Annotated in this window: 54 protein-coding genes and 1 pseudogene (1 of these 55 cut by a window edge); 29 read left to right on the top strand and 26 right to left on the bottom strand. The window is 41.2% G+C overall.

Annotated features, from left to right (window positions below; genetic code table 11):
- Positions 1-217: 217 nt before the first annotated feature.
- Complete coding sequence (gene tig, locus PL8927_RS04920; RefSeq protein WP_083618208.1) at positions 218-1,624, bottom strand: trigger factor; 1,407 nt, start codon at positions 1,622-1,624, stop codon at positions 218-220.
- Positions 1,625-2,231: 607 nt separating this feature from the next.
- Here tig and PL8927_RS04915 point away from each other — a divergent pair.
- The 4 genes from PL8927_RS04915 to PL8927_RS04900 all read left to right on the top strand — a co-directional run bounded on the left by PL8927_RS04915 (position 2,232) and on the right by PL8927_RS04900 (position 7,276).
- On the top strand, positions 2,232-3,260 hold the full coding sequence (locus PL8927_RS04915; protein ID WP_083618206.1) for an aspartate-semialdehyde dehydrogenase: 1,029 nt from the start codon (positions 2,232-2,234) through the stop codon (positions 3,258-3,260).
- Positions 3,261-3,393: 133 nt separating this feature from the next.
- Entirely contained in the window at positions 3,394-4,281 is an 888-nt protein-coding gene (dapA, locus tag PL8927_RS04910; RefSeq protein WP_083618203.1) for a 4-hydroxy-tetrahydrodipicolinate synthase, read from the top strand.
- Between the two features lie 320 nt (positions 4,282-4,601).
- Positions 4,602-6,434, top strand: a complete 1,833-nt coding sequence (locus tag PL8927_RS04905; protein ID WP_083618227.1) for a ribonuclease J — start codon at positions 4,602-4,604, stop codon at positions 6,432-6,434.
- 293 nt (positions 6,435-6,727) lie between these two features.
- Positions 6,728-7,276, top strand: coding sequence for a hypothetical protein (locus PL8927_RS04900; RefSeq protein ID WP_083618201.1), 549 nt, complete (start codon positions 6,728-6,730; stop codon positions 7,274-7,276).
- A gap of 84 nt (positions 7,277-7,360) precedes the next feature.
- Here PL8927_RS04900 and PL8927_RS04895 read toward each other — a convergent pair whose 3' ends face one another.
- Both PL8927_RS04895 and thrC read right to left on the bottom strand, forming a co-directional pair.
- Positions 7,361-7,636 carry a MoaD/ThiS family protein gene (locus PL8927_RS04895; RefSeq protein ID WP_083618199.1) on the bottom strand — a complete coding sequence of 92 codons (276 nt, stop codon included), beginning with the start codon at positions 7,634-7,636 and terminating at the stop codon, positions 7,361-7,363.
- Positions 7,637-7,746: 110 nt separating this feature from the next.
- Complete coding sequence (gene thrC, locus PL8927_RS04890) at positions 7,747-9,051, bottom strand: threonine synthase (RefSeq protein ID WP_083618197.1); 1,305 nt, start codon at positions 9,049-9,051, stop codon at positions 7,747-7,749.
- 538 nt (positions 9,052-9,589) lie between these two features.
- Here thrC and murC point away from each other — a divergent pair.
- From murC to PL8927_RS04870, 4 genes are all read left to right on the top strand, one after another.
- A complete protein-coding gene (murC, locus tag PL8927_RS04885) occupies positions 9,590-11,146 on the top strand; it encodes a UDP-N-acetylmuramate--L-alanine ligase (protein WP_083618196.1) in 1,557 nt (518 codons plus the stop codon).
- A gap of 124 nt (positions 11,147-11,270) precedes the next feature.
- Complete coding sequence (gene murB, locus PL8927_RS04880) at positions 11,271-12,233, top strand: UDP-N-acetylmuramate dehydrogenase (RefSeq protein ID WP_083618194.1); 963 nt, start codon at positions 11,271-11,273, stop codon at positions 12,231-12,233.
- 143 nt (positions 12,234-12,376) lie between these two features.
- A complete protein-coding gene (locus PL8927_RS04875) occupies positions 12,377-12,724 on the top strand; it encodes a YbaB/EbfC family nucleoid-associated protein (protein ID WP_083618193.1) in 348 nt (115 codons plus the stop codon).
- Between the two features lie 161 nt (positions 12,725-12,885).
- Positions 12,886-13,383: a low molecular weight protein-tyrosine-phosphatase gene (locus PL8927_RS04870; RefSeq protein WP_083618192.1), complete on the top strand. Its 498-nt coding sequence runs from the start codon at positions 12,886-12,888 to the stop codon at positions 13,381-13,383.
- A gap of 14 nt (positions 13,384-13,397) precedes the next feature.
- On the opposite strand, the gene PL8927_RS04865 is transcribed toward PL8927_RS04870, so the two are convergent.
- Together PL8927_RS04865 and psaK are read right to left on the bottom strand one after the other, a co-directional pair.
- Positions 13,398-14,588, bottom strand: a complete 1,191-nt coding sequence (locus PL8927_RS04865) for a site-2 protease family protein (protein WP_083618190.1) — start codon at positions 14,586-14,588, stop codon at positions 13,398-13,400.
- Between the two features lie 246 nt (positions 14,589-14,834).
- The gene (gene psaK, locus PL8927_RS04860; protein WP_407947370.1) at positions 14,835-15,095 is read right to left on the bottom strand and encodes a photosystem I reaction center subunit PsaK; all 261 of its coding nucleotides are present in this window, start codon (positions 15,093-15,095) and stop codon (positions 14,835-14,837) included.
- A 291-nt stretch (positions 15,096-15,386) separates the two neighbouring features.
- Between psaK and PL8927_RS04855 the strand changes: the two genes are divergently transcribed.
- Positions 15,387-16,052, top strand: a complete 666-nt coding sequence (locus PL8927_RS04855) for a phosphoribosylanthranilate isomerase (protein ID WP_083618186.1) — start codon at positions 15,387-15,389, stop codon at positions 16,050-16,052.
- An 83-nt stretch (positions 16,053-16,135) separates the two neighbouring features.
- Complete coding sequence (locus PL8927_RS04850) at positions 16,136-16,885, top strand: calcium-binding protein (protein WP_083618184.1); 750 nt, start codon at positions 16,136-16,138, stop codon at positions 16,883-16,885.
- Positions 16,886-16,928: 43 nt separating this feature from the next.
- Here the strand turns inward: PL8927_RS04850 and PL8927_RS04845 are convergent, their stop codons facing one another.
- The gene (locus PL8927_RS04845) at positions 16,929-17,252 is read right to left on the bottom strand and encodes a hypothetical protein (protein ID WP_083618182.1); all 324 of its coding nucleotides are present in this window, start codon (positions 17,250-17,252) and stop codon (positions 16,929-16,931) included.
- Between the two features lie 332 nt (positions 17,253-17,584).
- Between PL8927_RS04845 and psbO the strand changes: the two genes are divergently transcribed.
- The 3 genes from psbO to PL8927_RS04830 all read left to right on the top strand — a co-directional run bounded on the left by psbO (position 17,585) and on the right by PL8927_RS04830 (position 21,192).
- Positions 17,585-18,421 carry a photosystem II manganese-stabilizing polypeptide gene (gene psbO, locus PL8927_RS04840; protein ID WP_083618180.1) on the top strand — a complete coding sequence of 279 codons (837 nt, stop codon included), beginning with the start codon at positions 17,585-17,587 and terminating at the stop codon, positions 18,419-18,421.
- 532 nt (positions 18,422-18,953) lie between these two features.
- Entirely contained in the window at positions 18,954-19,727 is a 774-nt protein-coding gene (locus tag PL8927_RS04835) for an RNA polymerase sigma factor SigF (protein WP_083618177.1), read from the top strand.
- A gap of 97 nt (positions 19,728-19,824) precedes the next feature.
- Positions 19,825-21,192, top strand: coding sequence for a TldD/PmbA family protein (locus PL8927_RS04830; RefSeq protein ID WP_083618225.1), 1,368 nt, complete (start codon positions 19,825-19,827; stop codon positions 21,190-21,192).
- Positions 21,193-21,442: 250 nt separating this feature from the next.
- Here the strand turns inward: PL8927_RS04830 and pirA are convergent, their stop codons facing one another.
- The gene (pirA, locus tag PL8927_RS04825; RefSeq protein ID WP_156093097.1) at positions 21,443-21,598 is read right to left on the bottom strand and encodes an arginine synthesis PII-interacting regulator PirA; all 156 of its coding nucleotides are present in this window, start codon (positions 21,596-21,598) and stop codon (positions 21,443-21,445) included.
- A gap of 335 nt (positions 21,599-21,933) precedes the next feature.
- Positions 21,934-23,319, bottom strand: coding sequence for an AAA family ATPase (locus PL8927_RS04820; protein WP_197047321.1), 1,386 nt, complete (start codon positions 23,317-23,319; stop codon positions 21,934-21,936).
- Between the two features lie 209 nt (positions 23,320-23,528).
- On the opposite strand from PL8927_RS04820, the gene PL8927_RS04815 reads away from it, so the two are divergent.
- The 3 genes from PL8927_RS04815 to PL8927_RS04805 all read left to right on the top strand — a co-directional run bounded on the left by PL8927_RS04815 (position 23,529) and on the right by PL8927_RS04805 (position 24,900).
- Complete coding sequence (locus PL8927_RS04815) at positions 23,529-23,954, top strand: FG-GAP repeat domain-containing protein (protein ID WP_083618172.1); 426 nt, start codon at positions 23,529-23,531, stop codon at positions 23,952-23,954.
- A gap of 236 nt (positions 23,955-24,190) precedes the next feature.
- Entirely contained in the window at positions 24,191-24,439 is a 249-nt protein-coding gene (locus PL8927_RS04810) for a hypothetical protein (RefSeq protein WP_083618169.1), read from the top strand.
- Positions 24,436-24,900, top strand: coding sequence for a type II toxin-antitoxin system VapC family toxin (locus PL8927_RS04805; RefSeq protein WP_083618167.1), 465 nt, complete (start codon positions 24,436-24,438; stop codon positions 24,898-24,900). The genes PL8927_RS04810 and PL8927_RS04805 overlap by 4 nt, the downstream gene beginning before the upstream one ends.
- Before the next feature lie 155 nt (positions 24,901-25,055).
- On the opposite strand, the gene PL8927_RS04800 is transcribed toward PL8927_RS04805, so the two are convergent.
- On the bottom strand, positions 25,056-26,147 hold the full coding sequence (locus PL8927_RS04800; protein ID WP_083618165.1) for a phosphotransacetylase family protein: 1,092 nt from the start codon (positions 26,145-26,147) through the stop codon (positions 25,056-25,058).
- Positions 26,148-26,460: 313 nt separating this feature from the next.
- The gene (gene ebsA / locus PL8927_RS04795; RefSeq protein WP_197047320.1) at positions 26,461-26,850 is read right to left on the bottom strand and encodes a type IV pilus biogenesis protein EbsA; all 390 of its coding nucleotides are present in this window, start codon (positions 26,848-26,850) and stop codon (positions 26,461-26,463) included.
- Positions 26,851-27,351: 501 nt separating this feature from the next.
- On the opposite strand from ebsA, the gene PL8927_RS04790 reads away from it, so the two are divergent.
- From PL8927_RS04790 to PL8927_RS04775, 4 genes are all read left to right on the top strand, one after another.
- Positions 27,352-28,980: a glycosyltransferase gene (locus tag PL8927_RS04790; RefSeq protein ID WP_156093096.1), complete on the top strand. Its 1,629-nt coding sequence runs from the start codon at positions 27,352-27,354 to the stop codon at positions 28,978-28,980.
- Positions 28,981-28,990: 10 nt separating this feature from the next.
- Positions 28,991-30,145, top strand: coding sequence for an ATP-grasp domain-containing protein (locus PL8927_RS04785; RefSeq protein ID WP_083618162.1), 1,155 nt, complete (start codon positions 28,991-28,993; stop codon positions 30,143-30,145).
- A 46-nt stretch (positions 30,146-30,191) separates the two neighbouring features.
- The gene (locus tag PL8927_RS04780) at positions 30,192-31,094 is read left to right on the top strand and encodes a succinate--CoA ligase subunit alpha (protein ID WP_083618160.1); all 903 of its coding nucleotides are present in this window, start codon (positions 30,192-30,194) and stop codon (positions 31,092-31,094) included.
- 230 nt (positions 31,095-31,324) lie between these two features.
- Positions 31,325-32,635, top strand: a complete 1,311-nt coding sequence (locus PL8927_RS04775) for a serine hydrolase (RefSeq protein WP_083618158.1) — start codon at positions 31,325-31,327, stop codon at positions 32,633-32,635.
- A 36-nt stretch (positions 32,636-32,671) separates the two neighbouring features.
- On the opposite strand, the gene PL8927_RS04770 is transcribed toward PL8927_RS04775, so the two are convergent.
- Positions 32,672-32,770, bottom strand: coding sequence for a type II toxin-antitoxin system PemK/MazF family toxin (locus PL8927_RS04770; protein WP_231505914.1), 99 nt, complete (start codon positions 32,768-32,770; stop codon positions 32,672-32,674).
- Positions 32,764-32,994 (bottom strand): hypothetical protein, encoded by a 231-nt coding sequence (locus PL8927_RS04765; protein WP_083618156.1) that lies wholly within the window; start codon positions 32,992-32,994, stop codon positions 32,764-32,766. The genes PL8927_RS04770 and PL8927_RS04765 overlap by 7 nt, the downstream gene beginning before the upstream one ends.
- A gap of 115 nt (positions 32,995-33,109) precedes the next feature.
- Between PL8927_RS04765 and PL8927_RS04760 the strand changes: the two genes are divergently transcribed.
- Positions 33,110-33,931, top strand: a complete 822-nt coding sequence (locus tag PL8927_RS04760; protein WP_231505913.1) for an alpha/beta fold hydrolase — start codon at positions 33,110-33,112, stop codon at positions 33,929-33,931.
- Between the two features lie 4 nt (positions 33,932-33,935).
- On the opposite strand, the gene PL8927_RS04755 is transcribed toward PL8927_RS04760, so the two are convergent.
- From PL8927_RS04755 to PL8927_RS04725, 7 genes and pseudogenes are all read right to left on the bottom strand, one after another.
- Positions 33,936-34,175 (bottom strand): DUF1816 domain-containing protein, encoded by a 240-nt coding sequence (locus tag PL8927_RS04755; protein WP_083618153.1) that lies wholly within the window; start codon positions 34,173-34,175, stop codon positions 33,936-33,938.
- A 211-nt stretch (positions 34,176-34,386) separates the two neighbouring features.
- Positions 34,387-34,851: pseudogene (locus PL8927_RS04750) on the bottom strand (RNA-guided endonuclease IscB); the annotation flags it as partial.
- A 386-nt stretch (positions 34,852-35,237) separates the two neighbouring features.
- Positions 35,238-36,695 carry a 23S rRNA (guanosine(2251)-2'-O)-methyltransferase RlmB gene (gene rlmB, locus PL8927_RS29235; protein WP_083618151.1) on the bottom strand — a complete coding sequence of 486 codons (1,458 nt, stop codon included), beginning with the start codon at positions 36,693-36,695 and terminating at the stop codon, positions 35,238-35,240.
- A 238-nt stretch (positions 36,696-36,933) separates the two neighbouring features.
- On the bottom strand, positions 36,934-37,329 hold the full coding sequence (locus PL8927_RS04740) for a Mini-ribonuclease 3 (protein ID WP_083618148.1): 396 nt from the start codon (positions 37,327-37,329) through the stop codon (positions 36,934-36,936).
- Between the two features lie 147 nt (positions 37,330-37,476).
- On the bottom strand, positions 37,477-37,845 hold the full coding sequence (locus PL8927_RS04735; protein ID WP_083618146.1) for an STAS domain-containing protein: 369 nt from the start codon (positions 37,843-37,845) through the stop codon (positions 37,477-37,479).
- Positions 37,846-37,938: 93 nt separating this feature from the next.
- Entirely contained in the window at positions 37,939-39,090 is a 1,152-nt protein-coding gene (gene carA / locus PL8927_RS04730; RefSeq protein ID WP_083618144.1) for a glutamine-hydrolyzing carbamoyl-phosphate synthase small subunit, read from the bottom strand.
- Positions 39,091-39,272: 182 nt separating this feature from the next.
- Positions 39,273-40,010 (bottom strand): SIMPL domain-containing protein, encoded by a 738-nt coding sequence (locus PL8927_RS04725; RefSeq protein ID WP_083618142.1) that lies wholly within the window; start codon positions 40,008-40,010, stop codon positions 39,273-39,275.
- Between the two features lie 312 nt (positions 40,011-40,322).
- Between PL8927_RS04725 and PL8927_RS04720 the strand changes: the two genes are divergently transcribed.
- From PL8927_RS04720 to PL8927_RS04700, 5 genes are all read left to right on the top strand, one after another.
- Positions 40,323-41,003 (top strand): J domain-containing protein, encoded by a 681-nt coding sequence (locus PL8927_RS04720; protein ID WP_083618141.1) that lies wholly within the window; start codon positions 40,323-40,325, stop codon positions 41,001-41,003.
- Positions 41,004-41,057: 54 nt separating this feature from the next.
- Positions 41,058-41,651 (top strand): Uma2 family endonuclease, encoded by a 594-nt coding sequence (locus PL8927_RS04715; RefSeq protein ID WP_083618139.1) that lies wholly within the window; start codon positions 41,058-41,060, stop codon positions 41,649-41,651.
- A gap of 52 nt (positions 41,652-41,703) precedes the next feature.
- Positions 41,704-41,955 carry a UPF0175 family protein gene (locus PL8927_RS04710; RefSeq protein ID WP_083618135.1) on the top strand — a complete coding sequence of 84 codons (252 nt, stop codon included), beginning with the start codon at positions 41,704-41,706 and terminating at the stop codon, positions 41,953-41,955.
- A gap of 537 nt (positions 41,956-42,492) precedes the next feature.
- Positions 42,493-43,365, top strand: a complete 873-nt coding sequence (locus PL8927_RS04705; RefSeq protein WP_083618132.1) for a 6-carboxytetrahydropterin synthase — start codon at positions 42,493-42,495, stop codon at positions 43,363-43,365.
- Between the two features lie 221 nt (positions 43,366-43,586).
- Entirely contained in the window at positions 43,587-45,587 is a 2,001-nt protein-coding gene (locus PL8927_RS04700) for a tetratricopeptide repeat protein (protein WP_083618129.1), read from the top strand.
- A gap of 90 nt (positions 45,588-45,677) precedes the next feature.
- Here PL8927_RS04700 and PL8927_RS04695 read toward each other — a convergent pair whose 3' ends face one another.
- Both PL8927_RS04695 and PL8927_RS04690 read right to left on the bottom strand, forming a co-directional pair.
- Positions 45,678-45,914: a hypothetical protein gene (locus tag PL8927_RS04695; RefSeq protein ID WP_083618127.1), complete on the bottom strand. Its 237-nt coding sequence runs from the start codon at positions 45,912-45,914 to the stop codon at positions 45,678-45,680.
- Between the two features lie 172 nt (positions 45,915-46,086).
- Positions 46,087-46,788 (bottom strand): SDR family oxidoreductase, encoded by a 702-nt coding sequence (locus tag PL8927_RS04690; RefSeq protein ID WP_083618125.1) that lies wholly within the window; start codon positions 46,786-46,788, stop codon positions 46,087-46,089.
- A gap of 253 nt (positions 46,789-47,041) precedes the next feature.
- Between PL8927_RS04690 and PL8927_RS04685 the strand changes: the two genes are divergently transcribed.
- Both PL8927_RS04685 and PL8927_RS04680 read left to right on the top strand, forming a co-directional pair.
- Positions 47,042-47,752 carry a RibD family protein gene (locus tag PL8927_RS04685; RefSeq protein WP_083618122.1) on the top strand — a complete coding sequence of 237 codons (711 nt, stop codon included), beginning with the start codon at positions 47,042-47,044 and terminating at the stop codon, positions 47,750-47,752.
- Positions 47,753-47,779: 27 nt separating this feature from the next.
- On the top strand, positions 47,780-48,952 hold the full coding sequence (locus tag PL8927_RS04680; protein ID WP_083618120.1) for a GNAT family N-acetyltransferase: 1,173 nt from the start codon (positions 47,780-47,782) through the stop codon (positions 48,950-48,952).
- A 279-nt stretch (positions 48,953-49,231) separates the two neighbouring features.
- On the opposite strand, the gene map is transcribed toward PL8927_RS04680, so the two are convergent.
- The 5 genes from map to PL8927_RS04655 form a co-directional block, all read right to left on the bottom strand.
- Complete coding sequence (gene map, locus PL8927_RS04675) at positions 49,232-49,996, bottom strand: type I methionyl aminopeptidase (protein ID WP_083618118.1); 765 nt, start codon at positions 49,994-49,996, stop codon at positions 49,232-49,234.
- Positions 49,997-50,084: 88 nt separating this feature from the next.
- Positions 50,085-50,459, bottom strand: a complete 375-nt coding sequence (locus PL8927_RS04670) for a DUF423 domain-containing protein (protein WP_083618215.1) — start codon at positions 50,457-50,459, stop codon at positions 50,085-50,087.
- 68 nt (positions 50,460-50,527) lie between these two features.
- The gene (locus PL8927_RS04665; protein ID WP_083618116.1) at positions 50,528-50,941 is read right to left on the bottom strand and encodes a hypothetical protein; all 414 of its coding nucleotides are present in this window, start codon (positions 50,939-50,941) and stop codon (positions 50,528-50,530) included.
- Between the two features lie 109 nt (positions 50,942-51,050).
- Positions 51,051-51,737 (bottom strand): magnesium protoporphyrin IX methyltransferase, encoded by a 687-nt coding sequence (bchM, locus tag PL8927_RS04660; protein ID WP_083618114.1) that lies wholly within the window; start codon positions 51,735-51,737, stop codon positions 51,051-51,053.
- A 115-nt stretch (positions 51,738-51,852) separates the two neighbouring features.
- Positions 51,853-52,371: a DUF4330 domain-containing protein gene (locus PL8927_RS04655; protein WP_083618112.1), complete on the bottom strand. Its 519-nt coding sequence runs from the start codon at positions 52,369-52,371 to the stop codon at positions 51,853-51,855.
- 347 nt (positions 52,372-52,718) lie between these two features.
- Between PL8927_RS04655 and PL8927_RS04650 the strand changes: the two genes are divergently transcribed.
- A protein-coding gene (locus PL8927_RS04650) for a response regulator (RefSeq protein ID WP_083618111.1) crosses the window boundary here: on the top strand, positions 52,719-54,111 show its beginning. It continues 3,875 nt past the right edge of the window; the window shows 1,393 of its 5,268 coding nt (coding positions 1-1,393); its start codon is at positions 52,719-52,721; its stop codon lies off the right edge, out of view.

Raw genomic sequence — 54,111 nt, 5'->3', positions numbered from 1 at the left:
AGCCAAAAACTGGTGATTATAGCCCAGATTAGATCCCCCTAAATCCCCCTTAAAAAGGGGGACTTTGATCTCCTATTCCCCCCTTTCCAAGGGGGGTTAGGGGGGATCTACGACGCTTAAAAAAAATCAAAGAACTTTCGGTAACAAGCCTACTTTTAGTGCGATTGTTGACACCGATGGGAAACCCAGCCCCTACTCCCCATCCCCCTGCTCAATACTATTCTTCCTCGGTACTTTCGAGTTCGAGTTCGTCTTCGTCTTCGTCTTCGTCTTCGTCTTCGTCTTCGTCTTCTAGGGGTGTTAAAGTTCCTTCGGGAACTAACTCAATGGTGGCGTTTTCTTCCAGCCAGGAGTAGGTTTTGTCCTGAAGCAAATCTTCTGTGACAAAAGCTCTTAAGCGTTGGGGGTCAACGTCTTGACCTTCGAGTTCTTTAAGAACTTTAGTTTCTTCCGCTTGAATTTCTTCCTCAGTAACGGTTAAAGATTCCTGTTTCGCTACTTCTTTCAAGGCTAGGGAACGCTTCAACGTGTCAATCGCCTCTGGACGGGCTTGTTCCCGCAGACGAGGGATCATTTCACCCGTGAATAAGCGTTTAACATCCAGTCCCATATTGCTCAACTGCATCACCTGTTGGGTAATCAGTCGGTCAACTTCTTGGCGAATCAGGGTTTCAGGTAAATCGACTTCAATCGTTTCCACTAACGCATCTGCTAAAGCTTTACGTTTATTGGCTTTAGTTTGATCGTCTTTTTCCCCTTGAAACCGCTTTTCCAAAGACTCCCGCAGTTCTGCTAAAGTCGAAAAATCGCTAACCTCCTCGGCAAACTCATCATCTAACTCTGGCAGTTCTTTTTCTTTAAGTTCATTCAGAGTAATTGTAAAGGTGGCATCTTTCCCGGCAACATCTTCATCCCCATATTCATCGGGAAACTTCAGATTTAAGGTTGTGGTTTCTCCAGGGTTCATACCAAAAAGACCCTCGATAAAACCCGGAATAAACCGTCCTTCCTCTAATTCCACTTGGAAATTATCGCCTTTTGCACCCGGAATTTCTTTGGGTTCCGCTTCTTCGGGCTCTTGGGTAAAGTACCCCTGAAAATCGACAAACGCCACATCCCCTTCTTGGGCTGGTCTGCCTTCAACGGGGATTAAGGTTGCTCTTTTTTCTTGTTCCCGTTGTAATACCTGTTCCACCTGTTCGGGGTCATACTTGGCTTCTTCTGCTTGAACGGTTAAGCCTTTGTATTGACCGAGTTTAACTTCGGGTTCCACATCTACAGTCACTTGAATCGTCAGCGTTTGTCCCGGTTCAAATTGCTGGATGAGTTGATCGATATCACCTCGAGGTTCAAAGCTACCAATCGCTTGAATGTTCTCTTGTTCGACAGCTTTGGGTAAATACTGGTTCATTAAATCATCCAACGCAGCAGCTTTAATGCGTTCCTGGCCTAAGCGCTGAATGAGAATGTGACGAGGCACTTTGCCTTTGCGGAACCCAGGAATATTCACCGAACGGCTCATCCGCCGAACAACTTGCTCATAAGCGTTTTTAGACATTTCCGGTGTGATTTCAATGTCCAATCCAATTTGACTTGCGGGAAGTTTTTCCTGGGTTACTTTCATCAGAAAAATGGGTAGAAACCCCGTCCCATTCGACAAGCTCAGGGCAAGCCTTCTAGGACGGCTTTACATTTCCCCTTTCGGGGTAGAGGGGTATGGTTGCCCCTCTGTGGAGATCTGGTTGTCTCCTAACACCTATTTCTAGGGTAAAGTTAGCTAGGCTGGTCAACTATCACGCTAGGAGTGAGGCACGTTGGCGTAGCCTGCGCTCCGCGCGTAGCCCCGTCACAGAGAGTGCGGGGTGCTGACAATCGTGATATTCTGAATTCAATACCCCAACACATTTCACTCGCGGGGGAACTATAATCTGGGGTTAGCAAGTTAAGATTGCTAGAAATCCAGTTGTGTACTCAATGAGTGATCGTAACTGATTATGCGCCCTTGTGTACCTGTTCGTTAGATTCTGTTCCATTTGGGCGAGAATAAGAACGGCTCAACTCCAATCAATAAGGGACTTAAGCCCCCCGATCAATTAATCATCGGTGGTGATCTTCTGTTAAAGAATCCTTGTCTATTCAGAGCAGAGAGTCTCAATACCCTAAACCTTGTGTTGCTATAAAAATTTCGATTTATTAAAATTGCGAGTTTTTGATTACGGAGGTTACAATGCATGTCAAATTCCTATCGAGTTGCCATTTTAGGGGCGACGGGCGCTGTCGGTACGGAGTTAATCGAACTCCTGGAAAGTCGAAATTTTCCAGTGGGGGAGTTAAAGTTATTAGCTTCTCCTCGTTCAGCCGGAACCTCGTTAACCTTTAAAGGGGAAACTTTACCCGTTGAGGCGGTATCGGAGGACTCGTTTCACAATGTTGATATTGTGTTAGCGTCCGCCGGAGGATCAACCTCTAAGGCTTGGGCTGCAAAGATAGTGGCAAATGGAGCCGTTATGGTCGATAACTCCAGCGCCTTCCGCATGAACCCGGATGTACCGTTAGTCGTCCCGGAAGTTAACCCAGAAGCCGTTAACAACCACAAAGGGATTATTGCCAACCCTAACTGCACCACGATTTTAATGACGGTGGCAGTTTGGCCGTTATATCAGGTACAACCTATTCGCCGGATGGTGATTTCTACCTATCAATCAGCAAGTGGGGCTGGGGCTAGGGCGATGGAGGAAGTGAAACAGCAAGCTTCTGCCATTTTGCAGGAAGAAACGCCCAAAACGGAGATTTTTCCCTATCCGTTAGCCTTTAATCTTTTCCTTCACAACACACCGATTAATGAATTGGGTTATTGTGAAGAAGAAATGAAAATGATTAACGAAACCCGCAAAATTTTTGGGGTGAGTGATCTGAGAATTTCAGCAACTTGTGTGCGGGTTCCCGTATTGCGTGCCCATTCAGAAGCGGTTAACTTAGAATTTGAGCAACCCTTCAGTGTGGAAAAAGCACGGGATATCCTCAGCACGGCGCCGGGAGTGCAACTGGTGGAAGACCCACAGGCGAACTATTTCCCCATGCCCATTGATGCCAGTGGACGTGATCCGGTATTAGTGGGTCGCATTCGTCAGGATTTGTCTCATCCCTGTGGTTTAGAACTGTGGCTCTGTGGCGATCAAATCCGCAAGGGTGCAGCGTTAAATGCCGTGCAAATTGCTGAATTATTAGTGGAAAAACAACTCCTGGGTCATCGGTCTTAGAACAGGGAACAGGGAACAGGGAACAGGGAACAGGGAATAGGAAATAAACTGATGACTGATAACTGATGACTGATAACTGATGACTGATGACTGATGACTAATGCAGAACACAGGATAACTGACAAGAAGACAAATGGTAAGTTTTGGACGAGTTATAACGGCAATGGTGACGCCGTTTCACCAGGACGGTAGTGTCAATTACGCAGAGGCGGAAAAGTTAGCCGCCCATCTAGTAGAGCAAGGAACGGATGCTTTAGTTGTGTGCGGAACGACGGGAGAATCCCCGACCTTGACTTGGGATGAAGAATACGAGTTGTTTCAAGTTGTGCAGAAGGCGGTGTCGGCTCAAGCGAAGGTGATCGCGGGAACGGGATCGAACTGCACCACCGAAGCGATTAATGCCACCCAAAAAACCGCTAAACTGGGATTAGATGGCACATTACAGGTTGTCCCGTATTACAATAAACCTCCTCAAGAGGGTTTGTATCGGCATTTCCAAGCGATCGCTCAGTCAAGTCCCGATTTACCGATGATGCTTTACAATATTCCGGGACGCACGGGACAGAATCTTCTGCCGGAAACGGTAGCGCGTTTAGCGGAGATTCCGAATATTGTGGCGATTAAGGAAGCCAGTGGTAATTTAGAGCAAGTCAGCCAGATTCGACGGTTGACACCCTCCGAATTTGCCATCTACTCTGGGGATGATTCTCTGACGTTGCCCATGTTAGCCGTTGGCAGTTCTGGGGTGGTTAGTGTGGCGAGTCATCTGGTGGGAACGCAACTCCAAGAGATGATTCAAGCTTTTGAAGTCGGTCAAGTGCAAGTAGCAACGGAGATCCATATCCGGTTATTTGGGTTGTTTAAAGCTTTGTTTCTGACCGCAAACCCCATCCCGGTGAAAATAGCGCTCAATTTGCAAGGTTGGAATGTGGGATCAACTCGTTTACCTTTGTATGATCCAGCAGTTGAAGTCACAAACAGATTAAAGGACGTGCTGGGTCAGTTAAATCTAATCAGGTAGTCTCTCGTTAAATGGGTGTCGGATGTCGGGTGTCGGGTGTCGGAGAGTGGGTTTGAGATTTGAGGCTTCACCTGAAACCTGAAACCTGAAACCTGAAACCTGCTACAAAACCCCTAAAACAAGAGCAAACTTTTCTAGGTTTCTGACAACTAAATATCAAGCAGGATGGACAGGATTTACCCCAAAATTAGGATAATCCTGTAAGCTAGAAAATCTTAAATTCTGAAATCATTTCAAACGCACAACTATCAACAAAAAAGGAAAGAATCAGCATGATGACAAACGGTAACACCCCGATTATTAGAAAAAGAACCTCTGCTATGACTTCATCAACTTCAACTCCTGTGTTTAATTCCGGTGCCCTTAAAATTATTCCTTTAGGGGGATTACATGAAATTGGAAAAAACACTTGTGTGTTTGAATATGAAGATGAAATTGTAATTTTAGATGCCGGGTTAGCCTTTCCAACGGATGGAATGCACGGTGTTAATATTGTTTTACCGGATGTGACTTATTTGCGGGAAAACCGGGAAAAAATTAAGGGGATGATTGTCACTCATGGACATGAAGATCACATTGGCGGAATTCCTTTTCACCTCAAACAATTTGAAGTTCCGGTAATTTATGGCCCTCGGTTAGCGATGGCATTATTACAAGGAAAATTAGAGGAAGCGGGTGTTGCTGATCGGACTGAATTGCGTTCAGTTCGTCCCCGTGAAATGGTGCGAATTGGTAAATATTTCCTGGTGGAATATATTCGGAATACTCACTCAATTGCGGATAGTTTTACCGTAGCAATTACAACCCCTGTGGGTGTGGTTGTTCATACAGGAGATTTTAAAATTGATCATACTCCTGTGGACGGAGAATTCTTTGATTTTCAACGGTTAGCAGAGTATGGAGAAAAAGGCGTTCATTGTTTATTAAGTGACTCTACCAACGCTGAAACTCCAGGGTTTACGCCTTCTGAAAGTTCGGTTTATCCTAATTTAGATCGGATTTTTGCTCAAGCTCAGGGTCGAATTTTAGTTACGACTTTTGCTTCTTCTGTTCACCGCCTGAATATTATTTTAGATATTGCCCAAAAGCAGGGAAGGTTAGTTTCGGTGGTGGGTCGATCCATGTTGAATGTGATTGCTCACGCTCGAACATTAGGCTATGTCAAATGTGAAGATCGGTTGTTTGTTCCTTTGAATGCGATTAGTGGGATTCCTAATGACAAATTACTGATTTTAACGACTGGTTCTCAAGGGGAACCTTTATCAGCATTAACGCGAATTGCTGAAGGTGCCCATCGTCAAATTAATATTAAGCAAGGGGATACTGTTGTCTTCTCTGCTAACCCGATTCCGGGTAATACGATTGCAGTTGTCAATACGATTGATAAGTTGATGATGCAGGGGGCAAATGTGATTTATGGACGGGAAAAAGGGATTCACGTTTCGGGTCATGGATGTCAAGAAGATCAGAAGTTAATGTTAGCTTTAACTCGTCCGAAGTTCTTTGTTCCGGTTCATGGAGAGCACCGGATGTTAGTTCAACACCAAAAGACAGCCCAAAGTATGGGAATTCCTGCCGAAAATATGGTGTTAATTGATAACGGTTTTGTCGTAGAATTAACGAAAGAATCGATCCGAATTGCGGGTAAAGTTCAAGCCGGAATTGAACCTGTAGACTCCTCTCGTTCTGGCGTTGTTAAAGATGAAACGATGAAAGAACGGCGTCAATTAGCGGAAGAAGGTGTAGTGACCGTAGCGGCTGCGGTGGGAGTTGATGGCAAGTTATTGGCGCGACCAGAGATTCATTTAAAAGGGGTTGTCAATAGTGTTGATCAAGCTTCTATCCAACAACAATTAAGCCAAACGATTGAGAATGTTTTAACGGAACGTTGGACAGAATTTGCTCGCACGTTTGGAACGGACACGAAAGAAATTGATTGGGAAGGATTAAAGACTCAAATTGAGCGCTCAATTCAGCGTGTTTTGCGTCGAGAAATTCCTAGTAATCCGTTGTTAGTGTTATTAGTACAAACCCCCGAAGGAGAAGGAGGAGGAGGAAGAGAAGGAGAAGGAGAACAAGAACCTTCAACTTCTTCCTCAGCAAAAGTAACAGGTCGTCGTCGTCCTCGGAGTACGGCGCGAGTCGCTTCGTAAGAATTACGAATTACGAATTACGAATTACGAATTTAATTATTAATTCTTAATTCGTAATTCTTCTACACTTGAAACCACAAAGACACAAAGACACAAAGAAGGAGGATTCAGGGGATGGGGGTTAATCCTCTGTGATCTATATCACAATATTAGGTTGATTTAGAACAATCACCGGATGTATCGAGATCACAAACACTCGTGATTAAGTTCATCGGAGTTAGGCGATTTATTTCACTGGGTTTTTGGGGTTAATCACCGATGATTAGATTCAATCAATCAGGAGCAGTCAACTTATGTCACTCTTAAATCTAGTCTTAAATTTGGATCGAGATTTTACCACTGTTCAGGATATTACAACGGAAATTCATCATTATTTAAGAACTCCCGCCTCTATTATTGCTTCCTCATCTTATTTGCTTCAAATTGCTCTGACCGGAGACAAAAAAGTTGCGAAGTCCCCCTTAGAATATGCCATCTTGATTCAAGATGCGGCTCAATGCTTGGAGGCTAATTGTTATCGGGTCATTGAGAAGATTAATCAAGCTCCTTCTAATAGTCTGGCGATTAATCGGATTCGCTTATATTTAGATAAAATGCTCTGTTTTTGTCAAATAATTTTAGACAATGTAGAGACGATTTCTCATTCCCAGGGCTACTATGAAATCAGTTTTGTCGCGGAAAAATCAGAACTTATTAATTTAGTAGAGGGTTTAAATCAATGGGCGATGCAGATGACGGATGTGTTAAGTTCTGAGCGATTTAATGATTATGTTCAACAGTTTGCTCAGGGTTTGTTAATGCAGTCTTGCTACAATAGTTTTGGGGAGTATCAATCTGCATGATCATAGCAACTTCTAATTTTTATCAGATTAAAAAGGACATGATTAACACCATGTCCTTAAAAATTATATTAATATTAAACTAGGTTAACCGCCAGCAACCGCCGGAACAATACTGACTTCATCGCCATCTTTCAGTTCTGTTTTTGTTCCTTCTAAGAAGCGAATATCTTCACTATTAACATAGAAATTCAAAAATTTACGAGGTTTTCCCACATCATCACAGAGACTTTTTTTAATCCCTGGACAATTGGCTTCTAAGGATTCAATTAATTCAGAAACATTAGACCCTTCACACTCAAGCGTAGCTTGATTATTGGTAAATTTTTGCAGGGGTGTGGGAATTAAAACTTTAACAGCCATAATGTTCAACAAAACGATAAATTAACAATCTGGGATGAGTAGAAACGTTATCGAGAACGTCTCTACTGTTAGAATATTCGGGGTTAATTTCAGGTTTGACAACTGGAAATTTAAACTAATACTTGTTGCCATTCCAGACGGTCTAAGGTGCGAGCGCGTTCAATGGCTCGTTCAAAACTTTCTAATTTCGGTTCAATGGTTAAGGGTTCACCGACATCCCCTTGCACGGCTTCTTGGGTTTTCAAGCCATTGCCCGTGATATAAACAACGGTGGTTTCTTCAGGATCAATTTTACCCGCTTCTACCAATTTTTTCAAGACTGCGATGGTGGTTCCGCCTGCGGTTTCTGTGAAAATTCCTTCAGTTTCGGCTAATAATTTCATCCCTTGAATCACTTCTTCATCGTTGACGCATTCAATATTTCCGTTGGTTTTATTGGCTAATTCAACAGCATAAATTCCATCAGCAGGATTTCCAATCGCAATGGATTTAGCAATGGTATTGGGTTTAACCGGAGTAATAAAATCTCGTCCTTCTTTAAACGCAGAAGCAACGGGAGAACAACCTTCGGCTTGAGCCCCACTGAAACGCACGGCTTTATCTTCGACTAAACCGACTTCAACAAATTCTCGGAAGCCTTTATGAATCTTGGTGAACAGAGAACCGGAAGCAATGGGGGCGACAATATGGTCGGGTAATTTCCAACCCAATTGTTCAATCACTTCATAACCTAGGGTTTTTGAGCCTTCGGAATAGTAGGGACGCAGGTTAATATTTACAAATCCCCAACCATGAGTATTGGCGACTTCCGAACACAGGCGGTTAACTTGATCGTAATTGCCTTTAACGGCCATTAAAATCGGGTTATAGATTAAGGTTCCTAAGATTTTACCCGCTTCTAAGTCCGCCGGGACGAACACACAACAGTCCAGACCTGCTCTAGCAGCAATGGCGGCGGTGGAGTTGGCCAAATTTCCGGTACTGGCGCAGGAAACGGTCGAAAATCCTAATTCTCTAGCGCGACTCAGAGCAACGGACACCACCCGATCTTTGAAGCTCAGGGTGGGCATATTTACAGCATCGTTTTTAATATAAAGATTTTTTAAACCCAGGCGACGGGCTAACCGTTCTGACTTGATGAGGGGGGTCATTCCGGTGCCAACATCAATTACATTCTCAGTAGCGACCGGGAGGAATTTGCGATAACGCCAGATGGAGTTAGGGCCAGCTTCAATCGTAGCGCGAGTTACGGTTTGGCGGATCAGGTCATAGTTGTATTGAACTTCCAACGGGCCAAAACACACTTCACAAACGTGCTTGGCTTCGGGGGCGTATTCTTCGCCACACTCTTTACATTTAAGTTTGTCAAAGGTAGCCCCGGTTAAGCTGAAGTTGTTCGTTGTTGCCTGAGTCATGACCTATCCTCCACTGAAAATCCGATACTGGAATGTTGAGAATAAGGTATCACAGCTTAAAAATTGTCGTCAACCATACCCGACTTTTTTTGTCGGGATTAAAACGGAGTTAAATTGTCCAAGGTTGAGGATTCACCGCTCCGTTTCCTGAATCCCTCTGTAGATTTAATGGGACTCCGGTGATTTATTAACCCAAGGGGTATATAGTATTGTAAAACTGCACTCAACTTAGAGTTAAATCAAGAGGTAATTAAACAAGAGTTGAAAGAAAAAAGCAGTCCCAAATGCTTTACAGCTATGGGATAGAGGGTGTTGTAGTTCACCCCGTCAGGCTAACACCTGCAAAGTCAGACCTGAGATATTTGTCTAGGGTTTTTCTAACTATTCAACTACTGAGAGAACTCAATTTACCTAAAATCTAAAGATGCTAGCGTAAAATACCATCTGAGAAATGTTGGCTGAGGAGTATCGGTAAAAAACAATTCTTGATATGATATCGCGTGTTATTGGTGTGGTGTGGTGTGATAAGGAGTGATCGATGCCGAGTTCTGTTGATTTCACTGGCAGGCCATTTCACTTCATTGGGATTGGTGGGATTGGAATGTCAGCCCTCGCCTACATCCTAGCGAAGCGAAAGCTACCCATTTATGGCTCTGATATTCAGCGCAGCCATATTACTCAACGCTTACAAGCTTTAGGGGCGCAAATTTTTTGCCGTCAAGAGGCGAGTAATTTTGAGTATGTTAGACAGTCCCTGGATGCGGAGAATACAGAACTGAAGCTATCAGTTTCTGATCATGTCGTCAAAGCGGGACATAAGGCTTCGGTTGTTCATAATGGACAGAAGACTCAGGCGATAGAATTGCCTCAAGTTATTTGTTCAACGGCTATTCATTCGGGGAACTTAGAGTATCAAGCGGCTAAGGAGTTAGGTTGTCCGATTTTTCATCGTTCAGATTTACTAGCGGCTCTGATTCAGGATTACCAAAGTATTGCTGTCGCGGGAACCCATGGAAAAACAACCACGAGCAGCATGATTGCGTTCATGGCGCTCTTTGCGGGTCTTGACCCCACGATTTTAGTTGGGGGAGAAGTTAACGCCTGGGAAGGGAATGCTCGCATGGGTCAGGGGCCTTATATGGTGGCGGAAGCGGATGAATCCGATGGCTCTCTGGTGAAAATTACGGCTGAAATTGGTGTAATTACCAATATTGAGTTAGATCATCCCGATCACTATGAAAGCCTAGAACAAGTAATCAACACGTTCAAAGTGTTTGAAACCAACTGTAAAACTTTAGTGGGGTGCATCGATTGTGCAACGGTACGAGAGCAAATTCAACCCCAGATCACCTACAGTTTGAACCCAGACTCAGGAGCCGATTATCAAGCGCGGGAGATTGAATATCGAGCCAATGGAATTTATGCTCACATTTGGGAACGGGGCAATTTCCTCGGAGAGTTGGAGTTACAGTTGTTAGGGCAGCATAATCTCAGTAATGCCTTAGCTGCGATCGCGGTAGGACGACAGTTAGGTTTGGAGTTTTCCGTCATAGCCCGATCATTAGCGCTCTTTGAAGGGGCGAAACGTCGTTTCGAGCATCGAGGTTGTTACAACGACATCCTATTTGTGGACGATTACGCCCATCATCCCAGTGAAATTCGCGCTACCCTCGCCGCCGCCCGCCATCGTCTGCTTGATAGTGCCTTGAATACTCAACCTCGCCTTCAGCGTATTGTTGCTATCTTTCAACCCCATCGCTATAGTCGAACTCATGCCTTTTTACAAGATTTTGCTCAGTGTTTCAGTGATGCGGATGTTGTTATCCTGACTGAAGTTTATAGTGCTGGGGAACCGAATCTTTGGCAAATTGAAGGACAAAATGTAGCAGACTTGATTGCCCATTACCATCCTCAAGTGTTATATCAGCCTTCTATGGATGCCATTAAGATGAGTTTGGCTCAACTCTTGCAACCGGGTGATTTAGCTTTATTTCTCGGTGCTGGCAACCTGAATAAAATCATTCCAGAGGTAATGGCATTTTATCAGACTTCCCCGGAGACGGGTGGGATTGAGCCTTGGCGCCAAACTGCTTAATGGATTGAGTTGATATTCAATTGATAATTGATAATTGATAATTGATAATTATTAATTGTTAATTGTTAATTGTTAATTATTATATCGGTGATTTACATCCAAGTTCTAAGGTATTCATTTCGATATGGTCATGACACTTTCTTATGACTCTCCCGGTCAAACGAACTGCGATTCCGAGCGCTGCATAGCCTTACCGGAAACAGACTGTTTGATTCAATCTTTAGTTCCTTTAACCACCATGACGTCTTTTCGGGTCGGCGGGCCAGCCGAGTGGTATGTCGCGCCTCAAGGGGTAGAACAACTTCAAGAAACGCTCTTATGGGCCAATACTAAGGGTTTACCGATTACCCTACTGGGTGCGGGATCAAATTTATTGATTAGCGACCGAGGATTGTCAGGGTTAGTGATTGCGACTCGCCATTTACGCCATGCTGAGTTTGAGATGGAAACGGGGTTACTAACGGCGGGTGCTGGAAGTTCTCTTCCTCGTCTAGCTTGGAAAGCGGCTCGTTTGGGATGGCGAGGTTTAGAATGGGCGGTGGGAATACCCGGAAGTATTGGGGGTGCGGTGGTGATGAATGCGGGGGCACACAAATCCTGTACCGCATCCATGTTAGTTAATACTCATGTTGTATCGAGATCTGGGGGTTTACAGGTTTTAACTCCTGAAGATTTGGCTTATCGGTATCGCACTTCGATTTTACAAGGGAGCGATCGCTTTGTGACCCAAGCTACTTTCCAGTTAGAACCGGGTCATGATCCTAAACAAGTTCTTGCTGATACGGCGGCTCATTTTAATCAACGTCGCAATAGTCAACCCTATCATCTTCCCAGTTGTGGCAGTGTTTTCCGCAACCCTGGCCCTCAAGCGGCGGGCTGGCTGATTGAACAAACGGGTTTAAAAGGTTACAGTATCGGTCAAGCTCAGGTTGCAGAACGCCATGCCAATTTTATTCTCAATTGTGGCGGTGCAACAGCAAACGATATCTTTTCGTTAATTCGTCATATTCAAGAACAGGTTGAACGGCGTTGGTCGTTTTTATTAGAACCGGAGGTTAAAATTATGGGTGAGTTCCAAGTTTGTTAATTTTCATCTTTGTTCCTAAATGGGGAGTGATCTCTTCCCCTAGGATGCAGTTGATGAGTCCAAAAAATGCTACTATTGCTTACTTGATCTACTGTTTACTTTAGTCAATCTTCAAGGCGTTCTCGGCGCGACATGAACAAACTATGACACAAGAAAAAGGATTTGGTTTTGGTCTGGGCAAAATGAAAGAACTGGCTGAAGCGTTTAAAAAAGCGCAGCAAGTTCAAGAAGGAGCTAAACAGCTTCAGGAAGACCTGGATAAGTTGGAAATTCCTGGGGAAGCTGGAGGAGGCTTAGTTAAGGTTTACTTGAGTGGAAACCAAGAACCCCGTCGGGTTGAAATTTCACCGGATGTTTTGGGCGAAGGTGCTGAGGTGATCTCTGATCTGGTTCTCGTCGCTATGCAAGACGCTTATACAAACTCCACTAATACTATGCGGGAACGGATGGAAGAACTCACAGGTGGCTTAAATATACCGGGATTAGGTTAGAGCGCGAAGGACGAAAAATAGAGGACTCAGGAGGAGAAGACGCCGAGAAGATTGCGAAATCTGCCTTCTGATTCAACCCCAAACCCGAAAGGTGGGATTTCTACGGCTTCTGACTCCTCATTTTTAATTTAATACTAATTTTTTAACTAAATTCTTCACTTATGCCTTACAAACTGCTATTTGTTTGCCTTGGCAATATTTGCCGTTCTCCGTCGGCGGAAAATATTATGAATCATTTAATTGATCAGGCAAATTTGAGCGATCGCATTATTTGCGACTCCGCCGGAACCTCAAGTTATCATATTGGTAGTTCCCCCGATCGACGCATGACCCAAGCAGCAAATCAACGGGGAATTAAAATGACCGGAAAAGCCCGTCAATTTAAACGAGATGATTTTGAACAATTTGATTTAATCTTAGCAATGGATCAAGAGAATTATCAAAATATTCTCTATCTTGATCCTTCTGGAAAATATCGTCACAAAGTTAAATTAATGTGTGAATTTTGCCGTCATCACACCCTAAAAGAGGTTCCTGATCCCTATTATGGGGGAACTGAAGGATTTAATCAGGTGATTGATTTATTATTAGATTCTTGTGCTGGATTGTTAGAGTTTATTATTCAAGAACAAGGATTAGAAACAGTAGCCCAAAATTAAAGAAACTCCTATCATTAAACCATTGTTTTTGCTAAGGCGGGTAATGGCAAACCCGGAGGATAAATTCCTTCTTCTTTAATCCGCCGAATACTGGTTTCTGGAATCGGAACTTTGAGATAATTCGCCACCGATCGTACCACATCCCCCCGATCAATCATACCTGCAACGGCTCCCGCCGGAGATAATACAGTAATTCGAGGGAGTTCTTTCTCTTCCATGGCATTAATCACTTCAACTAGGGAAGCTTTTTCTAATACCGTCATCAGTTCATTCAGAGGTTGAACAATTTGATTTAAGGTTTGACTCTCCCATTGACTTCGTTCAATTATTCGTAACGCATCTACAGACACTAACCCTCGATAACGACCATCGGAGGCGGCAAAATACACCGGAATTGTTTCAACTCCAATTAAATATTCATCCGCAAATTGACGTAAGCTTAAATCCCCATCAACAACTCGAAATTCACGGGTCATTGTATCCCCGGCTTTAATATTAATTAAAGCTTCTTGTAGATCCGTGAGACGATTATAAGAACCTGCATTTTGTAAGACAAACCACCCGATTAAAGCAATCCATAACCCACCATAACTTTTAGCTAAAAGAACCGCCGATAAGCCCAAGGAAATAGCTAAAATTCCTAAAAATTGACCTGTTTTTGCCGCCCAACGTACTCCCGTCAACCGATTTCCTGTGACTTTCCACACGGCTGCTTTGAGAACTTGTCCCCCATCTAGGGGTAATCCGGGAATTAAATTAAACACCCCTAACACTAAATTAATTCTCGCTAATTCACTCGCCAAGGAATAAATTAAACTCGAACTCGGTAAGATTTGTGCCAGGATATTGAGAATAAAAAATAAGCTAAAACTCACTAGAGGGCCAGCGATCGCCACTTGAAACGCTTGACCCGGTGTTTTAGATTCTTGGTCAATAGAAGCAACTCCCCCAAACAGAAATAGAGTAATCGAATTGACTCGAATTCCTTGGGACTGAGCGACTAAACTATGGCCAAGTTCATGTAACAACACTGAAGCAAATAACAACAATGCGATCGCTAACCCCGCGATCCAAGATAAAGTCGGCCCCCATTGAGAATAGTCTTGGCGATTGGCGACTGTAAACAGTAAAACAATCACAAACCAAGAAGAATCAACAAAGAGTGGAATTCCAAATAACGATCCAATCCGCCAACCTGCCTGCATGAGATGCTTTTGACTCCGTTTGTTTCAGTCTGTTTGATTGGGTCGGTTAAACCTCCCCTTCTAACAGTGTATCAAGAACTGTTAGCCCCTGGAGGCATCGTTAATAAAGGGAATCGCGCCAGCTGTGAAAATTTAGCCCGCGCTCAATTCGCCAGGGCAGGTTAGAAGGTTGAATCGAGAATAACAGAGGAAATTCTAGGGGGTTAAAATTTCCTGATTCTTTTCAACTTTAGCGTCAGAGTTGCCTTACAAAACGCCCGCATTACCTAATGCTAAAACCACCCCAGCCCCTAAAATATGTCCAAAGCTGGCGGTTGCCAATAATTCAGGAACACCGAAACCCGTAAACATCCGAGGTAAACCGGGTAAACCTGGCCCTTTGCCCCGATTTTCTTTAGAAATGGCATAGAAACCGATGAAAATTGCTAACAAGTTACAGACAATCATCACAATTCCCACCCCAGGAGACCAACTGACGGTGGTGGGAACATTGTTTTGTATCGACATCAGTAATGAAGTGTAAATCAAGTTTCTATCTCCTTATGAATCTACAAATTTGTTAATTTTCAGCAATTGACTGTATCCTCTTGTAATCCTTCGCCTTGGAAAAATGACAGTCAATAACCCCAAGCATTATAGAAATCCGATTGTAAAAACTCTCAATTTGTTGAAAAAATTAATATTTATCCCTTCCTCCGGTGTTCCCTGTTCCCTGTTCCCTGTTCCCTGCTATAATGTAAAATTTTGATACGAATTGCCGCCGGGAATCAGACCCTAAACTCAACAGGAAAAGGATAAATGCGAATTAAAATTTGTGGAATTACCCAACCGGATCAAGGTTGTGCGATCGCTCAACTTGGGGCCACAATGTTAGGATTTATCTGTGTCCCGGCTTCCCCTCGTTATGTCACCTCTGAACAAATTCGCAGAATTTTACAGGATTTACCGATTTCTATACAAACGATTGGTGTTTTTGCCAATGCCAGTTTAGATCAAATTTATCAAACTGTTATTGAAACGGGGTTAACGGGTGTACAACTGCATGGTCATGAATCTCCCGATTTTTGCGATCGCCTACGTCAACTACTTCCTGAGATAGAATTGATCAAAGCCTTACGGATTAAATCTCCAGCTACTTTAGTCCAAACCCAAGACTATTTTAACCAGGTTGATGTCCTGTTATTAGATGCTTATCACCCTCAACAATTGGGGGGTACAGGTCAAACCTTAGACTGGCAAAGTTTACAACAATTTAATCCCCCCTGTTCTTGGTTTCTCGCTGGAGGATTAACACCTAATAATATTCAGGAAGCCTTACAACAGTTAAAACCTGATGGAATTGACCTGTCTAGTGGTGTTGAACGTTCTCCGGGTGATAAAGATTTAGCCAAAGTTCGTCTATTATTTCAAGTTATAGCAGGGAACAGGGAACAGGGAACAGGGAACAGGGAACAGGGAAAATAATGTTATTTCTATTCCCTATTTCTAATTAAGCTATTTCTAATTAAACTATTCCCGATTCCCAATTCCCAATTCTTATTAATAATATGAACACCCCAGTTATTGCTCCCTTGAATTCTTCCAGTTTTCAATTAATTCCTGACCCCGACGGTTTCCCCCGATTATTAGCAAGTGATACCTCAGAATATATTAGTTTATTTCAAGGAGAACTTACTAACTATCCCGATGGACTTTGGAGTTTAGCCGGAGACGATCAAATTATAGGAAGTATTGATAATGAAAATATCTTTTCCAATCAAGGACAAGACAGTGTTTATGGCGGCGAAGGGAATGATCAAGTCTTTGGAGGTCAACAAAATGATCAAATTTTTGGAGAAGCCGGAGAGGACTTTCTCCGAGGAGATATCGACAATGATTTAATCGATGGTGGAAGCGGAAACGATCAATTATACGGAGGAAAAGGAAACGATCAGATATTCGGTCAAGCCGGAGAAGATCTGCTATCGGGAGACTTAGGAATTGATACCTTAACCGGAGGTGAAGGGAGCGATATTTTTATCCTCAGAACCGACGAAACCAACTCCAATTTACAGCAAGTTGATGTTATTACAGACTTTGAATGGTTTAGCCAAAATGATAAAATAGCATTAACCGATGGGCTAACCAATACCGATTTAAACTATCAACAACTCATCGATTATGAAGGCGATGGTTTAGTCAACGATACCGTAATTACCCTGGTTCAAACTCAAGCAATTTTAGCTATAGTTTTAAACGTTGATGACTTTGCCCTTGATGGAGTCTTCCTCGCCAGTAACTCCCTGAATCAATTTTGAACTTACGCCTGATCCCTTTCCTCACACCCCAAAATTGATTCCCTCACTCCTCCTCTAATCCAACTTCTGGAGACTCCCTCTGCCAATTTTCCATAACTGATTTAAGAGAATTCCGAGGAATATAGGGCCAACCGCCTTTAGATTCAATCTCTCGTAATAAATGATAGAGTTGCTGACGATTATCCGGTAAAGATTGTTGAAATAGACTATCTCGAATATCTTGGTGTAGCTGTTCTAAAAGCCTAAGTACAGCCAAAAGCTCCAGACTATTTCCTTCAACAGTCTTCGCTAATGTCCAAACCTCCTCAGCTAGAGATTGAAGCTGAATCAACAGAGCTTGTGAATCAAATTGAGTTTGACTGTCCATAATTGCGAGCCCTCATTGGCGGACACCCCGTTAGCGAGGGCGATTGGTAAATTAACTTAAGTAGTTTAACTGATCGTTGAGGAATTTGTACTTGTAGTAAAAAAAAGAGTCACAAGCCGTGTAAAATCTCTATTGGGTTATCTTTAAACTACCCAATAGATCCCTGATTCAACTTGACCAAACCTGTTGAAGCCATAATCCTCATGTCCTTAGACGGAGGAGTTTTAGAACGCACCCCTAGAAGTGTTCCCCTTTGTGGCTAGGTCGCCGACAACGATTTCAACGCCACAATTCGTAATTTCACATATCAATTTAGGATATTGAGGTTGACAATGAGATATCGCGCTTTGGTTGCTGCACTATTAGCAATCTGTTTGACAGTAATCACAGCTTGTTCTGATGCCCCACAGGCTAAAGAAAGCAAGTTGCTGACCTATGATGATATTAGAAATACAGGATTAGCTGTAAACTGTCCAACCCTACCAGAAACAGCACGGGGTTCTATTCCCATTGATCCTAAAGAGTCTTACACCCTCAGTGGTTTGTGTCTGCAACCCACTAACTATTTTGTTAAAGAAGAACCCACCAATAAGCGCAAAGAAGCCGAATTTGTTCCGGGTCGTCTGTTAACCCGTTTCACTTACAGCTTAGATCAAATTAGTGGAAACCTTCTGATTGGTTCCGACGGCTCACTGACTTTTAAAGAAAAAGATGGATTTGACTTCCAACCCATTACCCTTTTATTACCCGGTGGCGAAGAAGTTCCTTTCCTGTTCACCATTAAAGGCTTAGTCGCCAGTTCCCAAGGCGGAGTCTCTAGTATTAACACCTCTCTTGATTTCAGTGGGGATTTTAACGTCCCCTCCTATCGAGGCGCTAACTTCTTAGACCCCAAAGCTCGTGGGGTGGCTGCTGGCTATGATAATGCTGTTGCTTTACCTGCAACCGCCGATGAAAAAAACTTAACCAGTGCTAATGTCAAATTAGCCGACACCAAAGCCAAAGCCGGTCATATTTCCTTACAAGTCTCTAAAATCGACGGCGAAACTGGAGAAATTGCTGGAATTTTTGAAAGTGAACAGCCTTCTGATGACGACTTAGGAGCCAAAGAATCCTTAGATATTAAAGTTCGGGGTGTATTCTATGGTCGGATTGAATCAGCTTCCTAAGCTAACCTATCCATAAATTGACCTCTGAATCAGAGATTTTGATGCAGGAAGAATGGGGGATTGACAGTTACCTGTCTCCAGTTTATTGTTCACCGTAACTCTAAATCGATTGACGGTTAACTGCTGAGGGGTAACGGTTTAACCCTCAACCTTCCTACACTCAAATTAAATACACCGCTTTATTGTCAATTTCTTCAACGTTATTTTTACCTAGTAGCATTATATAATTCCCAGTTTTAGAAAATAATAGATCAATTCTTATAAAGATCTTGTGTATACCCTACAAGTAGAGCTAAAATAGTATATTGTTGCCCTTAATCTGTATAAATTGATTCAAGCTTGGCTTTCAGGCAATTACCCAAAAGTCCTCGTTTAGTGCATAGCCTCGACCTCACATTGACTATTGCATCTAGGTTTAGAGTTTTGCCTCCCCCAGGCATTACCCCCCTAACCTCACCTCCCATGTTAAGCCGAGTGTGGTCAAGATTGATACTGAACTAATTAGCCAGCCCTACCAACGCAGGATCTTGTCATGCCTACTCAAGTCATCAACTATCCCAGAAGTGAAAGTTTAGAACTGTTGCGCCAGTATCAACAGTGTCCTTCCAAAGATATCCGCAACCGGATTGTTCAATTAAATATTGGCTTAGTGCGTAAGGAGGTACACCATTGGGTGAACCAGTGTACCGAAAGTTATGAAGATTTACTTCAGGTCGGGTGCATCGGCTTGATTCGTGCGATTGAAAGATTTGACCTCTCTAAAGGCCATGCCTTTAGTTCCTTTGCTATTCCCTATATTCGGGGTGAAATTCAACACTATTTAAGAGACAAAAGCCCATGTGTTCGAGTTCCCCGTCAATGGTTGGCTTTAGAACGACAATCATTGAAAGTGATTCAACAACTCCATTTGCAACTCAAACGCCATCCTACGGATACAGAAGTAGCCGAAGCATTAGGAATTTCCGTCAACGAATGGAACGAAGTCAAACTAGCCTGTCGTAATCGTTCTTTACTCAGTTTAGATGCTCCCATTCAAGATGACGAAGATGGGACAACCTGTTTAGGGGAATTAGTCCCCGATAGCCGTTATCGTAGTTTTCAGTTAGCCCAAGAAGATCAAATTCGGTTACAGCAAGCTTTAGCCAAATTAGAAGACGGAACTCGAAAAGTCTTGGAATTTGTATTCCTCTATGATTTAACCCAAAAAGAAACCGCAGAACGTTTAGGAATTAGTTCGGTCACAGTTTCTCGTCGGGTGAAAAAAGGCTTAAGTTCCTTACAAAAAATGATGGCGGGTGGGGAGTAGCTGAGTTCCGATCCCTAAAATCCCAGAACGACTAAAATAAAGACAACATAATTTTAATTTGGGCGTTAATTTTAAAAGGAACTGGGCTGTGGATTTAATTCAAGATCGGTTACTCACAACGATAGCAACCTACCGAAATCAGGTCGATTACCTGGAAATTCGGTTACAACAAAGTGAATCAACGGCTATTACCTATCGAGGTTCCCAACTGGATGCCGTGAATCGTAATTTTTCCCTCGCAGGTGGAATTCGGGCTTGTCATCGAGGAGGGTGGAGTTTCGTGACGTTTAATGGTTGGGATGAATTAAACAACCGCATTGAAGAAGCGATTTCTCAAGCTCATTTAGTTGGGGAAGAAACCACTCAACTCGCTACGAGTGAAGCGATTCAAGATTGGGTGAAAGTCGAATTGAAACGTGATCCCAGAGGAGTTTCACTCTCAGAAAAACGTCAACTGATTGAAAATTATAACCAATTGCTGTTAGATTTTGACCCGCGAATTCAAACAACGGCTGTTAGTTATAGCGATCAATTTGGGATTACCTATTTTGTGAATTCCCTAGGAAGTTGTATTATTCAAGAACGTTTGGATGTGAATGGACGGTTTGGGGCGATCGCCAGAGGAAACGGAGGCATTATTCGTCAGGGGTTTGAATCTGTTGCCTCTCGCTGCGATTATAACGTGCTTGTAGGAATTGAAGATCGGGTGCAAAGTGCAGCAGCAAGGGCAATTCGGCAGTTAGAAGCCCAACCCGTTAAAGGGGGTCAATATACCGTCGTTTTAGATCCCTATTTAGCCGGGGTGTTTATTCATGAAGCCTTTGGTCATTTATCAGAAGCCGATTTTGTCTATGAAAATCCCCGAATGCAGGAGTTATTGCAATTGGGGAAATTGATGGGAATTGAACAATTAACGGTGGTCGATGATGCTACAATTCCAGACCTACCGGGTTCAATTCGCTATGATGATGAGGGAGTTCCGGCCCAACGCAAATATTTAATTAAAAATGGCATCCTCACCCAACGGTTGCACAACTTAGAAACGGCTGGAAAAATGCAGGAAACGCCCACGGGAAATGCTAGGGCTTTGAGTGCGACCTATCCTCCCATTGTGCGAATGACGAATACGGCCATTGAAGCGGGCGATCGCACCTTTGAAGAAATGATTAGCGATATTGAAGAAGGGGTTTATGCTGTCCGAATGTTGGGAGGACAGACCAATGGCGAAATGTTTACCTTTGCCGCCGCCGAAGGATATATGATCCGCAATGGTAAAATTGCTGAACCCGTCAGCGATGTGACCCTGAGTGGAAATGTGTTTCAAACCCTCAAAGATATTGAAGCCATTGGTAATGATTTACTTTACACCAATGGGGGCTGTGGTAAAGGGGGACAAATGCCCTTACCCGTCAGTGTTGGGGGGCCCCATGTCCGCATGAAAAATGTAGTGGTGGGGGGCCGTTAATTTAAACTCAAGCAGTCGCCAGAACAATGTTTGACACCTAGACAGAGAAGTTTTTTCTTCTCTTTCTCTTTCTCTTTCTGTTCCCTGTTCCCTGTTCCCTGTTCCCTGCTATAACCAAAAAGCCTGGTGATCTGATTCAACCAGGCTTTAGAGAAAGTTTTGATCATATATTCTACTAGGACTAAGGTTAACACAAACAGGTATCACCACCTCCTAGCCGAATGTAGGTATTGTTGGGATTTGATAACTTTTATATCTGGCGCATTTCGGCTTCAAGAGCACGGATCAGATTTTCATCCCCATTGGCTCTAGCGACTTCCAAGCGATGTTCTAATCTTTTTTGGATGTTAGCCCGATGGACATCAGAGAGTTTAACGGAGTTTCTGCGTAAATTTTGGTTCAGCATGGACTTTCTTTTATAATCTTTTGTGCTTACCTTCCTATTATATCCCCCCTAGGGTTAAAAATACATGACATTGGGGCAAAATCTTAAAATTTTGTAACGTAAGCTACAGATTTATTCAGAAAGTCTGTATCGAGTATTTATACTTAGGGTTTTGGGTGATCCTTCTGAAAAGCATCTCGTAGTGAGTCCTGAAGGACTCTTAGCCCAAAATCTCGTAGTGAGTCCTTCAGGACTCTTAGCCCTTTAGGGCTTACTACAAAATCTAGTAGTGAGTCCTTCAGGACTCTTAGCCCTTTAGGGCTTACTACGTTTTTTGAGTTGGGGCGATCGCAGGATCAATGATTCAGGTCTGTGATATATTGTCTAACCACAGCAGGTAAACAGTAGAGATGGTCTTGCTTTTCTAGCCAACACCGTCTCAATAGAGATTGTAGGGCGTTGAGTAAATCTGAGGAAGGAATTTGTCCTCTGATCAAAAGTTGGGCTAAGTTAACAGGCTCCTCATCCTGAACTAATTCTAATAGAACTTGTTTTTCCAGAGGAGATAAACGATTAAATTGCTGTTGTAAATTATCCTTTAAACTTTGGGGTAAAAAAATAGTATTATTTTCGATAATTTTTTGAATAACATTTTCGAGGTCTAGGATAGAATTGACTATTATATTTAACCATAAGGGATTGCCTTGATATTGATGAATTATATTGATTAATTTCTCATCATCTCCCACTTCTTGATCTCGAAAAAACTCTGCTATAGTTGTTGTTTCTAATCCTCTAAGGGTTAGGGTTTTAAATTTAGGATTTGAGCTTCTGATTTCAGTTAATTCTATGGGTTGTTCCCAACCAATGAGCAGAAAACAACTCTGATGAGATAATTCTTCTATCTGTTTGAATAAATAGCGAAATTCTTCATATTTTGATTGATATTGACCTGCTAGTTGATTACTAAAAAACAGGTTGTGAAGATTATCAATAACAACTAAACAGCGATGCTTCTGTAAATATTTAATAGGTTTGAAACGCTTTCCATTTTTGGCGATTAATTCACTATCTGTATTTGGGTCAAATAACTCTATTAATTCGGCTTTAAATTCAGTAAAACTTGAGGAATTATCTAAATTGTACCAAAGAATATATTCAAAATTATGTTGGATTTCTTGTATGAGTTTTACGGTCAATTTCGTTTTGCCAATACCACTGATACCAGTAATAGTAATCAAGCGACAACGTTCTTGTAAAATCCAGGTTTTTAGGGTTTCGAGTTCGGAAGTGCGATCGTAAAAAACACCTAATTCTGGCATTTCACTTAATTCGTGATTTTCGGTTTGTGGTTGTTGATAATCTGAATTTGAGTTAGGTATATCTGGGGGTTGTCTTGTTTTTTCACAAAAGTTAATGTTCCTAATCTGTACAGATTCTTGTGCAATATTTGATGAGAATAGGGAATTTGATGAAAATAGGGAGACTTGTAACCTCTGCATTGATGATCTTAAATTTGATTTATTAACTTCTTCTCCTAATGATTCTGAAAAAATATGCCATAACTTTGACCCAATATCTCTAACATAGCTTTCGTTGCAATGAAAGTCTTCTGCTATTTTCTCATAAGTCTCTCCTTGTATAGTTCCCCATACAACTTTTTCCTGTAAGTCACTAAGGTGCTGACCTGTTTTAGCAAATACCAAATCATCAGCCAGTTTTAACATTTCGTCCAGAGTCATACCCTATCGTAGATGTGATGATTCATCCTATTATACTCAACATTTTCCAACAATTGCCAACATTTTCCAACATTTTTTTTAAAATTAACATAAAAAAAGACAACAAAATAGCTTACAAAATCATACTTTATAACAATAGACAGACTCTAATTCTATAGAATATTATAATAACAAGACTAACAAAAAACAGTTTTTGAGGGAATAAAAACATGAAAAATAAAAGCCAAAAAATATTCCTGATTATATTAGGGATAAGCTCGATATTCGTGATGAAATCATCTCTAGCAGCACCACTGGGTTCGGATAGAGGATATGTAGAGCTTCCTAACTGGATGGCTGATGTAAATGCAGATGGAAAACCAGATTTTTGCCGTTTTGTTGGTAACGAAGGAAAAGTTTTCTTATCTTGTCAGTTAGCAACTAATGATGGTTTTCATCCTAATCAGTTTACGTTTAATACTATAGCAGGAGTTGACAAAGGATATAATGATATGCCGAGATGGATGGAAGATGTCAATGGAGATGGAAGGGCTGATTTTTGTCGGTGGGTCGGTAATCAGCCGAACATTTATGAGTCCTGTCTATTAGCTGGTCAGAGAGGTTTTCCTGGAACCGAATTTCGTCTTAATAGATAATAATTGATAGGAATATTCAGTTGGATTAAATCAACCCAACCTAAAAATAATATTCAAGTGCGATCGCTTTTTATTTTCAAAGGCGATCGCAACTTCATCAGAATTTACAGAGAAATCGGGTTTCTGAACAACAAATCTTGTTTAAGTCGATAAATAACGGTCAGAAACCGGGTTTCTTAGGCTAAACGGAACTAGGGTTATGATATAATTAATGATATTTGACTTATTAGTCAGTTATGCTGCGAGAAAAGCTTAAACAGGAATTAGACAAACTCAATGAAGATCAACTGAAGGAGATTGCTAATTTCATCAGTTTGATTGAATCTCAATCTGGTCAAGTGACATCATCTTTTGTTCCATTTTGGCAAAAAGCAACACCAACAGAGCGGGCTAAAGAGTTCCGTGATTGGATTTCTCAACTCCCTACAACAAGTGTGAGCTTGCCTGATGAAGCCTTTAGCCGTGAGTGCATTTACGAAGAATGATTAGATATCTGCTAGATACCAATGTTATCTTGCGTTTTTGTAACCCTTCAGATGTACAACATGATCTCGCCACAGAAGCAATATCTTATTTACTAAACCAAGGAGATGAATGTTTTCTGACAGGGCAAGTATTGATTGAACTTTGGGTTGTTGCCACAAGACCAGTTGAAGTAAATGGCTTAGGATGGACTACAGAAAAAACGAGGCAAATAATAGATGAACTTCTCAATCGTTTCCCATTACTAGAAGAATCCCCACAGATTTTTTTCACTTGGTTAGATTTGGTCACAACTAATCAAGTCATGGGTAAACGGACTCACGATGCCCGTCTTATGGCTGTCGTGCTTGCCAATAATATTACACATATTCTAACCTTCAATTCCAGTGATTTTGCAGTCAAGTCAATGATTACTGTGATATGTCCACAGCAATTAGTGACCCTTAAAAATTTGGAGCTATAACTATAACTTGATTTTTCGGATTTCCTAACTAATTAGTATTTTTATATTTTAACCGACGTTCCAAATTGCTTGCAAAATAATATTAATGGCTATGATTCTCGGATAGAAACGCCCCTTGTAGAGACATTGTAAACAACGTCCCTACAATCTTAATATTAACTAATCAGGGATACGGGCAAAGAAATTCCTAACTGTTTTATAAAACGATCCAGATAAAAATGTTCCTTCATGAGTTGATTAACCGATTCAACTTTGATTGGTTCATGGAGGCGCACTTGACCAAAAGCCCGATCAATAATTTCTACAGTTGCTAACGTGTCAAGATCAACAGATAAAACCGGAACTTCTAAATCTTCAGCCCGACTTAATACCATTGGAGCCGGAGGAAGTTGACCTGTGAGAATTAAACAGTGGGTGGATTTTTCCAAAGCCGCCAGTTGAATATCCGTGCGATCGCCCCCGGTAACAACAGCCATATTTCTAGATTTATCAAAATACTTCATGGCGGAGCTAACATTCATCGCACCGACACTCAGACTTTCTACCATTAAATCTAGGCGTTCTTTACAGCAAAGCACCTGTGCTTTTAACTGTTTAACTAATTGTTTAACCGTCACACTGCGGAGGATAGGATTTCTGGGTAAAACTCCAAAAACTGGAATTCCTTGTGCTTCCAAAAACGGTTGGATTTCAGTGGTTGTAATTTCTAATTTTTCTGGAGGAACATCATTAATAACAATTCCTAATAAGCGATCGCCTAAACGTTGTTGAGCGGACAATAAATCATCCAAAGCCAAATGAGAATGTAAACGCACCACCAACAATACAGACGCATCCAATTGCTCGGCAATTTGAGGCACAGATAAATCAAATAACAGCCCCTCTTGTAACGTTCTTGGCCCTTCGAGTAAGATCAGATCAGCAGATGCTTGGTATTGATAGGAGGTAAAAGATTGACGAGAGTTCACCCAATTTTTCCCGACCAAACGCTGATGAATGGTGGTTTCATCCAGGGTCAAAATAGGGAATCGCAGTTGCTCGTCAGATAATTGTAACGTTTGAGCGACGAACTGAAGGTCAGCATCCAACGTTCCATCTCCATCGCTTAAATCAGTTGCCAAAGGCTTACCATAAGCAACCTCTAAACCTTTGTTCCCAAGCAGATGAGCCAGACCTAATGCAATTGCTGATTTACCTGTGTAAGGCTCTGTTGACCCGATTAATAAATACTTGACGGATTCAGCCACGCAATTTACTCCTCAATTTGATCGGATTGGATTCAACAAATGATGACATTTTCCTCTCTTCTGGCTAAACCCTGAAAATATTAGCGGGATCAGCCTTTTTAAAGGAAATTGAGACAGTTGAACAATAGCTTTTCTATTGTAGAGTGAATTCTTAACCGCTTTCGGTAAACTTTTTAGCTTTTAATGCTGCATTGAGTTGACATTGGGGTGAACAGAACAGGGGGAGTAGCTCTATTATGGGGAAACACACCTGAGACAGGTAAACGCAACGGTAACAACAGAGTTTTCCCCCAAAGCCGAGAAACAACGAAGATTAATGATCCAAATGTAATAGCCGTTTGTAGAACTCCTGAGAAAAATCAATAGTACGAGTCCGACTAAAATTTTGCAGAACTTCAATTAAATATTTAATAAACTCATGGTTACACAGGATCACCTCATAACTAAGATCAGCATTGCCATCAAATTGAACCCGACAACGAGTTAAATCGGCAGGTAAAGACGATACATTCCAAGTTGCCACAAAAGGAATGCCGTCACCCCCATCAATATTGCGAGCGCCTTCTAAACTTTTTTCCTTATAAAGGCTAATCGAATAGGGTAAATATTTGCGCTTCTTCTCATCATAATAGGGAATATAGACTCCTATCTCCCGTTTTTCGGCAGGTTTGAGTTGAGTTAGAGCCACTGTGGCATCAGTCATAGATTTTCAAGTTCGGTGCAAAGTGTGTTCATCAATCCTAATTTAGCCGAGATCCTCGCCTAACGGATACAATGCTGATGATCAGATCTGAACAGTTAATCCGCCCCAAACCGTTAACAAGTGTCACAATATTGGATACTAGAAGCAGATTGGGTCAACACCCGGCACTGAAGTGACGGGGCTTCATGCCTCTAACTTTAGTTAGTTCGTACCCGCCTAAGTCTTAACTGACTATGTTTTTTGAGTCAAGACACCCTGTTGGATGCGTAGCTAGTCCCTGGCTCTGTCGTTAGTAGTTAAACAGTTTTACGAGGGGTAAGACTGATGCTCCTAGCCTAACAAGCTCTTAAAACCTTATTGAAGCTAACCTTACCCTAGAAATAGGAGTTAGGAGGGTCATCATACCCTCCTCCCTGAAAAGGGAAATATAAAGCCTAACTAGGTGGACGGGGTTTCTACCTATTTTTTCTGATGAATATTGAGGGTTAAATCAGATTATCTATGCCAAAACAGTCTTGGCCCGAAAAGGATGCTGACCGCTTATGCAACAGTGACATAAAAGCGCTAACCAGTGATCAAAACTATCCTGATCAATCTCCAACTTGGAAATCTCAACGAAATCAGCCGGACAGTGGGGTCGGTGGGACTGGATCATCAATGGTTTATCCCTCGGTTGCTAAAACCTCGCAACAATCTGACACAAGTTCCGGCCAAAAGGAGCCAACTTTCGAGGTTTTCCCCAATTGGTATCAAGGTCGAAGACAGAAAGCAGCTGTTTCCCTAACCTTAATTTGGGGCGGAATTATTACCCTACATTTTGTTTCTTGGGGGATGGGATTTATCCTGGGTTTAACAGGTTTATTGTCAATTCATGCCCTAAGAATTTTTTGGGCTAAAACCCGATCCCCAGGGGAAATTTTAGCGGAACATCCCCAACAAAATTGGCCCTATGTTTCGTTATTAGTAGCGGCTAAAAATGAAGAAGCGGTAATTGGTCGTCTGGTTAAAAATCTCTGTAGTTTGGATTATCCCAGTCATTGTTATGAACTCTGGGTTGTTGACGATAATAGTAGTGATCAAACCGCTATTGTTCTGGAAAAACTCACCCAAGATTATCCCCAACTGAAAATATTACGGCGCTCGGCTCTGATGAGTGGGGGAAAATCAGGGGCCTTAAATCAAGTCTTACCCTTAACTCAAGGGGAAATTCTAGGGGTGTTTGATGCCGATGCTCAAATCGCACCGGATATGCTACGCCATGTCGTTCCCCGATTCAATGTCGAACAGGTGGGGGCTGTCCAAGTCCGAAAAGCGATCGCCAATGCCTCAGAAAATTTTTGGACTCGTTCTCAAGCCGCCGAGATGGCTTTAGATGCCTATTTTCAAGAACAACGGATTTCCATTGGTGGCGTTGGCGAACTGCGGGGAAACGGCCAGTTTGTCCGACGAGAAGCACTCTTAAGTTGTGGGGGCTGGAATGAAGAAACGATTACCGATGATTTAGATTTAACAATTCGGCTGCATTTAGATCAATGGGACATTGAATGTTTGTCTTTTCCCCCCGTAAATGAGGAGGGAGTCACCCAGTTTAAAGCCCTTTGGCATCAACGCAATCGTTGGGCGGAAGGGGGCTATCAACGCTATTTAGACTATTGGCAGTTGATTGTTCGTAATCGCATGGGAACCCCAAAAACCATCGATTTACTGAGTTTTTGGATTACCCAATATATCTTACCGACGGCGGCGGTTCCTGATTTGGTACTATCGTTAATTCAACGCCGTTTACCCTTAACAACCCCCTTAACCTGTTTTACCCTGACGCTTTCTTTATTGGGAATGTTTCTAGGATTACGGCGTATTCGCCAAACTCAACCGATGAGGGTAAAGGTTAACACTCAACCCAATCAAAGCCGGGAATTGTCCCCATCTGAGTCAACAACTGCATCGGGGAAATCCACAGGATTCCGATTTCCAAACCAGTTAACCCTCTGGATTGATACACTACGCGGTACAGTGTATATGCTTCACTGGTTATTGGTGGTGGGAAGTACAACGGCTCGGATTTCAATTCGTCCCAAACGACTGAAGTGGGTTAAGACTGTTCATCAAGGAACCCTAACCACTGAATGAGGAATTGTGCATGGATTTGCTAGAGTATCAAGCTAAAACGTTATTTCGTGAAATGGGGATTCCGGTTTTACCCTCACAACGGATTGATCAGTCTCAAGATTTGAAGGGTTTGAAAATTCCCTATCCGGTGGTGCTGAAATCCCAAGTCCGTGCGGGAGGACGGGGGAAAGCCGGAGGAATTCGATTTGTGGAAAATACGATTGATGCGGTCGCCGCCGCCCAAATGATTTTTCATTTACCGATCCGGGGTGAATGTCCCCAAGTTCTATTAGCAGAGGCTAAATATGATGCGGATCGGGAATTATACTTAGCTGTTACCCTTGATCCGGGGTCACGCCGTCCGGTGTTATTGGGATCGCAACAGGGAGGGGTGAATGTGGAAGCCACCCTATCAACCATTCAGCAAGAGATTGTCGATCAGGATTTTTCCCCTTTTTATGCTCGACGGTTAATCCTCAAAATGGGGTTACAGGGGGATTTAATTCTGGCGGTGAGTGCGATTGTTGAGAAAATGTATCGTCTATTTGTGGAGAAAGATTTAGATCTCGTGGAAATTAATCCTTTGGGGATTAGTCCCACGGGGGAGGTGATGGCATTGGATGGCAAAGTGATTGCTAATAGTGGAGCGTTGGGACGCCATGAAGACTTAATTCTTCTCCTTAAAGCTCAACCCAACTATCATTCGGTTTCTTTACCGATGATTGCTGATGAATTGTTTCATCCCCAACTCAATTTAGTGGAATTAAACGGTAATATTGGGATTTTGTGTAATGGTGCTGGTTTAACTATGGCAACCTTAGATTTAGTTATCCAATCATCGGGCAAACCGGCAAATTTCTTAAATTTGGGCGGGGCGGATCATTATGAAATTACGGAGGATTTTCGCCAACGTTTGTATCAAGGAATTGATTTAATGACCCAATCAAAATCCGTCAAGGTGGTTGTTGCTAATCTCTGGGTTCAACCTACAATTCGTCTGCCATTATTAGGAGAAATTGCTGGGTATTTGAAACGAAAATCTCGAACCAGTAACTTACCTCAATTTGTTCTGCGGTTAGCGGGAATTCAACCCGAATCCTGTCGGTTAGAGTTTGCTGATTTACCTGTAAGTTTATTTGATCGCTTAGATTTAGCTGTTGTTGCGGCTGTTAATTTAGCCAAATAGTCTGTTTTTCTCCCTTGTAAAATTTCCCCAGATTGGATGATCAAATATGAATTTAACTCCTGATAGTAAAGTGATTGTACAGGGTACAACGATCTCGCCCTCCTTGGCTCATGCTGTGGTGCAGATGAAAACTTATGGGACTGGTATTGTCGCCTGTGTTAGTCCGGGTCAAGGAGGACAGGAGTTAAGTGGAATTCCGGTTTTTGATTTGGTTGAACAAGTGATTACGAATGTGGGCGAAATTGATATTAGTGTGATTTTTGTTCATCCTTATAAGGTTTTGGATGCGGCATTAGAGGCGATCGCGGCGGGTATTCGTCAGTTAATTATTGTCACCGAAGGTATGCCTCCTTTGGATATGGTGCGTTTGGTTCGGAAGGCGGAAATTACAGAAACTTTAGTGGTTGGCCCTAATTGTTCGGGGATTATTATCCCGGATAAATTGTTATTAGGAACTCATCCTAGTGAATTTTATAAACCTGGAAATGTGGGGTTATTAAGTCGGAGTAGTACCCTAACTTATGAGGTGGCGGCGGAATTAACCCAAGCGGGATTAGGTGAATCTGTTGCTGTTAGTATTGGTAGTGATTTTATTGTGGGTTCTTCTTTCCTGCAATGGTTGGAAATTTTAGATGAAGATGAAAATACGGATGTGATTGTTTTAGTGGGAGAAATGGGGGGAACTAGCGAAGAAGAAGCGGCTTCTTATATTGCCGAAGCGATCGATAAACCTGTTGTTGCTTATATTGCTGGGTTGCACGCTCCAGCTACTAAACTATTAGGTCATGCTAGTTTATTAATGACGTCAAAAGTTGTTACGAATATGGTGGATGCGGGAACGGTTGAAAGTAAAATTTCTGCGTTTAAAACGGCTGAAGTTCTCGTCGCTGAACGTCCTTCTGAAATTCCAATATTAATTAAAAAAGCCCTAAAAAGACGGAAAAAATAACCGATTTTATCCGTAGGAAAAAGGTCGAGTTAATCTCTGTCAACTCCTCGCTCCTAGAGATTAATGATTCAGGGATCAAATATTCTTATTCCTTTTTGATAGCAATCATGGTAATCTAATCTCGTATCTCATCTGTTTAAGAAACTGGCTAAAGATATCTCTTTGCTGAGGTAGAGACGTTATCTAAACCGTCTGTAAACCGATGAAGCGTGTGTGTGAGGAGTTTAAGGATGCGTCAAGTCTGGCGTTGGGCTACAACGGTAACAGGTAGTATGGCTCTGATCGTGGGTATTGGATTAACTCAAGCTCTCCCCTCGTTAGGAACTGCTTCTGAATTCTATGGTGCTGATTCCTTAAAAGAATTAATTACCTTGCGCGATCGCTTAATTCAAGAGTTAGAAACGCCACCAAAAAATCGACCCGAACCTAATTTTTTTAATTCTTTATTTGCCGACCCCTTGCAATTTGAACCCAATGAAACGATATTACAGAAATTAAAAATTGTTGAAGTTCAAATTTTAGTTGAAGAACGAGCCGAGGATAATTGGCAACAAGCAATCCGTTTAGCAACCCAAGCTCAAAAAGTCGCTAATCCTAATGATCCCTCTCCCCAACACCGAAAACAAGTCAAAGAGCTTTGGGAAAAAGCCATTAATAACTTACAGGAAATTTCCCCCCATTCTTTATTAGCGCGTCAAACCTCTAACAAAATTAAAGAATACCAATCTAGCCTATCAGAAATTACGGATGAATTATTGGATGCACGGGGAAAAATATTAGAACAAATTCGTCAAGAAAGCGGGTTAACTCGTCAAGCAATGTTGACAGTTTGTAGCTTAAAACGAGACTGCGTTCATTTACGCGGAAATGAACCTCCAGCTAGTCCTGCTAGTTTAATTAAAGTTCCCGTTGCGATCGCGCTTTTACATAAAACAGCCGAGGAAAAAATTAGTTTAGATCAAAAAGTTCTAGTTGCAGGAGGAAACTTTACAGAAGATGCTTCATCCATTCGCGCTCGTCAATCTTACTCTTTAAAACAATTAATGGGAGAAATGATTGATCACAGTAGTAATATTGCCACCAATCAATTAATTGATTATTTAGGTTCAGATTATATTAATAAGTTTTTAGAATCCCAAGGCTATAAATTCACAAAAGTTAATTTTAAATTAATGGGGGATCATATTATGCCTTGGCGACCGGGAAAAGGCAGAAATCGATTAACCAGTAATGAACTCACGGAAATGATGGTACAGATTTATAATTATGAACAACCCTCCTCCCAAGTATTAATTGATGCGTTAAATCGTCAATATGATCGGGTCATTGGTTATGCTGGTTTACAAGGATTACCTAAAACTCAATGGTTAGGCGAAAAAACAGGTCAAAATTCTAGGGTAATTGGAACAACGGTTGCGGCTCAAATTAATGGGGAAAAATATATTATTACAGCTATTGATAATAACACCGCTAATGTTCCTCAAATTAGTACGTCCGTTCATAAAATAGCAGAATATATTGTTGAAAATGGGCAACTATAATCACTTTGTAGGGTGCGTAAGTGCCAATGCACGCACCTATTGTAAAATTACACTAGGTCTTATTCCTGCTTGTTCTGTACCCATAACGGGATTGAGATTACACAAAACAATATCTCCACGATAAATCTCTACCATTGAATTTCGCCTTTTGCTAAACGATCTTCATAGTCTTCTAAATTTTTGAGGTAGTCCGAAAAATCTGACTCTGAAATCTCCAAATCTTCATTTACAATGGTGTTAAAATTATAAGAGTTGCTGGGAACATTGATCAATAAAAAATCTATAAAATTATTGACCTTATAAACAAGCTCGTCAGGAAGCTGTTTAATTTTAGTGATAGTTTCATCTTGTATACTCATAGCCGATTCTTAAATTTGTTGTTTGCTCAATATTAATATTCTATCATCTGAATCTGTCTATCTCATCGGTTCACTGAATGCTAATGTATAGAGAACAGATTAAGGAGGTGAACAATTGCGGTTAAATACCCGAATACAAGGTCAAGGATTTCCGATTATTTGTTTACATGGACATCCGGGTTCTAGTCACTGTATGTCTGTATTTACAAACCATCTTTCACAACGATATCTCACCCTAGCACCGGACTTAAGAGGGTATGGAAACAGCCACACCCGCCAACGGTTTAAGATGGAAGATCATTTACAAGATTTAGAAACTATTTTCCAAGACTTTAATATTAACCAATGTCTAATTTTAGGATGGTCATTAGGAGGGATTTTAGCCTTGGAATTAGCGTTAAAATTCCCCGAAAAAGTTAAAGGTTTAATCTTAATTGCTTCCGCCGCCAAACCTAGAGGAAATCATCCTCCGATTTCAGGATTAGATTATGTTTATACAGGTTTAGCTGGACTGATTAATTGGATATTTCCGAGTTGGCGATGGAATATTGAAACCTTGGGAAAGCGATCGCTCTTTCGCTATTTAATTCAACAACATCATGCGATCGCTTACCACTATTTAGCACAAGAAGCAGTTCCCGCTTTTATTCAAACATCTGGGTTAGCGACTCAGGCTTTAAATCAAGCGTTAAGATTAAGCTATAATCGTTTAGAACATTTACAACAGATAGACTGTCCTTGTTTAGTTTTAGCCGGAGAATGCGATCGCCATATTACCGCTAAATCCAGTCAAGAAACCTCAGAATATTTATCAAATTCTCAATTTTATTGTTATCCAAATACCGCCCATTTATTTCCTTGGGAAATTCCTCAAACGGTACTCACTGATATTGATAATTGGATGGCTCAATATCCTGAAATTGTTAACAAAAATTAAACTTTTATATAGAACAGGTTTCTGCAATTGTTAGGGTATTGGGTTTACACCGTTTAATCTTAACTTTAATCCCTTGTGCCCCCTCTGCTTCCAGGTCTTCGAGATAACCCGATTCAGAAGCTTGAGCCTGTTGTTGGTTGATAAACGGCCCAAAATAGTAGGTACAGTTTGGGGTTTCTGTCAAAATTTCCACCCAGAAAGCAAACCCAAAAGCGTTAAGCAAGCTAATTAGAAGTTCTTTCATATTGATGATCAATGCTGTAGATTCTGGAGTTGTACGGATAAAATTCTGAAAAGGAATTCTAACTCATTTGTTAGAATTTACGGACTAGGTATAAACTTCAACCTCAGTCTTTAAAACCATTCACAAGAAAAACATGGGAAGGTTGGAAGCCTCGTCTCTTTAGAGCGAGGAGGAAAACCGACTAAGCGCGGTTTTAACCGCCTGAGTTCTTTTAAAATCCATAAGAATAACCATCCTTTTTATGAATTGATTGACAATATTTATGACTAATTCCTGCTACTCTTCCATTTTGAGTAACAATATCAAAACTGCCAGATGCGCGACAAAGAACTCGACCTAAATAAAAGCCTATTTTCTTGCCTTTAGTAACAACAGCTTTAATAATATCGCCCGTCTGAAAGCCTTGATGAATCTGTATTCGTGAGCGATGTCTCGTTGGAAATCCGTATTTGTCTGTACCACACATTTGACGAGTACCACGTCCTGTTGCCTGAATCAATAAAGGTTTATTGGTTAACACCTTTATTGATTCAAGTTTTCCAACACAAGCTGCATCTAACCAATGGGTTTTAGGTAGGTTTAATCGGATTCGGTTAAATTTAGTTAAACCACCGGAACCAGTTGAAACAGGTAAACCTGTTTCTTTTAATCGATTAAACAGTGCCCATCGAGTTGAGTTTACCACAGTANGAAAACGTAGCCGTTAGGCTGAGGCTGGTCAGCTATCTAAAGTTAGAGGCATGAAGCCCCGTCTCTTCAGAGCGGGGTGCTGACATTTGTTATACTCTGTTGTCTTTATTTTTTCAATCAACCGAGCAGAATCTCTATCTTAGGAAATCAGCCTTTGTGCAATGAAGTTTAGCCTTAAACGAATATTTTAATTGATCAGGACATCAGAAAGAGAGTTTACAGGTCGAAGTTCAAAGTGAAACTTTTCCTAAGAAGAGAACAGAACAGTTTTACAGTAAACTGACCTGAAAACTCTATACAGATGAAATCGGGGATCAATGGGGGTTATCCTTGAATAGTTTATCTGAACAATGACAACCTTAAAGCATCCATTTATACATTTTTATCACTAAAATCCAAGGCTTGAAATTGCCTTTGACGATAAATTTCATACAGTGCCATTCCCGTTGCTACGGAAACATTTAAACTGGCGGTTTCTCCTGACAAGGGGATCGACACTAAAACATCACAGTTTTGTTCAATTAAGTGACTTAACCCTTCTCCTTCACTGCCGACAACTAAGGCGATCGCACCCTTAAACTCAACAGTCGATAACGTTTTTTCGGCGGTGGCTAAAGCTCCATAAATCCAAAATCCGGCGGCTTTTAAGTCTTCTAAAGCACGGCTAAGATTAATCACTCTAGCAACAGGAAACGTTTCTAATGAACCCGCCGCAACTTTCATCACCGTTGAGGTGATACCAACAGCACGGCGTTGAGGCACAATTAAACCTTGAGCACCAATGGCTTCTGCTGTGCGAATAATTGCCCCTAAATTGTGGGGATCTTGAATTCCATCAGCAACAATGATCACAGGTTGAGAACTTGCAGCTTTAGCGGTTTCGATTAACTCATTTAGGTCTTTATAGGTATAGGGGGAAATTTGAGCCGCTATGCCTTGATGATTAGCACCTTGGGTGAGTTGATCTAAGCGTTGATATGTAACTTCATCGAGGATTGCACCGTTGGCTTTTGCTGTTTGCAATAATCCGAAAAATCGGGGATCGGATTTGAGTTGAGAAACGACCCAAATTCGACTCAGCGATCGCTCATTTTCTAAAACGGCTTGAACGGTACGTCGCCCATAAATTAATTCATTCTCAACATCAAAGGACTCTACGGGTTCATCTGTAAATTCTGGTTTTCTTTCTTCAATAAATTGCTGACTTTTATAAGAAGAAGGTAAGAAATGTTTGTGTGTCCGAGGTTGACGTTCCCCTACGAACTTACTCGGTTTTTCTCTTGGGGGTTGTTCAGGTTGAGAACGGGAAAAAGATTCATTTCTTTCTCCAGAAAATTTCCGATAGTTATCAGATTGTTCATCCGAAAATCGATAGGATTTTCTATTATCTGAAAATCGAGAAGGCTTTCTATCATCCGAGAATCTAGGGGATTTTCTATTATCTGAAAATCGAGAAGGCTTTCTATCATCCGAGAATCTAGGGGATTTTCTATCATCTGAAAATCGAGAAGACTTTCTCTCATCCGAGAATCGAGAAGGCTTTCTCTCATCTGAAAATCTAGGGGATTTTCTATCATCTGAAAATCGAGAAGACTTTGCCTCATCCGAAAATCTAGGGGATTTTCTATCATCTGAAAATCTAGGAGATTTTTTGTCATCCGAGAATCGGGAAGGCTTTCTCTCATCTGAAAATCTAGGAGATTTTTTGTCATCCGAGAATCGGGAAGACTTACTATTGTCTCGTTCTCCCGATTTAGAATTAAATTTAGACCGACTGGATGGTTTTTTAGACGATCTCGATGGAGAGTTAGAATGATTAAACTTTGGCATAATTCCTTATGAGAATATTTAGAAATGTTGCTGATGAAAGCAAAAGTTAGAAGGGAAAATCAGCGTCTATCTTCTGATGAGAACCCGAATAAAATCTATCCTCAACTCAGCTTTGATTCAAGCTGAATATTTGTTTTGAACCCTATTTAATAGGCTGCACTCTCATTCAATTTAAAGGTGCTTGACTCCCTACACCAGATCTTAACGATAAATTGTTAGAGTGGTAGCTTATGAATGATTATCCTTCTTTAGAATCAAGCTCAAGATAATTAAACAATTCCTCTAAACGTTGCGGATTCGTTAAATACAAATACCCAAATAATGCTTCTAAACTGGTTGCTTGTTGGTAAGTTTGGGGATCGAGTCTTTTGGGATATCCAAAAGCAGCATTTCGACCCCGTTTTAAAACTTCTAATTCAGTTTCGGTGAGGTAAGGTTCTAGCGATCGCAAGTGACGAGCTTGACTTTCTGCACGAACTTGAGCCACGACTAGCTGATGATAAAGATGCGATCGCTTTGGGGGCATCAGATAAAAACTACGGATATACAGTTCAAAAACAGCATCTCCTAAATAGGCCCAAGATGCTGGAGTAATCCGTTGAACTTGTTCTGGTGATAGGCTTTGATGAAGCATTTGATCCAGAGATAGAGACTAACCAGAAATTAACTAGCTAGTCGTTAAAAAGTAGTCGTAAAGATTGTTCGCCCTGATCCCATTGACTCGTTATCCTCGCCGTTATCGGGGTATAGACACAGTACCCAATGGACTCTCGCACCTAGACTAGGCCTTGTTGATTTTCTCGATCGCTTCTTCTACAGATGGCTGTAAGGAGAGAAACTTTTCTAAGCGAACCAATTTAACAGTTTGAGTTACACGAGGATTGGAAACAATCTGTAAGGTTCCTTCGCTATTTTGCGCTTTTTTCACAAGCTGCACTAGCGCCCCTAATCCCGAACTGTCTACAAAATCTATCTGAGAAAGATCCAATATAATGTGCTTGGGGCCTTTTTCAATATATTTACCTACCACCTTGCGAAAGGTGCCTTCTGAGAAAGCATCCATCAGTCCAGTAAGGCGAAAGAGTTGATAGTTATCTTTTACATCCCGTGTACCCCGTAAGCTCACGGTTAAATTAAGTTGCTCAGGAATGATACCCTCCTAACTACATAAAACTTGACATCGCCGATCCAGTATAGGGGCTTTTTAATCAATTGTCTACTGAGTTAGGAGGGAGAGAGTATTTTAAGAGGGTTCTTTCTGTTGTTGCATTGCTTGAACGAAGCGCTCAAACAGATAATCAGCGTCATGGGGGCCAGGACTGGCTTCGGGGTGATATTGAACGGAAAACAAAGGTAAAGTTTTGTGTTTTAATCCCGCAACAGTCCGATCATTGAGGTTGAGGTGAGTAATTTGTACATCCTCAGCAATCGTATCAGGATCAATAGCAAACCCATGATTTTGACTGGTAATTTCCACCTGCTGTTGTGCTAAACCTGCGGGTTGATTTAATCCCCGATGACCAAATTTAAGCTTAAAGGTTTCAGCCCCCAAGGATAAGCCTAAAATTTGATGACCCATACAAATCCCAAACACGGGTTTGTCAGCCTTAACTAAAGCTTTAGTCGTGGTAATTCCTTCGGTAACGGCGGACGGATCACCGGGGCCATTCGACAGGAAAATCCCATCGGGATTATATTTGAGAATCTCTTCCGAGGAAGTATCAGCCGGAACCACAATCACGCGACAGCCATAACTCGCTAACCGTCTGAGGATATTGCGTTTCACCCCAAAGTCTAAAGCTACAACTGTATAACGAGGTTCTTCATCCCGACGAGTGGAGTCACTAAACTCCCAAGCGGTTTCTGTGGGTTCTAACCATTGATATGCTGTTTGGGTTGTGACTTCTTTCACCAAGTTCAACCCGGACATACTAGGCGCTTGTTCGACTAAATTTCGCAGTTCCCCCGGATCTAAAATTTCCGTGGAAATCGCACCATTCATCGCTCCAACGGTGCGAATTTTCCGCGTGAGGGCACGGGTATCAATCCCATAAATACCGGGGATATTATGCTGTTTTAAATAGTCCGGTAAGGACTGAGTAGAACGCCAATTACTCGGACGGGTACAAATATTACGAGCAATAGCCCCTCGGACATGGGGAAAAGCAGATTCTTCATCGTCGGGGTTAACCCCAGTATTGCCCAACTCTGGGTAGGTAAAGGTGACAATCTGTCCACAATAGCTGGGATCAGTCAATACTTCTTGATATCCGGTCATACCCGTATTAAAGACAACTTCCCCAATGACGGTTCCTGGAGCGCCAAATGACCAGCCTGTGTAGGCGGTTCCATCAGCAAGGACAAGTAAAGCAGGTTGTGCAGAGGTCAGGGACATTTAATTTGGTCTACCTTTAATCTGGAATCACCTCAATATTATTCCAGACTTACGCATCAATGCTTTCCCTTGTTGTTATTACATGACTTTAGGGAATAGGGAATTACGAATTACGAATTACGAATTACGAATGGGCAATAGGCAATAGGCAATAGGGAACAGAGGGAAATTGAACCGACTTCCTAATAACTAATTTGTAGGGTGACGGAAGCTCTAACTTGTTGTTCACCTCCGACAACGGGAGTCGGTGGGGCTGCTGCTACCATCGCATCTGCTTTATACATGACAGGCATGGGGACTGGGGGACTGGCATTATTGATTTGAATACCGATAATTTCTCGGCGGGTTAAATTTAAAGCCCCTAAAACGGCATTGGCTTGACGTTCGGCTTCTTGGGTAGCAAGTTTTAAAGCTTGTTGTTGAGCGGCGTTAATTTCAGCGTCAGAAGCGACAAAACTCACCCCATCAATACGGGTCGCCCCGGCTTTAACAGCATCATCTAATAAACTTCCGACGTTTTCGGTTTTTAATTTGAAACTGACGGTATTGGTGGCAGAATAGCCTGTTAAGCGTTGTTGATTGTTGGTATAACTGTAGGTGGGGTTGAGGCGAATTCCGGTAGTTTCCAGTTTCTCAACATTGCGCGATCGCAGTAATTCTATCACCGCATTCGTTCGTCTGGCAGCTTCTGTTTGCACTTCTTCGGCGGTTTTCCCCAAGACTTCAACCCCTAACTGAACTTGGGTTTGGGTGGTTGGGATCGTCACAACACCTTCACCACTAACTGTTAAGGTTCTGATCCGTTGTTCTTGGGCAAAAACGGGAGCAATTAAGGGGATGCTGACTAATCCTAAACTTAAGGATAACGCAGTAATCAGACTCCAAGGATTAATCGGACAAGAGGATTGAGTTAAGGACATTTTGGACGTTCTCTCAAGTGCGAAAGGGGTATAACCATTAGGATATTAACTAAATAATGTAGAAGTTGTTTTTATCCTGGCTGTTCCTCTGTTTCGTTAAATTATCCTAAAATTCGGGATAATTTGGGTTAAAAGTCGCCTTTAGCCTCAATCTGGATTTATAGCATTCTTCAAAAATTTGTTAGGTTTAGGAACATTAAATTTTTGAGATCACAGAAAAAACAGTAGCCAGTTAGAGAGCGATCGCGTTACAATCAATACGGTTTGAAACCCCTTTTATAGGCATCTGTAACTAATCTTAGATCAATCGGTATGACTCCACTCAAAAATTACTACAGTACATTACAAGTTAACCCCACATCGACAGCCGGAGAAATCAAACAAGCCTATCGTCGATTAGCGAAAATCTTTCATCCTGATAGCCAAACACAATCGGCAGATCATGACCGAATTATTCAGATTAATGCGGCTTATGAAGTATTAAGTGATCCCCAAAAACGTCAATCCTATGATCGACAACTTTCTTCAGCAACAAATTCTGATTCTGATTCAGGAAAACCCTATGTTTATAAACCGCAACAAAAAGCAACAGACGCCGATGCCGAATTAACCCTCTGGATTAATAAAGTTTATAAACCCATTAATCGCTCCATTAATCAAATTTTAAAACCCTTAAAATCGGAAGTCGATAAATTATCCGCCGATCCCTTTGATGATGAATTAATGGAAGCCTTTCAAACCTATATTGAAATTTGTCGAAACGCTCTCCATCAAGCCCAAAAATTATTCCGTTCTTACCGAAATCCGTCTCCTTTTGCAGGAGTTGCAGCCCATCTTTATTATACCCTAAATCATTTAGATGACGGACTTAATGAATTAGAAACCTTTACCCTCAATTATGATGATTCTTCCCTCCACACAGGTCAAGAATTCTTTAGAATTGCCTCTCGTTTACGTCGAGAAGCACAGGAAGAAATGAAAAAGATTTCCTAGTATATAAAAAAAGTGTTATAGTTTAACCAATATTTTGAGCTTATTGCAACCGTTATGAATACAATAATTTCTTTACCGAATCCCCTAGAATTGCAAATCGACTTAACTGATGAACAGTATTTTCAACTTTGTCAAAATAATCGATACTATAAATTTGAACGATCGGCAACAGGAGAATTAATTATTATGTCACCAACAGGAGGTGAAACCGGAAATCGAAACTTCAACTTAGCCGGAGAATTAGCAATTTGGAATAAACAAACAAAACTGGGATTAGCATTTGATTCTTCAACGGGTTTTAAACTACCAAATGGTGCAGATCGAGCACCGGATCTGTCTTGGGTTAAACTAGAACGATGGAATGGGTTAACTTCTGAACAAAAAAAGAAATTTTTGCCTCTGTGTCCCGATTTTGTAATTGAATTACGTTCAGAAACCGATACTCTCAAAACCCTCAGAAACAAAATGCAAGAGTATCTGGAAAATGGGACTCAACTCGGTTGGTTAATAGACCCTCAAAATCAGCGCGTAGAAATCTATCGTTTCGGGAAAGAAGTAGAAATTTTACAATCTCCTGTTAATATATCCGGGGAAGATGTGCTTCCGGGGTTTGTATTAGATTTACAAGAAATTTGGAATGTGGGTTAAAATATATAAATACTAAAATTGCTATAATTTAAACAAAACTTTAGTAACAACCATGAGTATGTTAGTCTCAGATGAAATTATACAAGCCAGTGGCTTATCAGAACAGGAACTTTTATTGGAAATTGTGATAATGCTGTTCCAAAAAGACAAAATTAGCTTAGGAAAAGCAAGTGAATTGCTCGGAATACATCGAATGCAATTTCAGAAATTACTGGCTGATCGGGGTCTTTGTGTTCATTATGATATAGCTGAATTTCAAGAAGATCTCAAAACATTGCAGGAAGTTGGTTCATATTCATCGTAGGGGCGAGGCGCGCCCAAAGCGTGTTAACTTAAGTCATAATGCCCTGAACTAAAGTTCGGGCTGAAAGCTGAAGTCATCTAAAGATGACTAAGAGCATTTTTCATTAACCCGTTTTAACGGGTTTGGGCTTTGAGCCTGTTCGCGCAGCGTTGCGTAGCAATAATTTATTTCAAGGCTTTTAGCGTTAAGTTGACGGACTTTGGACGCGCCCATTAGTGTCAACTTAACGCTAGAAGTAGGCGCTCAAACCCGAATTCACGCGCTATCTGATTCCCAGTCAATGATCCCCCCTAACCCCCCTTAACAAGGGGGGAACAGGAGATCCAAGTCCCCCTTTTTAAGGGGGATTTAGGGGGATCTAATCTCGGCTATAATCAGAGGTTTTCGGCTTAAGTTGACACTAATGGGACGCGCCTCGCCCCTACAGGATAATCGGATAATTGAAGTATTTTTATGCTCCAAGGCGATCGCAGTATTCTACAAAAAAGCTTAGAATAAATTAACATAACTTAACAACAGCAATCTGGCTTGCATTTTATGGAATGTGTGATCACTCGTCGGGCGCAATTTTCCGCCAGTCATCGGTATTGGTTCCCCGAATTGAGCACCACCGAGAACATTGAGCGGTTTGGCCCCACATCCCGCAGCCCTGGACACGGACATAACTATGTTCTATTTGTGTCAATGGTGGGAGAACTCGATGAATATGGTATGGTGCTTAACCTCTCGGATGTCAAACACACCCTGAAACAGGAAGTTACCGACCATTTAGACTTTTCCCATCTCAATGATGTTTGGCCGGAATTTCAGCAAACCCTACCAACAACAGAAGCTCTAGCACGGGTAATTTGGCATCGGTTAGCCCCCCATCTTCCCCTAACGAATATTCAACTATTTGAACATCCTGAACTCTGGGCAGATTATCAAGGAAACGGAATGGAAGCTTATCTAACAATTAGTACACATTTTAGCGCCGCCCATCGGCTGGCTCATCCTAACCTCAGTTTTGAGGAAAATTGCGAAATTTATGGCAAATGTGCTCGCCCTAACGGTCATGGTCATAATTATCATTTAGAAGTTACAGTCAAAGGGGAAATTGATCCTCGCACGGGAATGATTGTAGACTTAGAAGGGTTACAAAAAGCCATTGATGATTATGTGGTAGAACCCTTTGATCACACCTTTTTAAATAAAGATATTTCCCATTTTGCTAAAGTTGTGCCAACGGCTGAAAATATTGCGGTTCATATTCGAGATTTATTGCAAAACCCCATTCAAGAATTAGGGGCAAAACTGCATAAAGTTAAATTGATTGAAAGTCCGAATAATTCCTGTGAAGTCTATTGTACAAATCCAGAATCTGAGTCTAAAACACTTCAAGTCAAACAACCTGTCTTAGCTAAGGTTTAATCAGGGGGTTGAAAACTCAAGAAACCCGGTTTCTAGTCATCATCTCTTGGGAAAATCAGGAGTTTTGGTCAAGAAACCCGGTTTCTGTATCAGTCCTAAAATCCTGACAAAGCTCTGTCAATTCGTAATATAGACTAGCACACCCAAATTCCACATCCCTTTCCTTTTGTTGAGTTTTGTAAAGGGTTGGCAAAACTTTCACCCCACACGAGTTGACACCTATGCGGTTATCGACAGTTACCTTTTTAACCTTAGCGGCTCTTGTTGCTCAAGACTCATCAACTGAGGCGAGTCCTATTCCTAATCAGGCGACAAGTGCTTTACCTAATGCTTCCGAGTCGAGTCAAGCTGCTAATCCGGTCGAGATGATGGCATTAACTCCTAGTTTAGCAGTTAGTATTCCCGAAATGATCACAAGTCCGTCTTTTTCCTCAACGGAATCTTCCTCAGAAAAACTCGCGTCTTTATCGATTACAAATGCACTCGATCAAACCTGGTTAGCAGAATTAGTTAAAATCAGTCAAGGAGAAGACCAAAGCCAGATAAAAACATCCCTTTCTGTTGCCCAAATTGGCACTTCTTCGGCGTTAAATTATGAATTTAGTCAAACCATTACCTTACTCAATACGTTATTAATTGTTGCTACTTTAGTTCCCAGTATAACGATTTTATTCTTTTGGTTAGTACGTCGTTTGATTGTTAAAGAGATTGTGTTTCAAGCTCAGAAACAATTAAATCGAATTGATAATTTAGAGGGGCAATTAAAAGCTTCCAAACAACGTTATCAACAGTTAATTAAAGAATTAGAGTTACAAGTTGGAGCAATACAAGAATCGATTAATTTTTTAAATCGAGAAGCTCAACTTTCTAAATCTTCTATTGAACAGGTAGAAACCCTCAAATCTCAATTTGTATTACGGTTACAGGGAATGATTTCTGAAGTTCAAGATCTCAAAGAGCAAGCTTTAAAAGAATTACAGGAAAAAACAACAGAAACAAAACAATCTATTTTTCCCTTACTCGCTGAAACTTCCGTTTCGTTGAATGGTTTATCTCCATCTTCCCATTCAACAGAATCTTTACCTAAAAAATTAGTTGATTCTACTGTTGTCCCGACAATAAAACCCCCTCAATCTTCTGAATCTATGATTGCGGATGATTATTTGAAGAAAGGAGAAGCTTTCTTGATCGAAGGTCAGTTTAAGGAAGCATTAAATTGTTTAGAGCAAGCCATTAAAACGAATTCCAAGTTAGAGGAAGCCTGGTTTAAAAAAGCAACGATTTTAGCTCGATTACAACGGTACAATGAAGCTTTGATTGCTTATGATCAATATCTGAATTTACAACCTCAAAAATATGAAGGTTGGTATAATCGAGGCAATGTTTTAGTTCGCTTACAACGCTATGCAGAAGCGATTGAATCCTATGATAAAGCGATTAGTATTAAACCCAATGATTATGAATCTTGGCATAATCGAGGGGCATTATTGAGAAAGTTTAAACGGTTTGATGAAGCCTTAGAATCCTATAATAAAGCTTTAGAAATTGCTCCCGATAAATATGAGACTCTGCACAATCGAGGTAATGTTTTGGCAAGGTTACAACGCCATGAAGAAGCGATCGCTTCCTATCAACAAGCGATTAAACTAAATCCTCAAAAATGGGAATTATGGTCAAATCAGGCGAATGCTTTATCTGCTTTACAACGTTATGAAGAAGCGTTAAAATCAATAGAAACAGCATTAAGTTTAAAACCCAATCATTTTGAATTATTGAAAACCCAAGCCAATCTTTTAGGGAAATTAGGTCAAAATTCCGAAGCTTTAGAATTGTATAAAAAAGCTTTACAAATTAAGCCTGATAGTTATGAAACTTGTTTTGAGTGTGGGGAAACCTTAGTAAAGTTACAACAATATTCAGAAGCTATTACTCTTTATGAACAAGCCATTAACTTAAAACCCGATTCCGCAGCAGTATGGCGTTCTAAGGGGATGTGTTTAGAAAAATTAGAACAATATCCAGAAGCTTTAGCTTCCTATGATGCAGCCCTTTCCTGTCAGTCTGATGATGCAGAAACCTGGCGTTATCGCGGTTCTTTATTATCTAAATTAAAACAATATCCTGAAGCCATTTCATCATTAGGGAAAGCAATTTCCATTCAAAAAGAACTTAGAAATGCCAAAAATCCTACTATTAGTTTATCTTCCCAACCCTCCCCTTAATCATGAGAGGGCTAGGGATAAAGTTAAACATGATTATCACCAATTCTAACAACCGTTGGGTAAAAATCCACTTAAAGGTTTTAGCTCTCCTTAAATTAGATTTAAGTGACTTAATCGGGCTTTAAATCGAGCCGGATTTAAAGAATTAGTGGGTAAAGTTTCCCCTGTTAGAATGATAGTTTTCAAAATGCCAAAATGAACTTCTAATAGATCAAATCTTTGGCGTTCAATCGGAGGACAACCCCATTGAGTTAAACGACGATGACAACGGGGTTGTAGAGTTTGAGAAACAGGAATATAAGAGATTGGCTGGGGTTGAGATGGCATAGATTTAATACAGTGGCTATTCCCCTCAATCATGTCTGTGTAATTTCGGAAACTCTGTGGTAACAATCTCAATGATTCGTGAATTTGATCGGTAAAACCACTGTATTAGATCAAAGTTAGAATGGGGCTAGGATCGGATTACCCAGTGATTAACATCACAACAACCGTGAAATTACCAAGGAATGGGTTGGCGATCGCGCCAAAATCCTCCCGTTGGTGTATCATCGGTGCGTGTCGCTAACCAAACAACCGTATCTGCTCCTTGTTCGGGGGTGCGGGGTGCATTCGGGCCACCCATATCGGTTTTGACCCATCCTGGACAGATAGAATTCACTGTAATCCCGCTTCCTTGGAGTTGAGCCGCTAAAATTGTGGTTAACCCATTTAAGGCGACTTTAGACAGGCGATAGGCGATCGCATCACTTCCCATTGTGCTGAGTTGACCCATTCCCGAAGACAGATTAATAATTCGTCCGCTATTGTGAATTTGCATCAAAGGAATTAACGCTTGACAAACAAGTAAAACTCCATAAACATTGGTTTCCATTGCTAATTGAACTGTTTCTAAATCGGTATTTAAAATATTGTTTTCGGGAGGGTCAGGATAAATTCCAGCATTATTAACAAGAATATCAAGACGACCGAATTCTTGACGAACCCATTCTGCTAACTGTTGACTACTTTGTTTTTCTGTCACTATTAGAGGGGCAGAAATTACATCTAATCCCTGAGATTTAAGGTCTTCAGCCGCTATTTTTCCCTTTTCGGGATCACGACTGGTTAAAATAACTTTAATCGAATGTTGAGCAAGTTGACGACAGGTTTCAAATCCGATTCCTCGATTTGCACCCGTTACAATAGCAATTTTTGACATAATTTTGCTTTCCCAGGAAATTAAACAGATGGGTTAATTTTAAAGCAGAGTTAATCGGTTTTGTCATCTGTCTAAGTAGTCAATCAAAAGTCAAGTTAATAGGGGAGATGAGGAAATATAGCAATCCGTGTAGGATTTGTGAAGAAGTTCTGTAGGGGTAATGTCCTTCCAAACCCAGGCGCAAAGAGGGTTGGGAGACCCAACCCCTACGATAAAATATTACAACCTATTCTATTTAGGATTGCTATATTTTATGAATTCTCAACTCCTGATAAACCGACCCCATACAACCGTTATTTTAGCCATGAGTGCGGATGGTAAAATTTCTGATGAATTGCGATCGCCTGCTCGGTTTGGTTCAGAACAAGATAAACTACATTTAGAACAACAAGTTGCACAAATGGATGGAGTTTTATTCGGTGCTGGAACTTTAAACGCCTATCAAACTACAATCAAAATTACCGATTCTGAATTATTAAAAATCCGAAAACAACAAGGAAAACCACCTCAACCTGTACAAATTGTGGTGTCCACTTCAGGAAAGATTAATCCCGATTTTCGTTTTTTTAAACAACCTGTTCCCCATTGGTTATTAACAACAACGAGAGGTCAAGAATTATGTAAAACAACAGCAGGGTTTGAAAAGATTATCATTGCTGACAATAATTTTAATCAAATTGACTGGGTAATAGCGTTTGAGCAATTACAAAAACTAGGATTAAACCGATTAGGAATATTAGGCGGAGGTCAACTGGTTTCTGCTTTATTAAAACAGAATTTAATTGATGAATTCTGGTTAACAATTTGTCCGTTAATTTTAGCAGGAAAAAATTCACCTACTCCCGCCGATGGAGATGGATTTTTATCCTCTATTGCTCCCCGTTTAAAATTATTAGAAGTTAAAACCGTTGGTCAGGAAGTGTTTTTACATTATCAAGTGAGTTACACTACCCTACAGGAATAATGCGTCCCTAATCATTTTTGAGACAACATGGTGAAACCCTTAACATCCTCTTATTCTACCCGTTGGATTAATACGGTTGCCGAAGTCCCTCAGACGGCGTGGGATGCCCTTGCTCAACCCTTAATCACGCCCTTTTTTGAGTGGGATTGGTTGCATAATATTGAATCATCAGGAAGTGCTACTGGACGCACAGGTTGGCTACCCCATCATTTAACAGTATGGCGGGATCAACAATTAGTTGGAATTGCACCTTTATATGTTAAAGGGCATAGTCGAGGGGAATTTGTGTTTGATAATCAATGGGCGGATGTTGCTCATCAATTAGGAATTGAATATTATCCCAAACTATTAGGAATGTCGCCCTTTACTCCCGCCGAAGGCTATCGATTTCTGATTGCACCGGGGGAAAATGAAGAAGAAATTACGGGTTTAATGGTGCATTCTATTGATCAATTTTGCCTTGAAAATAAAATCTCAGGGTGTAATTTTCTCTATGTTGATCCAGAGTGGAAACCGATGTTAGAAAAGTTAGGTTTTGCCTGTTGGTTGCATCATAGTTATATTTGGCAAAATCAAGGATATCAAACTTTTGATGATTATTTAAAGGGTTTTAATGCCAATCAGAGGCGCAATATTAAACGGGAACGTAAAGCAGTTACCCAAGCAGGATTACAACTTCAAACCCTTACAGGAGAGGAAATTCCTAAAGCCTTTTTTCCTCAAATGTATCACTTTTATGCGAGTACCTGTGATAAGTTTGGTTGGTGGGGTAGTAAATATTTAACTCGTAAGTTTTTTGAACAATTACATCATAATTATCGCCATCGAGTGGTATTTGTAGCGGCTTATGATGATACTAATCAACACCAACCTGTGGGAATGTCTTTTTGTTTAACAAAAAGCGATCGCTTATATGGTCGTTATTGGGGAAGTGTTCAAGATATTGATTGTTTACATTTTGATGCTTGTTATTATTCTCCGATAGAATGGGCAATTAATAACGGGATTTCTATGTTTGATCCGGGTGCTGGAGGGCGACATAAAAAACGTCGAGGTTTTCCAGCTACACCAAATTATAGTTTACATCGATTCTATGATCAACGTTTGTCTAAGATTTTGCGATCTTATATTGGGAAAATTAACGATATGGAACAACAAGAAATTGATTATATGAATCAGGATTTACCTTTTAGTCAATAGAAACCGGGTTTCTTAATTGAGCTTTCTGTTAGTAGCAAAGGTTAACACAGAAACCCGGTTTCTTGGAGGTGTGGGTGGGGGTCAGAAACCGGGTTTCTTAATTGAGCTTTCTGTTAGTAGCAAAAGTTAACACAGAAACCCGGTTTCTTGGAGGTGTGGGTGGGGGTCAGAAACCGGGTTTCTTAATTGCGCTTTTTGTTAATAGCAAAAGTTAACGCAGAAACCCGGTTTCGGGATGGATTTGCGATCGCATTTATCCTCAAACGCAACTCCCGCCCCTTAATCTCCTAGGGTCAGAATATCTACACCTGTTTCTGTCACCGCAACGGTGTGTTCAAACTGAGCGGATAGTTTTTTATCACGAGTGATGGCTGTCCAACCATCGTCTAATACTTTAGCTTCCCAGGTGCCTTCATTAATCATCGGTTCAATGGTAAACACCATCCCTGGACGTAGACGTTTTCCTTTTCCCCGTTCTCCGTAGTGGGGAATTTGAGGCGCTGTGTGAAATACCGTATTTACCCCATGACCGACGAAATCGCGGACTACAGAAAATCCATGACCTTCAGCATATTCTTGAATCGCCGCCCCAATATCGCCAATGCGTCCATTGGGTTTAACGGCTTCAATGGCGAGTCTTAAACATTCTTCTGTGACTTCGACTAATTTTTGAGCCAGGGGGGAGGGTGTACCGACAAAAAAAGTGCGAGAGACGTCACCATAATAACCATCGAGGATAGGGGTGACATCCACATTGATAATATCCCCCTCCTTGAGAATCTGTTTGGCGTTAGGGATACCGTGACAGATGACTTCATTAACGCTGGTACAGATGGATTTTGGAAATCCATGATAACCCAGGGGAGCACTACGAGCGCCGTGTTCCTGTGTCCAGCGTTCCGCTTCATCGTTGAGTTCGAGGGTACTCACCCCTGGTTTAATCATCGGTTCAAGATGATTTAATAGTTGTGCCGCCAGACGTCCTGCTTGACGCATTTTTTCTATTTCTCGGCGGGATAAAAGAACAATTGTGTCACTTCCCATTTGTTTGTTAAAAATCTGAATGTATCTCGCAAGTTGTCAGCCTTTCTACTAAAGTATCACAATTAGTTAGCTAAATTGTGGTTATTTTTTAGCTTTTCAAAGATGCAATTGTTAAACAAGCCCAACCGCAAATTAAAGCGATCCCCCCAATGGGAGTAATCATTCCCAGCCATCCCATTCCTGTCAGACTCAACGCATATAGGCTTCCTGAAAATAATCCTATTCCGGTGATGAATGCCCAACCTGCTGCAATTAGCCAAGGTTGAGGGGTTTCTGAACGATTGAATAATATTCCAACGAATAATAAGGCTAAAGCATGATACATCTGATACCGAGTAGCCGTTGTAAAAATTTCTAATAAAGGAGGGGTTAATTGTCCTTTCAAATAATGGGAACCAAACGCCCCAGCCATTACTGATAATCCACCGAAAATTGAGGCTATTACTAAAAACAATTTAGACATATTATAGCGTTTTAAAATAACAATTAATTCGTAATTCGTAATTCGTAATTCCCTGTTCCCTGTTCCCTTCAAACCTGAAAATGATAAATAATTTCACCATTTGATTTTTCTTCAAATGTTCCCTTTAATTCCTGAGTTTTTTGATCTAAAAAAGCTTTAGCTTCCAGTTGAGATAAATGGGTATATTGAGCTAATTTTTGCACCGTTATTTCGCCTTGTTGCAGTTCAATTAAATGTAAAAATATAGAACGAATGCGTCGAGAACGAGCTTGATTTTTTTTGCGACGTTCTTGATACCAATCCCAGGCGACCCATCCTCCTATTCCTAATGAGGGTAAACCTAAGATTAATCCCCCTAAAATAATACTGAGTTTGCTATCAGCCGTTGAATGAGGATTGATCAATTCAGTTGCGATCGCCAACATACAACCCATGCCAACCGGAACTAATAAACTAGCGGTAATTACCTTCAGGAACTGCATCGTTTTTCCTCCCCAGGAGAAAGAACAGAACACTGATCAAAGCAACAGTAACAGGGGAAGACACAGACACAATAGTTTGCGTTTTCATCTCCCGCCTGCCTACCCGATGCTAAGAGCGTGTAGCTTCAATTAAACGTGAATAGTAGAAGCGTGTACCAATCATGGCTTGTCGTTGAACCCTGAAACCATTATCACTAAAAATTTTAACAATATCTTCCTCTCGATGTTGGTAAGCACGAGTCGTTTTGCTCGGCCCTGGAAATAATTCCCCAACTTTTTTGAGAAGACTTAATGCTAAGGTTTTGGGAGCAAAACTCAAAATCAAACGAGATTCTGCTAAGGAACACAGATGAGAAATCATCTCAGCGATTTGATCTTGAGGATAATGAATCAAGACATCCAAACAAATAACGGTATGATACCGACCTTGTAGGGTTGCTAAATCTTGAGCCGTAAAGGTGAGTTTTTGGATAACGCCGGGGAGGTTTTTAGCTCGTTCATAAGCTTCCTCAACCATTTTTTCAGAAATATCACTCCCATAAACAACGGCTCCGGCTTCTGCTAAGGGAATACTCAGACTACCTACGCCACATCCCGCATCACAGATGGTTAAACCCGGTAGATTGTTATCGGCTGTCAACCAATCTATAACTTGATCAACGGTTTTTTGATGTCCTTGACGGATATCCAGTTGAACTTTATTAACTTGACCGTTACCGTAGATTCGTCGCCACCGATCAAATCCTGTGCTATTAAAATAATCACGAACTACGGTTTTCTCGTCTGCTACACTCATGGGTTTGTTTGAAATTAATTCCGTCCAAACCTTTATTGTAAGGTATAAGAGTTGGCTGTTGGCTGTTGTTTGTTGGCTGTCAACGGTCAACGGTCAACGGTCAACCATCAACACCTTACTTAACACGAACTTCGATGACTGTGCCATTAAAGTTGTATTCTTTGCCATCGAGTTCAACGGTGGTACCGACTTTGATTTTGATATTGCCTAAGACGGGGCCATTTTCGGTAATTTGACCTTTTCCTTCTAAACTTAAAAGCAGATTATTGTTAAACAGGATATCGGCGGTAGGGTCAGGAAGCGGTTTGAGCGTACCATTGGGTTGAGTGACCGGAATAATTCTCGGTAAAAATTCTATCTTGTTCAGGGTGACTTGACCGTAGGGTTGATTGCGAATAATTAAGTTAGTTTTTTCTCCCGGTTTAAATAATTCTTTAGCGTTACGGCTTTTGAGTCCCACCACCAGAACATCCACTTCCACAGGACGGGTAGTGACACCGACTTGAGCAACGGAACCCGATGTACCTGGATAGAAGAAAATCCCAAAAATTACCAGTAAAATAACCAAAGCCGCGCCAAAATCGAGAATGCTAATTTTACCAAAAAGACGGCCTTGAGAATCTAAAATTTTCATAAGATATAAAATTGCGATTTTTAGGAAATGGGACAGAAAAACTCCAAGGAACAATCACCCGGAAAACGACCCGGATCAAAGATGACCCTCAAAAATTTTAAATCTAAAGGCGTTAAGAAGCCAAAATAGAAGTAAAGATTCTTTCCTTTTCCCTACTTCGGGTTCCCTGTTCCCTGCTATAGCTGCAAAATTGGATCAGACATCCACTGAAAATACCAATATGCTGGTAGTAAGAGTGGGTGTTACCCCCCAGGTATCCCAATCCGTATCTTAGATCGTTTGCGGAGCCTCCACAAAACCGAGTGCCAAACCTGATTCCAGCTAGCCCTAACCCAAACAAGCCCTCTATGTTTATTCCCTCAGTTCGTCAAGCCATCAACAACCATCCCCTGACCACGATGCCAGAAACTCCTGTGGAAGAGGTAATTTTGTTGATGAGTAGCACAGGTTCCACCTCTATTTTCCTGGTTGAACAAGCCGATGAGCCCAATCTGAAGCCGACGATTGTAGGAATTTTTACAGAACGGGATATTATTCAGCTTAATTCAATTGGAGATTCCTTAAAAGGATTTCCGATTTCTCAAATTATGATTCGGTCATTTCTCACCGTTCGAGAATCTGAGATCAATGATGTTTTTAGCATTATGGGGTTATTAGAAAAACATCAAATTCAACAGATTCCAATTGTGGATGATCAAGGCGGATTTGTGGGGGTGATCAGTCCTAAAAATTTTTTACAACTCTCGCTGCGAGATTCCGAACGAAGCAAAATAGCCCGACGTTTACCCCCCATTCCACCCGTAATTTCTAACACAGAATCATCCCCTAACTCGGCTTTAATTTCACCTCAACCTCAACCTCAACCCGTTTCCCATAACCTTCCCGATCACCTTTTTCTTCCCGATCATTTAATCAAACTGAATCAACTTTCCCCCCTACGCACCTCTAAAATTGTGCAGGCATCTGGGGCGACAACGGCGCGAGAATTAACCGAATTAATGTTAAAATCTGGTGTGGATGCCATTGTAATTACGGAAACCTCCCCACCTAATCCTCCTTTAAAACAGGATCAGACTGCTAACACACAATCGGGGTGTAAATGGGTGGGAATTGTTACCTGTCATGACATCGTTTCTATGCAGGCATTAGGCTTGAATCTCAAGACCGTTAAAGCCAATGCAATTTGTAATACACCGCCTCTAGTTTTGCGATCGCAGGCTTCTCTAAAAACAGCATTAGCCTTAATGAAGAAATATTATTATCAATTACCTATTATTTTGGTAGATGATAAAAGCCATCCGATGATTCTGATCTCTCCTGAAACAATATTGCTGCAAGTTCTCCGACCCCAATCGATGCACAATACTCTCTTAAGTTTACAACAGCAATTTCAGGAGGTTTTAAAAACAACTCAATCTTCCCGTCCTAATTCATCCTGTGAGGGTTTATCCTTAAGCAATGAAGCAATTGAAGCTTTAAAATCCAATCAAGAAGGGGTTTATAATTGGAATTTAAAAACCAATGAAATTTTCTATTCTTGCCAATGGAAAGCCATGTTAGGATATCAAGAGGATGAGGTTAAAAATACCCTAGAAGAATGGTTAAGTCGGATTCATCCCCAAGATTTGAATCGGGTTAAAGTTGCACTAAAAGATTATTTTTCTAAGAAAAATCATGAATATCTGACGGAATATCGCATCCGATGCAAAGACGGTGAATATAAATCGGTACTCAATCGAG

The organism is Planktothrix serta PCC 8927 (assembly GCF_900010725.2).
GTDB lineage: Bacteria > Cyanobacteriota > Cyanobacteriia > Cyanobacteriales > Microcoleaceae > Planktothrix > Planktothrix serta.
The sequence above is the reverse complement of the archived record's forward strand: the minus strand, read 5'-3'. Positions and strand labels throughout refer to the sequence as shown.

Bases quoted from the DNA above. Each gene is read 5' to 3' on its own strand.
- tig (WP_083618208.1), bottom strand. From the start codon at position 1,624: ATGAAAGTAACCCAGGAAAAACTTCCCGCAAGTCAAATTGGATTGGAC.
- PL8927_RS04915 (WP_083618206.1), top strand. From the start codon at position 2,232: ATGTCAAATTCCTATCGAGTTGCCATTTTAGGGGCGACGGGCGCTGTC.
- dapA (WP_083618203.1), top strand. From the start codon at position 3,394: ATGGTAAGTTTTGGACGAGTTATAACGGCAATGGTGACGCCGTTTCAC.
- PL8927_RS04905 (WP_083618227.1), top strand. From the start codon at position 4,602: ATGACTTCATCAACTTCAACTCCTGTGTTTAATTCCGGTGCCCTTAAA.
- PL8927_RS04900 (WP_083618201.1), top strand. From the start codon at position 6,728: ATGTCACTCTTAAATCTAGTCTTAAATTTGGATCGAGATTTTACCACT.
- PL8927_RS04895 (WP_083618199.1), bottom strand. From the start codon at position 7,636: ATGGCTGTTAAAGTTTTAATTCCCACACCCCTGCAAAAATTTACCAAT.
- thrC (WP_083618197.1), bottom strand. From the start codon at position 9,051: ATGACTCAGGCAACAACGAACAACTTCAGCTTAACCGGGGCTACCTTT.
- murC (WP_083618196.1), top strand. From the start codon at position 9,590: ATGCCGAGTTCTGTTGATTTCACTGGCAGGCCATTTCACTTCATTGGG.
- murB (WP_083618194.1), top strand. From the start codon at position 11,271: ATGGTCATGACACTTTCTTATGACTCTCCCGGTCAAACGAACTGCGAT.
- PL8927_RS04875 (WP_083618193.1), top strand. From the start codon at position 12,377: ATGACACAAGAAAAAGGATTTGGTTTTGGTCTGGGCAAAATGAAAGAA.
- PL8927_RS04870 (WP_083618192.1), top strand. From the start codon at position 12,886: ATGCCTTACAAACTGCTATTTGTTTGCCTTGGCAATATTTGCCGTTCT.
- PL8927_RS04865 (WP_083618190.1), bottom strand. From the start codon at position 14,588: ATGCAGGCAGGTTGGCGGATTGGATCGTTATTTGGAATTCCACTCTTT.
- psaK (WP_407947370.1), bottom strand. From the start codon at position 15,095: ATGTCGATACAAAACAATGTTCCCACCACCGTCAGTTGGTCTCCTGGG.
- PL8927_RS04855 (WP_083618186.1), top strand. From the start codon at position 15,387: ATGCGAATTAAAATTTGTGGAATTACCCAACCGGATCAAGGTTGTGCG.
- PL8927_RS04850 (WP_083618184.1), top strand. From the start codon at position 16,136: ATGAACACCCCAGTTATTGCTCCCTTGAATTCTTCCAGTTTTCAATTA.
- PL8927_RS04845 (WP_083618182.1), bottom strand. From the start codon at position 17,252: ATGGACAGTCAAACTCAATTTGATTCACAAGCTCTGTTGATTCAGCTT.
- psbO (WP_083618180.1), top strand. From the start codon at position 17,585: ATGAGATATCGCGCTTTGGTTGCTGCACTATTAGCAATCTGTTTGACA.
- PL8927_RS04835 (WP_083618177.1), top strand. From the start codon at position 18,954: ATGCCTACTCAAGTCATCAACTATCCCAGAAGTGAAAGTTTAGAACTG.
- pirA (WP_156093097.1), bottom strand. From the start codon at position 21,598: ATGCTGAACCAAAATTTACGCAGAAACTCCGTTAAACTCTCTGATGTC.
- PL8927_RS04820 (WP_197047321.1), bottom strand. From the start codon at position 23,319: ATGACTCTGGACGAAATGTTAAAACTGGCTGATGATTTGGTATTTGCT.
- PL8927_RS04815 (WP_083618172.1), top strand. From the start codon at position 23,529: ATGAAAAATAAAAGCCAAAAAATATTCCTGATTATATTAGGGATAAGC.
- PL8927_RS04810 (WP_083618169.1), top strand. From the start codon at position 24,191: ATGCTGCGAGAAAAGCTTAAACAGGAATTAGACAAACTCAATGAAGAT.
- PL8927_RS04805 (WP_083618167.1), top strand. From the start codon at position 24,436: ATGATTAGATATCTGCTAGATACCAATGTTATCTTGCGTTTTTGTAAC.
- ebsA (WP_197047320.1), bottom strand. From the start codon at position 26,850: ATGACTGATGCCACAGTGGCTCTAACTCAACTCAAACCTGCCGAAAAA.
- PL8927_RS04790 (WP_156093096.1), top strand. From the start codon at position 27,352: ATGCCAAAACAGTCTTGGCCCGAAAAGGATGCTGACCGCTTATGCAAC.
- PL8927_RS04785 (WP_083618162.1), top strand. From the start codon at position 28,991: ATGGATTTGCTAGAGTATCAAGCTAAAACGTTATTTCGTGAAATGGGG.
- PL8927_RS04780 (WP_083618160.1), top strand. From the start codon at position 30,192: ATGAATTTAACTCCTGATAGTAAAGTGATTGTACAGGGTACAACGATC.
- PL8927_RS04775 (WP_083618158.1), top strand. From the start codon at position 31,325: ATGCGTCAAGTCTGGCGTTGGGCTACAACGGTAACAGGTAGTATGGCT.
- PL8927_RS04770 (WP_231505914.1), bottom strand. From the start codon at position 32,770: ATGGTAGAGATTTATCGTGGAGATATTGTTTTGTGTAATCTCAATCCC.
- PL8927_RS04765 (WP_083618156.1), bottom strand. From the start codon at position 32,994: ATGAGTATACAAGATGAAACTATCACTAAAATTAAACAGCTTCCTGAC.
- PL8927_RS04755 (WP_083618153.1), bottom strand. From the start codon at position 34,175: ATGAAAGAACTTCTAATTAGCTTGCTTAACGCTTTTGGGTTTGCTTTC.
- rlmB (WP_083618151.1), bottom strand. From the start codon at position 36,695: ATGCCAAAGTTTAATCATTCTAACTCTCCATCGAGATCGTCTAAAAAA.
- PL8927_RS04740 (WP_083618148.1), bottom strand. From the start codon at position 37,329: ATGCTTCATCAAAGCCTATCACCAGAACAAGTTCAACGGATTACTCCA.
- carA (WP_083618144.1), bottom strand. From the start codon at position 39,090: ATGTCCCTGACCTCTGCACAACCTGCTTTACTTGTCCTTGCTGATGGA.
- PL8927_RS04725 (WP_083618142.1), bottom strand. From the start codon at position 40,010: ATGTCCTTAACTCAATCCTCTTGTCCGATTAATCCTTGGAGTCTGATT.
- PL8927_RS04720 (WP_083618141.1), top strand. From the start codon at position 40,323: ATGACTCCACTCAAAAATTACTACAGTACATTACAAGTTAACCCCACA.
- PL8927_RS04715 (WP_083618139.1), top strand. From the start codon at position 41,058: ATGAATACAATAATTTCTTTACCGAATCCCCTAGAATTGCAAATCGAC.
- PL8927_RS04710 (WP_083618135.1), top strand. From the start codon at position 41,704: ATGAGTATGTTAGTCTCAGATGAAATTATACAAGCCAGTGGCTTATCA.
- PL8927_RS04705 (WP_083618132.1), top strand. From the start codon at position 42,493: ATGGAATGTGTGATCACTCGTCGGGCGCAATTTTCCGCCAGTCATCGG.
- PL8927_RS04700 (WP_083618129.1), top strand. From the start codon at position 43,587: ATGCGGTTATCGACAGTTACCTTTTTAACCTTAGCGGCTCTTGTTGCT.
- PL8927_RS04695 (WP_083618127.1), bottom strand. From the start codon at position 45,914: ATGCCATCTCAACCCCAGCCAATCTCTTATATTCCTGTTTCTCAAACT.
- PL8927_RS04690 (WP_083618125.1), bottom strand. From the start codon at position 46,788: ATGTCAAAAATTGCTATTGTAACGGGTGCAAATCGAGGAATCGGATTT.
- PL8927_RS04685 (WP_083618122.1), top strand. From the start codon at position 47,042: ATGAATTCTCAACTCCTGATAAACCGACCCCATACAACCGTTATTTTA.
- PL8927_RS04680 (WP_083618120.1), top strand. From the start codon at position 47,780: ATGGTGAAACCCTTAACATCCTCTTATTCTACCCGTTGGATTAATACG.
- map (WP_083618118.1), bottom strand. From the start codon at position 49,996: ATGGGAAGTGACACAATTGTTCTTTTATCCCGCCGAGAAATAGAAAAA.
- PL8927_RS04670 (WP_083618215.1), bottom strand. From the start codon at position 50,459: ATGTCTAAATTGTTTTTAGTAATAGCCTCAATTTTCGGTGGATTATCA.
- PL8927_RS04665 (WP_083618116.1), bottom strand. From the start codon at position 50,941: ATGCAGTTCCTGAAGGTAATTACCGCTAGTTTATTAGTTCCGGTTGGC.
- bchM (WP_083618114.1), bottom strand. From the start codon at position 51,737: ATGAGTGTAGCAGACGAGAAAACCGTAGTTCGTGATTATTTTAATAGC.
- PL8927_RS04655 (WP_083618112.1), bottom strand. From the start codon at position 52,371: ATGAAAATTTTAGATTCTCAAGGCCGTCTTTTTGGTAAAATTAGCATT.